Source organism: Prosthecobacter sp., assembly GCF_044227185.1.
GTDB lineage: Bacteria > Verrucomicrobiota > Verrucomicrobiia > Verrucomicrobiales > Verrucomicrobiaceae > Prosthecobacter.
Genome location: NZ_JBGAFO010000007.1, coordinates 229,746 through 287,416, shown reverse-complemented (window position 1 = coordinate 287,416; position 57,671 = coordinate 229,746). Strand labels below are relative to the sequence as shown.

General features: G+C 61.4%; 35 protein-coding genes, 1 tRNA gene and 1 pseudogene (2 of these 37 cut by a window edge). 23 read left to right on the top strand and 14 right to left on the bottom strand.

The window, feature by feature from the left end; genetic code table 11:
- Positions 1-757 carry the final stretch of a hypothetical protein gene (locus ACILSQ_RS17985; protein ID WP_395745034.1) on the top strand. The gene continues 1,559 nt to the left of window position 1, outside the view, so the window shows 757 of its 2,316 coding nt (coding positions 1,560-2,316); the start codon falls outside the window, past its left edge; it ends in the stop codon at positions 755-757.
- A 39-nt stretch (positions 758-796) separates the two neighbouring features.
- Here ACILSQ_RS17985 and ACILSQ_RS17980 read toward each other — a convergent pair whose 3' ends face one another.
- The 3 genes from ACILSQ_RS17980 to ACILSQ_RS17970 are packed head-to-tail and all read right to left on the bottom strand — an operon-like array spanning position 797 to position 3,421.
- Complete coding sequence (locus ACILSQ_RS17980; protein ID WP_395745033.1) at positions 797-1,228, bottom strand: universal stress protein; 432 nt, start codon at positions 1,226-1,228, stop codon at positions 797-799.
- Positions 1,229-1,232: 4 nt separating this feature from the next.
- Positions 1,233-2,588, bottom strand: a complete 1,356-nt coding sequence (locus ACILSQ_RS17975; protein ID WP_395745032.1) for an Nramp family divalent metal transporter — start codon at positions 2,586-2,588, stop codon at positions 1,233-1,235.
- A gap of 17 nt (positions 2,589-2,605) precedes the next feature.
- On the bottom strand, positions 2,606-3,421 hold the full coding sequence (locus ACILSQ_RS17970; RefSeq protein ID WP_395745031.1) for a transporter: 816 nt from the start codon (positions 3,419-3,421) through the stop codon (positions 2,606-2,608).
- 95 nt (positions 3,422-3,516) lie between these two features.
- On the opposite strand from ACILSQ_RS17970, the gene mntR reads away from it, so the two are divergent.
- The 9 genes from mntR to ACILSQ_RS17925 all read left to right on the top strand — a co-directional run bounded on the left by mntR (position 3,517) and on the right by ACILSQ_RS17925 (position 16,318).
- Positions 3,517-3,966 (top strand): transcriptional regulator MntR, encoded by a 450-nt coding sequence (gene mntR / locus ACILSQ_RS17965; RefSeq protein ID WP_395745030.1) that lies wholly within the window; start codon positions 3,517-3,519, stop codon positions 3,964-3,966.
- A 113-nt stretch (positions 3,967-4,079) separates the two neighbouring features.
- Positions 4,080-4,397 (top strand): hypothetical protein, encoded by a 318-nt coding sequence (locus tag ACILSQ_RS17960; RefSeq protein WP_395745029.1) that lies wholly within the window; start codon positions 4,080-4,082, stop codon positions 4,395-4,397.
- A gap of 147 nt (positions 4,398-4,544) precedes the next feature.
- Positions 4,545-5,042, top strand: coding sequence for a hypothetical protein (locus tag ACILSQ_RS17955; protein WP_395745028.1), 498 nt, complete (start codon positions 4,545-4,547; stop codon positions 5,040-5,042).
- 415 nt (positions 5,043-5,457) lie between these two features.
- Positions 5,458-6,810, top strand: a complete 1,353-nt coding sequence (locus ACILSQ_RS17950; RefSeq protein WP_395745027.1) for a TolC family protein — start codon at positions 5,458-5,460, stop codon at positions 6,808-6,810.
- A gap of 13 nt (positions 6,811-6,823) precedes the next feature.
- Positions 6,824-8,011 carry an efflux RND transporter periplasmic adaptor subunit gene (locus ACILSQ_RS17945; RefSeq protein WP_395745026.1) on the top strand — a complete coding sequence of 396 codons (1,188 nt, stop codon included), beginning with the start codon at positions 6,824-6,826 and terminating at the stop codon, positions 8,009-8,011.
- Positions 8,012-8,016: 5 nt separating this feature from the next.
- On the top strand, positions 8,017-11,241 hold the full coding sequence (locus tag ACILSQ_RS17940) for an efflux RND transporter permease subunit (protein ID WP_395745025.1): 3,225 nt from the start codon (positions 8,017-8,019) through the stop codon (positions 11,239-11,241).
- Positions 11,242-11,296: 55 nt separating this feature from the next.
- The gene (locus ACILSQ_RS17935) at positions 11,297-11,800 is read left to right on the top strand and encodes a hypothetical protein (protein ID WP_395745024.1); all 504 of its coding nucleotides are present in this window, start codon (positions 11,297-11,299) and stop codon (positions 11,798-11,800) included.
- Positions 11,801-11,908: 108 nt separating this feature from the next.
- Positions 11,909-13,156: a TolC family protein gene (locus ACILSQ_RS17930; protein ID WP_395745023.1), complete on the top strand. Its 1,248-nt coding sequence runs from the start codon at positions 11,909-11,911 to the stop codon at positions 13,154-13,156.
- Between the two features lie 33 nt (positions 13,157-13,189).
- The gene (locus ACILSQ_RS17925; protein ID WP_395745022.1) at positions 13,190-16,318 is read left to right on the top strand and encodes an efflux RND transporter permease subunit; all 3,129 of its coding nucleotides are present in this window, start codon (positions 13,190-13,192) and stop codon (positions 16,316-16,318) included.
- A gap of 189 nt (positions 16,319-16,507) precedes the next feature.
- Here ACILSQ_RS17925 and ACILSQ_RS17920 read toward each other — a convergent pair whose 3' ends face one another.
- The 4 genes from ACILSQ_RS17920 to ACILSQ_RS17905 form a co-directional block, all read right to left on the bottom strand.
- A complete protein-coding gene (locus ACILSQ_RS17920) occupies positions 16,508-17,803 on the bottom strand; it encodes a DUF1501 domain-containing protein (protein ID WP_395745021.1) in 1,296 nt (431 codons plus the stop codon).
- Between the two features lie 19 nt (positions 17,804-17,822).
- The gene (locus ACILSQ_RS17915) at positions 17,823-20,696 is read right to left on the bottom strand and encodes a DUF1549 domain-containing protein (protein ID WP_395745020.1); all 2,874 of its coding nucleotides are present in this window, start codon (positions 20,694-20,696) and stop codon (positions 17,823-17,825) included.
- On the bottom strand, positions 20,693-21,268 hold the full coding sequence (locus tag ACILSQ_RS17910; RefSeq protein ID WP_395745019.1) for an RNA polymerase sigma factor: 576 nt from the start codon (positions 21,266-21,268) through the stop codon (positions 20,693-20,695). The genes ACILSQ_RS17915 and ACILSQ_RS17910 overlap by 4 nt, the downstream gene beginning before the upstream one ends.
- 87 nt (positions 21,269-21,355) lie before the next feature.
- Positions 21,356-21,979 carry a septal ring lytic transglycosylase RlpA family protein gene (locus tag ACILSQ_RS17905; protein ID WP_395745018.1) on the bottom strand — a complete coding sequence of 208 codons (624 nt, stop codon included), beginning with the start codon at positions 21,977-21,979 and terminating at the stop codon, positions 21,356-21,358.
- A 59-nt stretch (positions 21,980-22,038) separates the two neighbouring features.
- Between ACILSQ_RS17905 and ACILSQ_RS17900 the strand changes: the two genes are divergently transcribed.
- Positions 22,039-23,013 (top strand): alpha/beta hydrolase family protein, encoded by a 975-nt coding sequence (locus tag ACILSQ_RS17900; RefSeq protein ID WP_395745017.1) that lies wholly within the window; start codon positions 22,039-22,041, stop codon positions 23,011-23,013.
- Between the two features lie 922 nt (positions 23,014-23,935).
- Here ACILSQ_RS17900 and ACILSQ_RS17895 read toward each other — a convergent pair.
- Positions 23,936-25,015 carry a hypothetical protein gene (locus ACILSQ_RS17895; protein ID WP_395745016.1) on the bottom strand — a complete coding sequence of 360 codons (1,080 nt, stop codon included), beginning with the start codon at positions 25,013-25,015 and terminating at the stop codon, positions 23,936-23,938.
- 3 nt (positions 25,016-25,018) lie between these two features.
- Complete coding sequence (locus tag ACILSQ_RS17890; RefSeq protein ID WP_395745015.1) at positions 25,019-25,927, bottom strand: DUF2167 domain-containing protein; 909 nt, start codon at positions 25,925-25,927, stop codon at positions 25,019-25,021.
- Positions 25,928-26,046: 119 nt separating this feature from the next.
- Between ACILSQ_RS17890 and ACILSQ_RS17885 the strand changes: the two genes are divergently transcribed.
- Entirely contained in the window at positions 26,047-26,823 is a 777-nt protein-coding gene (locus tag ACILSQ_RS17885) for a hypothetical protein (protein ID WP_395745014.1), read from the top strand.
- Positions 26,824-27,587: 764 nt separating this feature from the next.
- Here ACILSQ_RS17885 and ACILSQ_RS17880 read toward each other — a convergent pair.
- Positions 27,588-27,974, bottom strand: coding sequence for a type II secretion system protein (locus tag ACILSQ_RS17880; RefSeq protein ID WP_395745013.1), 387 nt, complete (start codon positions 27,972-27,974; stop codon positions 27,588-27,590).
- A gap of 131 nt (positions 27,975-28,105) precedes the next feature.
- Here ACILSQ_RS17880 and ACILSQ_RS17875 point away from each other — a divergent pair, with 131 nt between their 5' ends.
- The 4 genes from ACILSQ_RS17875 to ACILSQ_RS17860 all read left to right on the top strand — a co-directional run bounded on the left by ACILSQ_RS17875 (position 28,106) and on the right by ACILSQ_RS17860 (position 32,731).
- Complete coding sequence (locus ACILSQ_RS17875) at positions 28,106-28,759, top strand: hypothetical protein (RefSeq protein ID WP_395745012.1); 654 nt, start codon at positions 28,106-28,108, stop codon at positions 28,757-28,759.
- Between the two features lie 48 nt (positions 28,760-28,807).
- Positions 28,808-30,100 carry an ATP-dependent Clp protease ATP-binding subunit ClpX gene (gene clpX / locus ACILSQ_RS17870; protein WP_395745011.1) on the top strand — a complete coding sequence of 431 codons (1,293 nt, stop codon included), beginning with the start codon at positions 28,808-28,810 and terminating at the stop codon, positions 30,098-30,100.
- Between the two features lie 1,082 nt (positions 30,101-31,182).
- On the top strand, positions 31,183-32,136 hold the full coding sequence (locus ACILSQ_RS17865) for a sugar phosphate isomerase/epimerase family protein (RefSeq protein ID WP_395745010.1): 954 nt from the start codon (positions 31,183-31,185) through the stop codon (positions 32,134-32,136).
- A gap of 43 nt (positions 32,137-32,179) precedes the next feature.
- A complete protein-coding gene (locus ACILSQ_RS17860; protein ID WP_395745009.1) occupies positions 32,180-32,731 on the top strand; it encodes a PH domain-containing protein in 552 nt (183 codons plus the stop codon).
- A 626-nt stretch (positions 32,732-33,357) separates the two neighbouring features.
- On the opposite strand, the gene ACILSQ_RS17855 is transcribed toward ACILSQ_RS17860, so the two are convergent.
- Complete coding sequence (locus ACILSQ_RS17855) at positions 33,358-33,873, bottom strand: hypothetical protein (RefSeq protein WP_395745008.1); 516 nt, start codon at positions 33,871-33,873, stop codon at positions 33,358-33,360.
- 1,090 nt (positions 33,874-34,963) lie between these two features.
- Between ACILSQ_RS17855 and hflX the strand changes: the two genes are divergently transcribed.
- A complete protein-coding gene (gene hflX, locus ACILSQ_RS17850; protein ID WP_395745007.1) occupies positions 34,964-36,295 on the top strand; it encodes a GTPase HflX in 1,332 nt (443 codons plus the stop codon).
- Between the two features lie 658 nt (positions 36,296-36,953).
- A complete protein-coding gene (locus ACILSQ_RS17845; RefSeq protein ID WP_395745006.1) occupies positions 36,954-37,733 on the top strand; it encodes an SDR family NAD(P)-dependent oxidoreductase in 780 nt (259 codons plus the stop codon).
- 991 nt (positions 37,734-38,724) lie between these two features.
- On the opposite strand, the gene ACILSQ_RS17840 is transcribed toward ACILSQ_RS17845, so the two are convergent.
- Complete coding sequence (locus tag ACILSQ_RS17840) at positions 38,725-39,054, bottom strand: hypothetical protein (protein ID WP_395745005.1); 330 nt, start codon at positions 39,052-39,054, stop codon at positions 38,725-38,727.
- Positions 39,055-39,282: 228 nt separating this feature from the next.
- Between ACILSQ_RS17840 and ACILSQ_RS17835 the strand changes: the two are divergent.
- Both ACILSQ_RS17835 and ACILSQ_RS17830 read left to right on the top strand, forming a co-directional pair.
- Positions 39,283-39,426, top strand: a pseudogene (locus ACILSQ_RS17835) (SDR family oxidoreductase); the annotation flags it as partial.
- Between the two features lie 196 nt (positions 39,427-39,622).
- Complete coding sequence (locus tag ACILSQ_RS17830; RefSeq protein WP_395745004.1) at positions 39,623-44,221, top strand: hypothetical protein; 4,599 nt, start codon at positions 39,623-39,625, stop codon at positions 44,219-44,221.
- A gap of 352 nt (positions 44,222-44,573) precedes the next feature.
- Here the strand turns inward: ACILSQ_RS17830 and ACILSQ_RS17825 are convergent, their stop codons facing one another.
- The gene (locus ACILSQ_RS17825) at positions 44,574-45,203 is read right to left on the bottom strand and encodes an adenylate/guanylate cyclase domain-containing protein (protein WP_395745003.1); all 630 of its coding nucleotides are present in this window, start codon (positions 45,201-45,203) and stop codon (positions 44,574-44,576) included.
- Positions 45,204-45,384: 181 nt separating this feature from the next.
- Between ACILSQ_RS17825 and ACILSQ_RS17820 the strand changes: the two genes are divergently transcribed.
- The gene (locus ACILSQ_RS17820; RefSeq protein WP_395745002.1) at positions 45,385-45,999 is read left to right on the top strand and encodes a hypothetical protein; all 615 of its coding nucleotides are present in this window, start codon (positions 45,385-45,387) and stop codon (positions 45,997-45,999) included.
- Between the two features lie 1,439 nt (positions 46,000-47,438).
- On the opposite strand, the gene ACILSQ_RS17815 is transcribed toward ACILSQ_RS17820, so the two are convergent.
- The gene (locus tag ACILSQ_RS17815) at positions 47,439-48,884 is read right to left on the bottom strand and encodes a Gfo/Idh/MocA family protein (RefSeq protein WP_395745001.1); all 1,446 of its coding nucleotides are present in this window, start codon (positions 48,882-48,884) and stop codon (positions 47,439-47,441) included.
- A gap of 127 nt (positions 48,885-49,011) precedes the next feature.
- Here ACILSQ_RS17815 and ACILSQ_RS17810 point away from each other — a divergent pair.
- Both ACILSQ_RS17810 and ACILSQ_RS17805 read left to right on the top strand, forming a co-directional pair.
- Positions 49,012-49,083, top strand: a tRNA-Arg gene (locus tag ACILSQ_RS17810).
- Positions 49,084-49,760: 677 nt separating this feature from the next.
- Positions 49,761-57,671, top strand: partial view of an autotransporter-associated beta strand repeat-containing protein gene (locus ACILSQ_RS17805; protein ID WP_395745000.1) — the 5' end (the start) only. The gene runs 34,464 nt beyond the window's last position; 7,911 of the gene's 42,375 nt are visible here — the first part of the coding sequence; the start codon lies at positions 49,761-49,763; its stop codon lies off the right edge, out of view.

The window sequence follows — 57,671 nt, the reverse complement described above, 5'->3', positions numbered from 1 at the left end:
GCCCGCGGCTGATCAACAGTTCCAAAAACTGCTGATCGGAAGCTGGAGCCGTTACAACGAGCGCGTCGAGTACTTCGAGGATGGCAGATTTGTTCACCGGCCGAGCAGCGGAACTAGCGAGGAAGGTCAGTGGCAGCTCAAGGGTGGCGTGTTGCTTCACACAGGGAAAAATGGCGGGACGAAGTCGATGAAAATCGTCAATCTGGACGCCCGGGAGCTGGCGCTGGATCTCGGCGAAAATGGACCCAATATCTACTACAGCCGGGACGAACAGGCGGCTGGAACGGGCATGCCTTCAAACGGCTCGCCGGCCAGGGCCGAGCCGCCGGCGCCAGCGCCAGCCCCGCCGGTGCCCTCCGCGCGGATCACTGAGAATGATGTGCAGGTGTTCATCACCGCTCATCATGCGAAGAGTTCCCGCGGCGATATTGCTGGTCTGATCGCAGACTATGGCGAGATCGTTGTGTTCCTCGACAAAGGACAGGTGCCGCGCGCTTTCATCCAGGCGGAAGAGGAGAAGGATCGTGCCAAATGGCCGAAGGGTGGCGAACGCATCGTCGGACAGCCCGTTGTCGTGGAGTCGAACGGACACTGGGCAGCCACCTACATGATCGAGTTTTATCGTGAAAACGTCTCAGGGGCCTGGCTGAGTGGCAAGATCGACCTGCGGCTGACAATGCGTGTGGATGGCCAGCGGCTGTTGATCTCGGCACAGGAGGCCAAGGTGCATGACCTTAAGAAAGGCAAAGGGCGATAAAAAGAAACAGGATTCGCTCCTCTCGCTCCTGCCGCTGCCTTAGGCCCGCTTCGGCGGCACCACGAACAGCGGCACCGTGGCCTTGTGCCGCACCGCGTCGATCGTGCTGCCGTGGATGATGTCCCCGATGAGCCGGTGCCCGTGGGAGGCCAGCGCGATGAGGTCGATCCGCTCTTCGACGGCGACCTTGAGGATCTGGTCCGGCGGCTCCCCGAGGACGAGGCGGATGTTCACCGTGAGGCTGGAGTCGGCGCGCAGCCTGGCGGCCGTGGCTTCCAGGTAGCTCAGGTCCTGCTTCATCTCTTCGGATTCGGCGAGCTTGAGCTGGTCGAAATTGCGCGCGGCCCAGCCGTCCGCCACGTGTACGAGGAGCAGCTCGCTCTGCATCAGCGTGGCCAGCGCGGTGACGGCAGGCAGCAGCTCCTGATCGGAGGCGCCAGTGTCGAGGGCGACGAGAATTTTGCGGTACATGGCGTTAGATTCCGAGGGCGTTGATCCAGGACTGCGGGGCGAAGAAATCGAAGAGCAGTTTGAAATTGAGCACGATGATCACCACGGCGCTGATCCAGGCCAGAACCTTGATCCACACGGGGTTGGCAAAGCGGCCCATCTTGGCCTTTTCATCCGTGAAGCGCAGCAGCGGCACCACGGCAAAGCTCAGCTGCATGGAGAGGATGACCTGGCTCCAGATGAGAAGATTGGTCGTTTCATCCTCGCCAAAAAAGCCAATGACGCACACAGCGGGCACCACGGCGATGAGCCGCGTGATCAAACGCCGCAGCCACGGCTTGAGCCGGATGTTGAGAAAGCCCTCCATCACGATCTGCCCCGCCAGCGTTCCGGTCAGCGTGGAGTTCTGCCCGCTGGCCAGCAGCGCCACCGCAAACAGCGTGCTCGCCACCCCGACTCCGAGCACCGGACTGAGGAGCTGGTAAGCCTCCTGGATTTCCGCCACGTCATGGTGGCCCGTGGAGTGGAAAGCCGCCGCCGCCACGATGAGAATCCCGCCATTGATGAAGAGCGCAAACATCAGCGCAAAGGTGGAGTCGATGGTGGCAAACTTGATCGCCTCCGCCTTGCCTTCGTCATTGCGCTCGAAATTCCGCGTCTGCACGATCGAGCTGTGCAGGTACAGATTGTGCGGCATCACCGTCGCTCCCAGGATGCCGATGGCCACAAAAAGCATCTCCCGGTTCTTCAAAATGGATGCGGAGGGCACAAATCCCGTGGCAATGCCGCCGAGGTCCGGCCGGGCAAAGAACATCTCCGCGGCAAAGCAGCCGCCGATCGTGAGGATGAGCGTGATGACGAGCGCCTCCACATAGCGGAATCCGCGGTTCTGCAGCAGCAGCACGATCATCACATCCAGCGTGGTGATCACGCAGCCCCACACCAGCGGGATGCCAAAAAGAAGCTGCAGCCCGATCGCGGAGCCCACCACCTCGGCCAGATCGCACGCGGCGATGGCCGCCTCGCACAGAAACCACAGCACCCACACGACGGGCTTCGGATAATGATCCCGGCAGGCCTGCGCGAGATCGCGGCCGGTGGCCACGCCCAGCTTCACACACAGGTGTTGCAACAGAATGGCGATGAGGTTTGAAATCAAGATCACCGACAGCAGCGTGTAGCCGTAGCGCGCCCCGCCGGCGAGGTCCGTGGCCCAGTTGCCAGGATCCATGTAGCCCACCGAAACCAGAAAGCCGGGCCCTGCATAAGCCAGCATTTTCCGCCAGAAGGAGCCGCCCTGCGGCACCGCAATGGACCGGAAGACTTCGGGCAGGGATTCAGCTCCGCGCGAGCGCCAGCCGGTGTCAGGAGTGTTTTCCATGGGTATGGGTCAGGAGTTTAAAAGCGGAAAGAGACGCCTACAAAGGGATTCAGAGTTTGGCGACCGTTGAAAAACCAGTTGATCCCGGCGTCAAATTTCAGGTTCGGAGTCACGAGGTATGTCAGACCGCCGTCGAAGGAAGACTGCAGGTAGCGCCGCCCGTCGTCATTGAGCCAGCCCTGGTAGGTCTCCACGTAAAAGGCCAGCTTCTCCGTGAGGTCGCGCCCCACCGCCAATGTAAAGGCCGGCTCAAAGCAGTGTTTACGCTCCTCCGTCGCCGCCATCGCCAGAAAGAGGCTGGAGCCCAGCTCCCACCCGCCGCCGATGTCCAGCTCCTGGTTGATCGTCAGCCCATACTCCCAGCACGCGCACCCAAAGCCGGCGGTGGCCACCGGGGCCTTCACCCAGGGAAGTAAAGCGAGCGCATAGGGCCCGCTGTCATTGCCCACAAGATTCGTTTTCATGCGCAGGGAGAGATCGCCCCGGCCGCTGCTTTTGTCGGTCAGAAACCCATCGGAATCCTTCGCCCGGTGCAGCAGCCGCGGCGCCCAGCCGATCTGCACGTCCGTGTTGTGCGTGATCCCATACTTCAGCAGAAAGTCGCACAGTGAGGTGTCCTGCGTGTGCTCGTCTCCGCCATACGTGCGGCTGAAGGAGACCAGGTTGCTCTCCACCTGAAACCACCCTTTCGGCACGCTGCAGGCGGACTCCGTCTGGTCCGGGCGGTCCGTGCTCAGGGGGCGCACGCTTTTTTTCTCCATCACGATCACGTCATCCGCCGCTCCCAGGGAGCTGGCTGCGGCGGCGATGCACAAGAGGAGTGTGTTTGGCATTCCTAACTGAATTAGCTTGGACTAACATTCTTTGCAAGGGCGAATACGGCTTTCTTCGTTGATCCCCTCCCGCTGCGCTCCATTTTGACCAGCCCATGTCCGCCAAACGCAAGGAACACACCAGCCATCTCGGTTCTCCCGCCATCGAGGATTACCTCGAGCAGATCCACAATCTCATCACCGCCAAGGGCTACGCCCGCGTGGTGGACATCGCCAAAAACCTCGACATCTCCCAGGCCAGCGTGACCAACATGATCCAGAAGCTGGATGCCGAGGGCTTCGTCGTGTACGAGCGCTACCGCGGCGTCATTTTGACCGAGGAAGGCAGCAAGGTCGGCGCTGAAATCGCACGCCGCCACGAGGTCCTCACGCGGCTGCTCGCGGGCTTCGGCCTCGATCCCAAGACCGTCCACGAGGACGTGGAGGGCATGGAGCACCACATCAGCCGCCAGACCCTGGATGTGCTGACTCTCCTGATGGAGGAGCTGGAGGGGAATGCCGTTTTAATGCGCAAACTGAAGCGCAAGCTGGCGAACCTCGCGTGACTAGGCAGGGGCGACTAAAGGACTGACTTGTAACGTTTAAAGAAAGAATTAAAAGCTTGTGATAGTCACCATGACAAGCTTTCGTTAAGTCACGCGTCCGACCCATCCCAACCATGCGCTGGTGCCTGTACATCCCATCCATCCTCATCATGCTCGCGCTCGGCGCGGAGCTGTGCGCGATGTATGATGCTGGCATGGTGAAAGACCCCGCGCGGCTGGTCTGCATCCTGGATGACGATGACACGGAGCTGAAGGAAAGCGTGCTGAAAAAGCACTCCCTCCCGGACTCTGTCCCTTTCACTTTCGCAGACATGCAGCTCATGATCCGCTGGGTGCAGGCGGAGACCGTTTCGCCGCGCCGAGGCGCGGGCGCCTTGGAGTCCCCCCCGGGAATGCGCCGTCACCGGTGGTTGTGCAGGGAATGCTGTTGAAATGGGCATGGGGAATGCTGCTGAGCAGGCAGTGTTCGTTTCCCTCTGCCTTCATTCACAGTCGCGGTTGATCAGGTCCGGTCTCCCTGCCCTCCCGCCTTGGTTTGTTCTTTCCCGAGATCCCCATCCTCCACCCTTGCATCCATCATGAATACTTCCCTCTCCATCCTCTTCAGCCTCCTGTTTGCTAGTGTCGCCTCGGCAGGTTCCATCATGCTTCAGGTCAAAGCCGACAGCGAAAACAAAACCGCCGACAAGAAAAAAGCCGAAGTCACGCAGGCCAAATGGCTCAATGTGCGCGTCACCAATCCCGGCCCCGTCAAACTGGAAGGCGCCATCCTGAAGTGGACCCTGTTCGCCTCCAATCTCCGCCGTGGTTCGGACACCATCGTGGTGGAGAAGTCCGGCGAGATCAAGATCACCGTGGATGGCAATGGCCGGTACGTGGACGTCGCCACTCCCAAGGTCGCCTTCGTCCACACCCCCATGCACACGGAAAGCACCGGCAGCGGCAGAAGGTCGCGGGCAAAGACCGTTGAAGAGTCCGGCCACCGCTACCACGGCTACTACGTGCAGATCATCAGTGGTGACACCGTTCTGGGCGAAGCCATCAGCAACGAAGCACTGCGCAAACAGCTCAGGTAAATAGTCCGTGTGTGTGTTTGGGGGGGGGCGTCCCAGGCCCTTCCAGCCACGCCTTTCTCTTTTCCTAGTCTTTCCGCTGTCAGGACTGCCGCCAGCCATCCGCGCGGCGTTCTGGCGGCTGGCATGTGAGCATCCGGTCACACAGGCCCCCACACACCTGCGCGGTTTAAAAATCCGTCCGCCATTTTTCGGTAATGATCATTTCCAGCCCGTTCCAGTTCTCGATCCAGCAAAACAGGAAAAGCCGTTCGCGCACGCGTCATCTCGTGGCGGCCACGGGTCAATGTGAAGAGTTTGTCAGATGCCGGTATTCACTGGACGGGGGGGCTTTTGTAGCGAACCGCCGACAATCATTGCGCGGGCCGGGGGGGGCATGTATGCTTCTTACTCATTTGTCGTTGAAAACGCTACATTCATGAAAACCTGCTTTTATCTTCTGCCGCTGCTGCTTTTCCTGGCTCATCACGCGGCCGCTGCGGACGCCCCCGCCGTCGCCGTGGCGGAAACCACCGAGGGTCCCTCGGCTGAGCGGCTGGCGGAGCTCACAAAGCTTTCTTCGCGGCGGGTTCCCATCAAGCTGGAGGACTATCTCGCCAAGGTGGCCGCCTCAAACCTCGGCTACGCCGCCCAGCGCTACAATGTGTCCGTGGCAGAGGCTGCGATCATGGCTTCAAAGGTGTTTAAAAATCCCGAGCTGCAGATCGGCAACATGCGGGACATCAGCAACAGCGGCGGTCAGAGACTGCCCGGCTTCTACAACGGTTACATCAATCAGACTTTTGAGCTCGGGGGCAAGCGCCGGGAGCGCCAGCTTGTGGCGCGGAAAAATTACGCGGCCGTCTCCTCCACTCTGCAGAGCTTCCTGCAAAACCTCCGCCTCGATGCCTCCGAGGCTTACGCGGAGGCCATCGCCATGGGGCAGGGCGCCGCACAGCTTCAGCGCACCGCCACCCTCCTGAAGGATCTTCTGCAGGCCCAGCAGGAGCGCCAGAAAGCCGGCGACATCAGCGATGTGGACCTTCTGCAGACCCGCGTCGAAGTCCGGCAGTTCGAGGCCGAGCTGCTCAAGGCCCAGGGACAGGCCACCAATGCCGAGCTCGGCCTCAATGCCTATCTCGGGCCGAAGTTTTCCAGCACCCACTGGCAGCCCGTGGGCACTCTGGATGTCACCCCTCAGAGCACGGACCTTTTCAAGCTCCTCTCCAGCGCCATCCGCAACCGCCCGGATCTCGTGGCCATGCGCCATCGGCGCGATGCCGCCGCGGAAAACATCAAGCTCGAAAAGGCCAACCGCGTTCCCGACCTGACCGTCGGCGTGGGCTGGACAAACAGCACCTACTCCGGCAACACCACCTCCCCTCAGCCAAACTACAACATGGTGGGCATGCAGTTTTCTCTCCCGCTTCCCATCTGGAACCGCAACAAGGCCGGCATCGCCTCCGCTCAGGCCCAGGCCAGCCAGGCGCAGCTCGAGCTGGATGCCGCCGAAGTGCAGGCCGGCGTGGATGTCCGCCAGGCCCTCTCCCTCTATGGCATCGCCCGTCAGCGCGTGGAGCTTTATCAGGCCGGCGCCCTGAAAGACGCGGACGCCGCCCTGGAAAAGCGCGTGCTCAGCTACAAGCGTGGCGGCTCCTCGCTCCTCGAGCTCCTGGATGCCCAGCGCAAGGCCAACGAGGTCTGGGAAAGCTTTTACAGCGCCCAGAGCGACTACGCCCGTGCGGTCATCGAGCTGCATCGCGCCGCCGGCATCTGGATCATCCACTTCTGACCTCTATCATCTCATGCACATCGTCAAACATTCATGGTGCCTGGTCCTGCTGCTGCTCGCCGCTTGCAAGCCCGCTCCCGTCGTGGAGAAGGATCCCTACCCGGTCCGCGTGGAAAAGAACCACCTGATTTTTACCGCCGGCGATCCCGAGCTCAAGGCCGTCCGCGCCCAGCAGGCCCAGGAGAGGGACACCGTCGTCCTGCACCTCACCGGAAAGCTCGTCTGGAATGAGGACGTCACCACCAATGTCTTTTCCCCGCTCGCAGGGCGCGTGGCCAGCATCAAGGGCGCGCGCGGTCAGAAGGTGAAGGTGGGGGACGAGCTCGCCCGCATCACCTCCCCGGATTTCGGGCAGGCCCAGGCAGACGCCGCCAAGTCCGAGGCGGACCTCGCCCTCGCAAAGCGCGTCCTGGAACGCACACGCGACCTGCTCAAGCAGGGCGTGCTCCCGCAAAAGGAGCTCGATGCGGCAGACACCGCCTTCCGTGACGCCCAGTCCGAGCGCGACCGCGCCGTGGAGCGCCTCGCCGTCTGGGGCGGCCGCGGCGGTGGCGATGTGAACGGCGCCTTTGCGCTGAAGGCGCCCATGAGCGGCGTCATTGTGGACCGCAATGTGCAGCCCGGGCAGGAGGTGCGCTCTGACGCCATGCTCGCCGGCATGGCCGTGGTGGCCGCGCCCATGTTCATCATCTCAGACCCTGAGTCCCTCTGGGTCCATCTGGATGTGAGCGAGCAGGATCTCTCCAATCTCCAGGTCGGGCAGAAGCTGGAGATCCGCTCCCGCGCCTATGCCGGTCAGGTTTTCCCCGGCGTGCTCACGGTCATCGGGCAGTCCCTGAATCCGGACACCCGCACCGTGGTCGCCAAAGGCACCGTCTCCAATCCCGACAAGCTTCTGAAGGCGCAGATGTACGTGGATGTGAACGTCATCACCCACGTGCCCAAGATGCCGCAGGTGTCGGTCAAGGCCGTCTTCCTGCGGGAAGGGAAGGCCTGCGTGTTCGTCCGCAAATCAGACAACGACTTTGAAATGCGCCAGATCACCACCGCCGCGGAGGATGCCGGGCATGTCTTCGTCAGCAAAGGCCTCGCCGCGGGTGAGGAGGTGGTCTCGGAAGGCGCCCTGGTTTTGGAGAGCCTGCTTGACGCCAATACCAGCACCGCCAGCGCGGGCGCCGGTGCGGAGAAGGCCGAACACTAACCGCCATGGGCACGCTCACCAAATACGTTCTCAAGCATCGGCCCATCGCCTTTGCGCTGATGATTCTCTTCGTGCTCGCCGGAGCGCTCGCCTTCAACCGTCTGCCAGTGGAGGCCTATCCTGACGTCACCAATGTCTCCGTGCAGATCATCACCCTCCTCCCCGGCCGTGCCGCAGAGGAGGTGGAGCGCCTCGTCACCGTGCCCATCGAGAACTCCATGAACAGCATTCCCAAGCGGTCCTCCATCCGCTCGGTCTCGCTCTTCGGCCTCTCCCAGGTCACCATCGTCTTCGAGGATGATGCGGACCGCGCCTACTGCCGGAACATGGCCTTCCAGCTCCTCTCCAGCGTCAGCCTCCCGCCAGATGCGGAGACCCGCCTCTCCCCGGACACCACGCCCGTCGGGGAGATCTACCGCTACACCCTGGACGCGCCAAAGAGCATGCTCTCCACCGAGCTGCGCGCCGTGCAGGACTGGATCGTCGAGCGCCAGCTCCGCACCGTCTCAGGCGTGGTGGATGTCATCGGCTTTGGCGGTGCCACCAAGCAGTATCAGGTCCTCATCGATCCGATGAAGCTCCTGTCCTATGACATCTCCCTGCGCCAGGTGCTTGATGCCCTCTCCGCCGGCAACAAAAACGCCGGCGGCGCCTACATCGAGCACGGCCCGGAAATGTTCATCGTGCGTGGTCTCGGCTTTGTGCAGTCGCTGGAAGACATCGGCCTCATCGCCGTGGAGACGCGCGGCGGCACGCCCATCCGCGTCAAAGACCTCGGGCGCGTCCTCATCGGAGAGCAGCTCCGCCTTGGCCGCGTCGGCCGCAACATCCCCGCGGAGCACTTCGAGCTCGATGACGCCATCGAGGGCATCGTCATGCTGCGCAAAGGCGAAAACGCCATGGAGGTCCTCGAGCGCGTGCGGGAAAAGATCGAGATCATCAACACCAAGTTCCTGCCCGCCGGAGTGCACATCCGCATGCACTACGACCGCACCAATCTCATCAACCGCACGCTGCACACCGTGCACAAGAACATGGCGGACGGCATCGGCCTCGTGCTGCTGGTGCTCATCATGTTCCTGGGCCTGGGAAACATCCGCTCCGCCCTCGTCGTCGCCGCCGTGGTCCCGCTCTCGCTGCTGGGCGCCTTCTTCATGCTGGATCTCCGCGGCATCCCGGCCAACCTCATCTCCATGGGTGCCATCGACTTCGGCATCATCGTGGACTCCGCCGTCGTGGTCATCGAGGACCTGCTCCGCATGATGCATGAGCGGCGGGAGAAAAAGGAGTCCCTCTTCAAGCTCCTGCCCAAGGCCGTCGGCCAGATGGGCCGCCCCATTCTCTTTTCCAAGGCCATCCTCCTCACCGCCTTCCTGCCGCTCTACACCATGCAGCGCGTGGAGGGGAAGATCTTCAAGCCCATGGCGCTCACCCTCACCTTTGCGCTCATCGCCGGCACCATTCTCGCCCTCACCATCGTGCCGCTGCTGGCCAGCTACGCGCTCAAGAAAGGGCCCGGCCCCCACGAGTCCTGGCTCGTTAAAATTCTTCTGCGCTTCTACCGCCCCTCGCTCACCTGGGCTCTCAATCATGGCCGCATGATCGTCCTCTGCGGTGTCGCCATGCTCGCGGTGGCGGGCGTTGTCTCCACCCATACCGGCACGGAGTTCCTGCCAAAGCTGGATGAGGGCTCTCTCTACATCCGCTCCTTCCTGCCGCAGACCATCTCCCCCTCCGAGTCGGCGAAGATGATGCGGCGCATGCGCGCCGTGCTCGCCTCCTTCCCGGAGTCAAAGTCCATCATCACCCAGAACGGCCGGCCGGACGACGGCACGGACGTCAACGGCTTCGATGTCGCCGAAACCTCCGTGGACCTCATCCCGCGTGAGGAATGGACGACCGCCCACGACCGCGACGGCCTCGTCAAAAAAATGAAGGCCCAGCTCAATGTCGAAGTCCCCGGCGTGCAGTTCCAGTTCAGCCAGATCATCGAGGACAACGTCAATGAGGCCATCTCCGGCGTGAAGTCAGAGCTCAGCGTGAAAATCTTCGGCGATGAACCCGAAAAGCTCCAGCAGCTTGCCGATCAGATCGTGGACATCCTCAACACCGTTCCCGGTGCCGCGGACGTGGGCACGGACCGCCTGATGGGTCAGCCGCAGGTGCAGATCGCCGTGGACCGCACCGCCATCTCCCGCGCCGGCCTTTCCATGGCGGACGTGCAGTCGGTCATCGAGACTTCCATGGGCGGTTCCGTGGCCACGAAGGTGCTCGAAGGCGAGCGTACCTTTGATCTCGTGGTCAAAATGATCCCGCGTTCCGTCGCCAGCATCGATGGCATCCGGCGCATTCCGGTCTCCGGCTCCGATGGCGAGCGACTCACCCTGGGCGCGGTGGCCTCCGTGGATGTGAAGCCCGGCTTCGCCCGCATCTACCGTGAAGAAAACGCCCGCCTCACCGCCGTAAAGCTGGCCGTGCGCGGGCGCGACCTCGGCACTCTGGTCGCTGAGGCGCAGCAGAAGGTGAACGCCCAGGTGGTCCTGCCCAAGGGCTTCCGCCTGGAGTGGACCGGCGCCTTTGAAAACCAGCAGCGCGCCGTGAAGCGCCTCATCCTCGTCGTGCCCATCACCCTCGTCGCCATTTTCTTCCTCCTCTTCACCGCCTTTGATTCCGCCAAGCTCGCCACCCTGATCCTGCTCAACGTTCCCTTTGCCGCCGTCGGCGGCATTCTCGTTCTGCCGCTCGCGGGGCTGGCCATGTCCGTGTCCGCCCTCGTGGGCTTCATCGCCCTTTTCGGCGTGTCGGTGCAGAACGGCGTGCTCCTGGTGGAGCGAATACGCGAGCTGCGCAAGGAGGGCATGCGCATGGCCGAGGCCGTGCGCGAGGGCTCCATCAGCCGTGTGCGCCCGGTGGTGATGACCGCCGCCATGGCCGCGCTGGGCCTCCTGCCCGCCGCCCTGTCCCACGCCGTCGGTGCGGAAACGGCGCGGCCCTTCGCCTGCGTCATCATCGGCGGCCTCGTCACCGCCACCCTGCTCACCCTCTTCATCCTTCCCGTGCTCTATCCCTTGTTTGATGCGGGGGAGGAGAGCCTGCACAGCAAGTATGTGCTCATCGAAGGGCCCCAGCAGCAGCCCTTCCTCTCCTTGCACAAGAAGAAAAGGCCCGCGGACACGGAATCGGACCCGTCAGATGAGCCGCCCGCGGGGCCAGGCCCGGGGCCGGGGTGATTTTTTTCATGCTGGCATGTCCCTGCGGGCCGTGGTAGCCTCCCGGACTTCCGCCATGAACGCCCACCGCCATGAATCCACGCCTCTCGTCAGGCTGGTGCATTTGCTGCTGCTGGCTGGCTGGCTGCTTTCCTCCCATGGGGTCGCGCCGGCTGTCTGCCTGGCGGCTGCGGTGCTGGATGGTGACCATGCGGTCAAGGTGGGGCGCGCCCGTGACGGCTCCCTCACGGTGGTGCTTTCCCATGAGGGAAAGTCCTGCTCCGAACTCATGGCTCATCAGCACGACGCGCTTTGCCGGATGCTGGTGGCTTTTGCCAAAGCTCCCGCCTCCGGCGCTGAGGACCATGTGCTGGCCTTCAAGCCGGTGAATGACGCTTCACGCACCCACCGCCCTCTGCCATCCATGGGAACTGTTGGCAAGGCGTCAGCGCCCTTGCAGGTGCTCGCTTTCAATCCCTTTAAAACGCCCGCTGCCAGCCACGCGGGCGCGCCGGTGCGCAGAGACCCGTGGTCGCGTGAGATCGCGCTGAAGCCGCTCAGGACAGTCATGCGCTGTTGAGAAAGAAAGGTCGGGTTGTTCCCGGGTCGTCTTGGACGGCCGGCGGGCGGTCATGCCGGAGTGAGTCCGTGCTGCCCATCATTCATCATCCTTTCCTTTTCACGTGCCATGAAACCTTCAGCTTTAATTTCCTGTCTTCTTGTCTGCTTCCCGCCCGCCATCAGCCATGCGGTGCCCGTTTCCGTCAATTCTTTGGTGGTCAAAGCCCTCGCCACGCATCCGGAGCTGCTCTTCTACGAAGCCCAGATCGACGTCGCCCAGGGCGGCAAGACCAAGGCCGGCGAAGTCAAAAACCCCGACTTCATGATCGGCGTGGGCAACTGGCGCCTCCGTGATCTCGCCACCAACTACGTCACCGACGGCCCCACCTGGGCCGTGCAGCTCACGCAGACCTTTGAGTGGCCCGGCCGCCTCTCGCTGCGCAAGGCCATCGCGCAGAAGGACATCGAGCTCGCCCAGCTTGGCTTCGCCCAGTTTCGCTCGGCGCTCGCCGGGCGCGTGCGCACCATTGCCTGGAAGCTCCTGGCTGCCCAGGAGCAGACGCGCGCGGCGGACGAGGTGGCAAAACGCTTCCAGGCTCTCGCTGCCGTTCTCCTGCAGCGCGATCCCGCCGGCGCCGCCCCCCGCCTGGAGGCCCGCATCATCCAGGCCAGCGCCCTCACTCTCGGGGCGGAGGCCACCCTGGCGCGCAACGAGCTCGCCGCCGCCCGCTTTGAGCTCAACCAGCTTCTCGGTGAAAAGGCCGAGCATCCGCTGGAGCTGCGCATGGAGGATCTCGTGCTGAGCCCGCCGCCGCCGCTTGAGTTGCTGCTCGCCGAGGCTCGCCGCAACAACTTCGCGCTGCGCTCCCGCTTTGTGGACGTGGAGCAGCAGGGCTACCATGTGGCGCTTGCCAAAAACGAGCGCTGGCCTTCCATCACCGTGCAGACCTACATGCAGAAGCAGACCACGCTCACCCGCGAAACCCAGGTCGGCATCGGCGTTTCCATCCCCCTCCCGCTCTGGAACCGCAACAAGGGCGCCATCGACGCCGCAAAGGCCAAGGAGATCCAGGCCGAGGTCATGCTCACCGCGCAGATGCGCCAGCTCGAGCGCGACGTCGCCGCGCAGGCCAGCCACTACCGCCTCCATGCCGAGGAGCTGGCCAAATGGCCGCCGGATACCCTGGAAAGCTTCCGCAAGGCCGCGGAGGAGGCCGACGAGCACTACCGTCTCGGAGCCCTGCCACTGTCCACTTACACGGAGCTCCAGCGCCAGTACATCTCCGCCGTCAAGGCCGTGCTGACCTCGCAGCTCGGCGCGGTGGATGCGCGTCTGCAGCTCGAACAGCTCACCGGAAGTTCGCTCGCGAAGTAGCCCCTGCCTCATCAGAACCTGCTCCTTGCGGCTATGCTGAACTTCATTCTCGACTTCTCCGTCCGCCAGCGTGCCCTCGTGCTGCTGGGGGCTTTCTGCCTGCTCGGTGCAGGTTTGTATTCTCTCATGCACCTGCCCATCGATGCCGTGCCGGATCTCACCGGCCCGCAGGTGCAGGTAAACGTCGCCGTGCCTGCACTCGCACCCGAGGAGTCAGAGCGCGCCGTCACCCGTCCCATCGAAATGGCGCTCTCCGGCATGCCTGGCGTTCTTGAGTCCCGGTCGCTCACCAAGTTCGGCCTCAGCCAGGTCACCATTCAGTTCGAAGACGACACGGACATCTTCCGTGCCCGCCAGCTCGTCACCGAGCGCCTCACCGCTGTCATGCGTGAGCTGCCGCCGGGCAGCGCCCTCAGCCTTGCCCCCATCAGCACCGGCCTCGGCGAAATCTTCTACTACACCCTTCACTGGAAAAAGGGGGCGAAGGAAAGGCCCGCCGATGAACGCGAAGGCCTCATGCGCCTTTGGGAAACGCACGAGTACGTCGTGAAGCCCCACCTCCGCGTCGTGCAGGGCGTCGCTGAGATCAACAGCAACGGCGGCCACCAGCGCCAGGTCACCGTCGAGCCCATGCTCGACAAATTGAAGGCCGCCAACATGACCTTCGGCGAGCTCGCGGACATCATCCGTGGCAACGTCGAAAACGCCGGTGGCGGCGTCATCAGCCGCGATGGCGCGCAGCTCACCGTCCGCAGCGTGGGCCGCGTCAGCACGGCGGAGGAAATCGCAAAGCTCCCCATCAAATTCGGCGCTGCCATCGCCCCCTTGCGCGTGGAGGACGTCGCTCATGTCCAGTGGGGCTCCGGCTTTCGTGGCGGTGCCGCCACCATGGACGGCGAGGAAGTCGTCCTCGGCACCGTCATGATGCTCATGGGGCAGAATGCCCGTGTCGTCTGCCACCGCGTCGCACCACGCCTCGAAGAATTGCGCGACAAGCTCCCCCCCGGCATGGATCTCACCGTCGTCTATGAGCGTTCCGATCTCGTCGAGGCCACCGTCGGCACGGTGGAAAAAAATCTCGTCGAAGGGGCCGTTCTCGTCATCGTCGTCCTCCTCGTTCTGCTCGGCAACTGGCGCGCCGCCCTCATCGTCGCCCTCGCCATTCCGCTCTCCTTCCTCTTCGCCATCTGCGGCATGGTCCAGGGCGGCTGGTCTGGCAATCTGATGAGCCTCGGTGCCGTTGATTTCGGCCTCATCATTGATGGCGCCGTCGTCATGGTTGAAAACATTGTCCGCCGCATCGGCCTCAGGCAGCATCACCTCGGCCGCGTGCTCACCAGCGAGGAGCGCTCGCGTGAAGTCCTCGCCGGCAGCAGGCAGATGGCCAGCCCCATGTTCTTTGGCGTGCTCATCATCACCATCGTCTATCTTCCCATTCTCACCCTCACCGGCGTTGAGGGGAAGATGTTCCGCCCCATGGCTGTGACCGTCATCCTCGCGCTGGCCGGCGCCCTGCTCCTGGCGCTCACGCTCATGCCCGCCATGTGCTCTTTCTTCCTCGGCGGCAATGTCGCTGAAAAGGAAAACTGGATCATCGCCGCTCTCAATCGCGTGTTCCAGCCCATGCTCCGCGCGGCCATCCGGTTGCGCTGGCTGGTTGTCCTCGCCGCCGTCGGTTTCTTTGCCTTTTGCGGCTGGCGCTTCACCACTCTCGGTGCGGAGTTTGTGCCCAAGCTCGACGAAGGTGCCATCGCCATGATGGCCTACCGCGAGGTCGGCATGAACCTCAATGAATCCCTCAGCCAGGACCTCGCCATCGGCAAATTCCTGCGCGAAAAATTCCCCCAGATCACCCGCTTCTACTCCCGCATCGGCACCAGCGAAGTCGCCACCGATCCCATGCCGCCCAATGAGACCGACATGTACGTCTTCTACAAGCCCGTCGCCGAATGGCCCCAGGGCCCGGGCCTGCCCCGCACCAAGGAGGAGCTCATCAAAGCCATCGATGTCGAGGTCAACAAGGTCTATCCAGATCAGAACTTCAAGTTCGGCCAGCCCATCGAAACCCGCTTCAACGAGATGATGGAAGGCTCCAAGGCGGAGCTCACCCTGCGCATTTACGGCATCGACTTCGATGTGCTCGACCGCCTCGCCACGCAGATCAAGGGCATCCTCGAAACCACGTCCGGCGGCGAGGCCGAACTCGAAACCGACGGCCGCCCCAGCACCGTCATTCTCCAGGTGAAACGTGAGATCCTCACCAAATACGACATCCCTCTCGCCGAAGTGAACCGCGCCGTATCCGCCGGTCTCGGCGGCGAAGTCGTCGGCCAGGTGGTCGAGGGCATTCGCAAGCGCGACATCGTCGTGCGTCTGCCAGAGGCGCAACGCTCCAAAGAGGACATGATCAAAGGCCTGCCGCTGCGTGTCGGCGACTTCGGCATGCTCACCCTGGGCGAAGCGGTGGACATCCGCACCGAGAAAACCGTCGAGCCCATCCGCCACAATCGCACCCAGCGTCGCGCCGCCTTGCTCGTCGGCGTCTCAGGTCGCGACATGGAAGGCTTCGTCAACGAGGCCAGCAAACGCATCAAACAGGAAGTGCAGTTGCCCGAAGGCTACAGCTTCGAATTCGGCGGCACCTTTAAAAATCTCCAGGAGGCACGCGCCCGCCTCCTCATCGTCGTGCCCACCGCCCTCGCGCTGATCTTGATGCTCATCTTCTTCGCCTTCGGCAGCATCCGCCAGACCTTCCTCGTCGCCACCGGCATCCCGCTCGCGCTCACCGGCGGCATCATCGCCCTGTGGCTGCGCGGCATGCCCTTCAGCATCACCGCCGCCGTCGGCTTCATCGCCCTCAGCGGCGTCGCCGTCCTCAATGGCCTCGTGCTCGTGAACTACTTCAACGAATTGCGCGAGGAAGGCATGAGCGTCCGCGATGCCGTCCTCAACGGCGTCGCCACCCGTCTGCGTCCCGTCATGATGACCGCCCTCGTCGCCGCCCTCGGCTTCGTCCCCATGGCCCTCGCCCACGGTGCTGGTGCGGAGGTGCAGCGTCCGCTCGCCACCGTCGTCATCGGCGGCATCATCAGCTCCACCCTCCTCACCCTCCTTCTCCTCCCCATGCTCTACGACTGGATCGAGCGCCGCCCCAAATCCTAGGGGTGTTTGAAACCGGGTGCAAGGCGGCGAACCAAAGCGCCTTTGGAGCGCGGGCCTCCGAGCCCGCAGCACTCCGCTGCATGCAGCAGTTCCGCTTCTCCCTTTCAGTTTCTCACACGCACTCGATTGGCGCTGCTCTGCGTATTCCGTGTGTTCCGTAGGCACTCAAATCCGCGATCTCATGCGGTGTTAAATCAGCGCCGCAATCGGCACACCACGCCGCCCTCCCGTCCCGCCATAGATGTTAAAACTCCCGCCATTCCCGGCGGAGATGACTTCCTGCGGCGACACCCCCAGCAGCGCCCCGATCGTCGCGTGAAAATCAAGCACCGTGACCGGGTTCTCGATCACATGCGTCCCGGTCTCATCCGTCTTCCCATACGCCTGCCCTCCCTTCACCCCACCTCCCGCGATGAACGAGGAAAACGCGATGGGATGATGCCCCCGCCCGGTCTTTTCAATCTTTGGCCCGCGCCCAAATTCCGTCGTCAGCACCACCAGCGTGCTCTCCAGCAGGCCGCGCTCCTCCAGATCCTCCAGCAGCGTTGCCACCGCGTTGTCCACCACGCTGGAGAGATACTCCACCTTCGGAAAATTGTCGTCATGCGTGTCCCACCCGCCCAGCTCCACCTCGACAAATTTCGTCCCCCGCTCGATCAGCCTGCGCGCCAGCAGCAGGCCCTGCCCGAAATAATCACCGCCATAGTCCTCGATCTGCCCGCTCTTTTCCTGCGTGATATCAAACGCCTCCAGATCCTTGCTCGTCATCAGCTTGATCGCGTCCGCATACGCATCCCCGTGGGCTTTGACATCCGCCATCGGGTAGCGGCTCAGGAAGTCGCCATTGAGCTTCTCCGCCAGGCTGTTGCGTTTGCGCAGGTTCGTCATCGAGTCCCCGCTCTGCAGCTTCGTGTGCTCCAGCCCCTTGCTCGCATCCAGCACCGGCACCGGCGCATACCGCGCATCCATGAATCCACTGCCAGGATGTCCCGCCAGCCCCGCCAGACGAATGTACGGCGGCAGCGTCGAGCTCCCCTGCGTCACCTGTCGCGCCACCCACGAGCCCAGCGCGGGATGCCGCACAGATGCCGACACCTCATGCCCCGTCAGCACCTTGTACACTCCCGGCTCATGCGCCCCCTGCGTGTGGTGCAGCGACCTCACCACCGCCAGCTTTTTGGCGTTGTCCGCCAGCCGCGGAAAATACCCGGACAGCATCAGATCGTCCGCCTTGGTCTTGATAGTGCGCACCGGCCCTTGATGCCCCTCCGGCGCATCCGGCTTCGTGTCAAACGTGTCGATGTGGCTCATGCCGCCGCGCATGTACAAATAGATCACGTGGCTCGCGAACTTCGGCGCGCTGCTCTCCAGCGCACGCGCCAGACCCGCCGGTGGGATCAGGCTCACGCCCAGGCAGGTGCGCGCCATGCGTGAAACAAATTCACGGCGGCCAATGTCATCGAGACGGTTCAGGGAGTGCTTCATGGCAGGGAAGGGGAGAGAGTTATTTTTGAAACATGAATTCAGCCGTGGAGAGCAGCGTGCGCGCGAGCGCCTTCGCATTGCGTGTCTCTCCCAGCGTCTGCTGGCAGGCGTCCAGCTCCGCCTGCGTCGGCTCACGGGTCAGCACCGCCAGGAAGCACCCGCGCGCGGATTCCCGGATGTTGTTCAGCCCGCGCAGGCTGTCTGAGAGCGGACTTCCGGAACGCGCCACGTGGTCGAAGAAATCGCTGTTCAGCATCAGCAGCGCCTGCGGCACCGTGGTCGCGCTCCACGCATCGCCGATGTATTCGCGGCTGCCCTGGCCAAACATGCGCAGGAAGTGGCCGTCCGGCGTGGGCTGCGGCAGTTCGGAGGCGCGCTCCAGGCCGCCGCCGGCAAACTCCTGCGCCAGCTCCTTCCTCAGTCGCGCGCGCCGTTCCTCCGCCAGCATCTCGCGCTCCTCCAGATGCGCAATCTTCCGCGCCACCGCCGTGACGTCGGAGGCCTTTTTGGCCGCCACCGCGGCTTCAAACGCGGCCACGCCCGGCGCTTCAAAGTTCAGCTTCGCATCAATGTCCTTCACCGCCAGCGCCATCATGGAGTCCCACACCTGCTCGGCGCTGAGACGCCGCACCACCGGCCCGGGGAAGCGATACACCACCGTGGAGTCCTCCGGCGGCAGCCCGGCTTCGCGCTGGTACGCCTTCGTCAGGCAGAGGATGCGCAGGATCTGCCGCACATCGTACTTCGACTCACGCACCACATTCACCAAATACTGCGCCAGGTCCGGATTCGCGCAGTCCGCAATCTCACGCACCTGATCCACGCGTCCCGCAAACGGCACTCCGAACAATTTCGCCCACAGCCGGTTCGCCAGCGTGAGGCTGAAGCGCGTGTTGCCCGGCGCGGTCACCCACGCGGCCAGAGCATCCGCCGGGCGCGGCCCCGCGGGCGGAGTGTCGCCATACAGCATCGCGGCGGGAATCATGTCGCCGGGTTTGGCGTCCGGGTATTGATAATCGTCCGGCAGCCGCGCCAGCCCCCCCTCGCCATTCACCACGCCGGAGCCACCCGCCGCGCGCTGCAGCGAGAGCAGCGCATCCCGGATGCGTTCGTACTTTTGCTTCCGCTCATAGTCAAAGTTCATCTTGGGGTCCGCCAGCCGCGTGTAGTGCGCCACCGCTTCGCTGATGGCCTTTTCATCCACCGCGCCCACGCCATCATTTTCGGTGGCGGTTTTGATGCCCGAGGTCCACGCGAGGAACTGATGGTACTCCTTCCGCGTCCAGCGGCTGTAGGGGTGGTCATGGCACTGCGCGCAGGAAATCTGCGTGCCGAGAAACAGCGTCGCTGTGCTCTCGATGTTCGCGGCGCGGTTCTCCCCGTCGCGCAGGTAGTACCCCGCCGCCGGCGCGCGCCAGCCATAGCCCTCCGGACTCAGCAGCTCACGCGTCCACTGGTCAAAGGGCTTGTTGTCGCGCACGCTCTGCTTGATCCAGGCCAAATAAAAATCTCCCTGCACGCCCTCCGCCAGCTTGTCTCTCGCGCGCAGCAAATCGCACCAGTAGTTGAACATGTGGCTCACATGCCCGTTCGAGGCCAGCAGTTCGTTGATCAAACGTCCGCGCTTCCCGCTTTCCTTGGAAGCGGTGAAACGCCTCGCTTCCACGCTCGTGGGAATCCTGCCGATGAGATCCAGATACACACGCCGCAGCCACACAAGTTCGCTGGCAAGGGGGCGCGGCTCCTCCTGGTTCTTCGCCAGGTCCTGCTCGATGAGCTGATCAATCCGCGTCGCCACCGCCTGCAGTTGCGTCATGTCGATGGCCTCGTCCTTGGTCGTGATGGAAACCTCCTTCGCGTGCATGGAGGTCCACTCGCCAAAATTCGCCCCCTCCTCCACCCAGCGGCGGATCAGCTCCACCTCTTCGCGGCTCAGCGGCTTGCCATCATTCGGCGGCGGCATCAGGTCATCGTCCCCAGGTTTGCGGGAGATGGATTTCACCAGCGTGCTTTTCGCCGCCTTGTGCGGCAGCACCAGGTTCTCCGTCTGGCTCTTCTCGCGGATGGCCTCCAGATCATCCAGACGAATGCCCCCTTTCGGCTTCGCCAGCTTGCTGCTGTGGCACTCAAAGCACGAGCGCTCCAGGATCGGCAGAATCTGCCGCTCAAAGTCGATCTTGCCCTTCGCATCCGGAACCTCCACCGGCATCTCGGCGTTGGGCTTGGATGCCAGATTCATCGCGGGCACCATGCCGTTCTCCCTCTTCTCTGGAACCAAAGGCTCAGGAGTGGCGGCCACGGCGGGCTGAGGCATCACCGGCGGTGGCGCAGGTGCCGGAGCCACCGCCTTTTCTACCACGGCCACCTCCGCCTTCACCGGCGTCGGCACCGGCACCACCACGGGCGCCGGAGCAGGCAAGGGGAGAGCAGGCTCCATGACCACCACTTCAGGAGCCGTCCGCGGACTCGCAATGATCCGTCCCTCCCAAATCACGCGCTTGCCCGTGCGCTCCGCCACCACCGGCGCCAGCCCCAGCCCGAGAAACACCTGCGGCCACACCAGCGTACCGCCGATGAATCCGATCAGCACCGCCGCGGCTGCCGTCGTCCAGTGCGGCAGGCGGGTGAACCACCGGCGCCTCCTGCGCCTGATCGTCGCCTCCTCGATCCCGCGCATGAGATCATCGAGCAAGGCCCCGCTGAGGCTCGCCTCCACCGCATCCTGCAGCGCGGCCGGCGTGTCGCTCTTGTCCAGCAGCACGCGCAGCAGGGCGTCCATGCCCAGCTGCTGCTCCAGCTCCTTGAGCGTCTCCGGCTCGCTCATCAGCGGCCGCCACTCTTCATTGGAAAGCACGCCCTCCAGCGCCTTGTCGATGGCTTCGTCGTGGTTCATGCGGGTCGTTGCTCCAGGTGGGATTCAATGCACTTGCGCAGTTGCTGGCGCACCCGCATCAGCAGCGTCCGCACCGCCAGCGTGCTGCGCCCCGTTCGCTGGGCTATCTCCTCGCTGCTCAGTTGCGCCTCATAGCGCAGGTCCAGGATCGTGCGCTGGTGGTGCCGCAGCTTTTCCAGACACGCCGCCAGGTGGTCTGACTCGGCGCTCACCGGTTTGTCTGAAGCCTCCAGGGCCATCTCCCAGCGCACCTGTTCGGAGTAGCGCTCATGTTTGGCGCACTCCCGCGCGTAGGCCTTCAGCCGGTCGCGCAGCAGGTTGTGCGCGATGCTGCGCAGCCACGGCTGCATGGAGCCCTCGAAAAAATCCTCCATGTTTTGATACGCAAACACAAAGGCGTCATGCGCCACTTCATCGATGAGATCAGGCACCGGCGCCCGCAGCGCCAGAAAGCCCCGCAGCGCCTGCAGGTGCCGCTGCATCAGCAGCCGGAACGCGGCGTCGTCTCCCTGCACCACCTGTCGGGCCAGGGCGGTGTCTTGCGGAGCGGAGGAAGGCGTTGGGGAGTCCATGCAGCGTGGTTATGGACGCGCACCACCAAAGTGTGGCAGAAAAAATCAGAGAATGGTGCGAGCGGTCAAATCGCCCCCCCAGCTCGGTCAGCGATACCCAGGCGGAGGCGGCGGAATGCCCGCAGGCATGGAGGAGGTGCCATAGCCCGCAGGCGGCACCGAAGAAGGAGCCCGGTACGTCTTCGGAGCCGCTGGTGCCTTGTAAGTCGGAGCCTTGTAAGTCTTGGCGGGTGCCGTGCTGTAGGAAGGCGGCGGCGTGTTGTTGTAATAAGCCGGAGGCGCTGCGCTGTAGTTCGCGGGAGCCGGCGCGCCATAGCTTCCCTGAGGCGCGGTGCTGCCAGCCACGGTCTTGGCCGTCACCGTCACGTCCCCGAGCTGGTGATACGGTATCTGAATGTACTCGGCGGCGGCACGCGAGAGATTGATCACGCGGTTCGGATAGTACGGAAAGCGGTCGTTCACCGTCACGTTCACCGTGCGGCCGTTGCTGTTGTTCTTCACCTTCACCACCGTGCCAAAAGGCAGCGTGTTATGCGCCGCCGTCCAGCCCTGCGGCTGATAAATGGCCCCCGAGGTGGTGTATTGCCCCGCATACTGGTCGGCAATGTAGGACGCATATCCCCGCGCCTGGTAGGCGGGCTTGGCGCAACTGGCCAGCAGCGCGGTCAGCGCGATGGCAGGGAATCGAAGAAGCACGGAATATTTCATCATCTGCGGCCCCGGAGCATAACAGGATTGGCACGCGGCACAATCCTGCTCATCATCCGCGGGTGAAAAGAAAACGCCTCATGCTCGGCGCGGTCCTTCTGCTGGTGCCACCGCTGGCCGGATGGCTGGCGGCAGATCAGCTCGCGCATCCGTCGCGCAGGCCCCTCCAGGACTATCACCGGGAGTTTCTCGCCGATCCCGCGGCGCATGGCGTGCTGCTGAAATCCTTTACCTGCACAGATGGAACTCCTTGCCTCATGTGCGAGCCGCATCCCCAGGGCGTGCTGGGAAAGCGCGGCCAGGTGATCCGTGACCAGATGACGAAGAAGAGCCTCTCCCTGCCATCCCCTGGAAAAATCGCGGGCACCCTCGTGCTCGTGCATGGCCGCCACGGCCGGAAGGAGGACTACCTCCTCATCGCCGAGCGCTTCTGTGCCGTCGGCTTTCGCTGCATCCTGCTGGATCTCCCCGCTCATGGCGACCACCGCGGAGACACCGCTTGCTTTGGCGGAAAGGAGGGCCATCTCCCCGCGCTCGCGCTGAAGGAGGCCGCGGCAAAGTTCGGCTTTGATCCAAAACCTGCCGGCATCATGGGCATGTCCATGGGCGGCGCGGTCAGCGTGCGTGCGCTCGCGGAAAAAGACGCGCCATGGCGCGCCGCCGTGCTGCTTTCCACGTTCGACACGCTGGAGCATGTGGTCCGCCACCAGGCCGCAGGCTGGGTGGGCACATCACTCGGCTCCCTCTGGACCCGCATCACCGGCTGGTTTTATCAACGTCAGACGCAGATGGAACTCAGCGCGGCCAGTTCCCTTGCCTATGTGCCCGCGATCCAGTGCCCCGTCCTCGTTGCCCACGGCACCTCAGACCGCGTCATCCCCATCCAGTGCGGCCGTCTTCTCTACGCAGCCCTGCCTCCCGCCATCGAAAAGCGCTGGGTCGAAATCCCCGGCGCAGATCACGACAACGCTCTCATCACCGATTTCCCCATCTACGCCGAAATGGCCGAGTGGATGCTCCGCCACGTTCACCCATGACAGCCATGATACCATGATCTGTTCAAGACAGGTCTGTATTCGAATCATGCCGGCTTGTATCCCGAATAACGTGACGATCCGGCCGTAGGTCGGATGTGTTTGGCGTCGAGGGCACTCCAATGCCCGTAGGCACTCCGCCAAACCGTCCGCCCCCCCCCGCGCATCCACGACACCATTGCGCCCACCGCTCCCTCTCACGCGCCAGCGTCCCCGGACTGCGGCGCTTCAGCGCCCCTTTCGAACCACCCCTCGTCTTCCCGCTGCCCACTGCCCACTGCCCACTGCCCACTGCCCACTGCCCACTGCCCACTGCCCACTGCCCACTGCCCACTGCCCACTGCCCACTGCCCACTGCCCACTGCCCACTGCCCACTGCCCACTGCCCACTGCCCGCTGCCCGCTGCCCGCTGCCCGCTGCCCGCTGCCCGCTGCCCGCTGCCCGCTGCCCGCTGCCCGCTGCCCGCTGCCCGCTGCCCGCTGCCCACTGCTCCACTGCCCACTGCTCCACTGCCCACTGCCCACTGCCCACAGCCCACTGCCCACTGCCCACAGCCCACTGCCCACTGCCCACTGCACGAGTGGGCTGTCGCCTCCCATCCTGCGGTCCCGCACACATCGCTTCGTTTAAAGTCTCCGCTCAAGGACAGGTCTGTTCCCTTAGCCCCAAAGGGGCGTCGGACTCAGCCCAGGGCGCCGCGAGGAACGAGCAAGCCCTGGGTTCACCGGCGCAAAAAAGTCCGGGGAAGCAAACCCATCGCTCCGTCACATCACGCCGGGCTCCAGCAGCGTTCGCAACGCGTCCCGCCACGCCTCTGCGCCGCAGGCATCCATCGCTTCCATCTCATGATTCGCTGCCTTAAAACCTCGGCTGACCTCAATAGGCTGCCAGCCACTCAGACTCATTTTCAACTGCGCCTGATGATCACGCCGCAGGCTGCCGCAGCTCCACCCCGCCGCAGTCCGCGCACGCTGTGACACCGCTCTGGTATTCCGCCCCGCACCGCGGGCAGGTCGGCAGCTTCGTCGTTGCGGGAGGCGGGTCATACTCCGCCTCCGCCACGTCCTCGTGCCGGAAAAATCTCTCCAATGCCTCCGCTTCCACCGGCAGCGCCTCGGTTTGCGCCCAGCCCGGCACATAGCGCGTCTCCCGCCAGAATTTCCGCGCCGCCTCCAGCCAGCGCTTTTCATCCATCAGACCGCGCCACGCCAGCGGATGCGGCGGCTCCGCCTCGGTGCTGAGATTCACCCCGTCAAACGCGCGCATCGCCAGTTGCGGCAGAAACGCGATGCCCACCGCGCGCCAGCGTCGGTGGGGAATGGCGGCGGCACTCTTCCGCGTCGCACGCAGAAACAGCCACGACTGGATGAACTGCAGCAGCAGCAGAACCCCCAGGGCGGCGAATACCACGACGCTGTCGCCAAAGCGATGGTACAAAACGCTGATCACTCCAAAGCACCACAGGCAATGCACCGTGGCGAGCGCGCGCAGCGCGCGGGTGCTGCGCGCCGTCTCCAGCGCCATCTTCGTGGCGGCCTTCGTGTCCAGCGTCGCGCGCGCATGCTTCAAAAAGGCGCTGCGACGCTGCTCCGCTGTCAGGCCGCTCCATTCACCGAGCCGCTGCCGCCACAGCTCCGCCAGCGCTTTCGAAGGCAGCCGCACGCGCGTGACCTCATCCAGATGCAGCGTGCTCTCCTCAACACGCAGCGCCAGCGCGTCCCAGGCGATGAAAACCGTCATTTCGTCCGTGAGGCGTACACGCAAAGCTGCTGCCTCAGGCACAAACACCCACGGCAGCGCCAGCGCATGCGCCTGCATCGGCGGCAGCGCGGAGAGCAGCAGCGGCGAGCCGCCCGCGATCTGCAGCCGCGTCCACGGCCGCTGGGCGCTCCAGCCAGTCCGGCTCGTCCCCGCCGCCATCCACGCCGTCGGCGGCACCAGGCGCAGGCATTCATGCAGATAAAGCAGCACGAAGACTGCGAAAAGCATCTGGCCGTCCGTCATGCGCTATTCACCCGGGGGCTGGCGCGAGCCAAAGAGTTTGCCGAAGAGTTTCTTCAAACCGGCGAGCGCTCCGGCGATCACCAGGATGATGCCTTTGCCCAGCTTGGCGACAAACACACCCAGCTTGCTGAACAACCCCATTTTGGCCGCCGCCACAGCGCCCGTGCCGGCCACCAGCGCCGTCAGGCCATATTCGGCCACTTTGTCCCCGGGGCGGAACTCAGCGTAACGCTGACCTTCCACATACGAGTATCCGCTCAGGATCTTCTGAAACTCGGCCAGCAGCGGCTGCAGCTCCTCGGGGGAGCAGACCAGCTGCACCTCCATGACGCCGGTTCGGCCGAGCAGCCGCGTTTCATAGTTGATGGAAATGCCACCGGTCTTCACGTTCTGCACCTGCAGGGCCCACTCCAGCGTGTGGGTGTTCTCATTGTAGCGGGGCGGAATGGCCCAGCCTGCCAGCGCCAGCTCATTGAGCCCGCGTTTTTTGCGCTCTTCATTCGCTGCCTGCACCTCCTCACGTTTGAATTGCAGTAGTTCGTCGGCGTCGATCTTGTCCTTTTCATCGTCCTTCACATGTCCGGACTCGTCATAGCTGAAGATGATCCACGGGCCGAAGCCTTCCGTGGTGAGCATGCCCGAGGCGGACGACATCGGCAGATTGCCAAACAGTTCCAGCACACGGCTCGTACCGCTGCCGTGGGTGAAGCGGTACCCCTTCGGAATCGCCACTGTCGCGACTTTGCCGAGATCACCCGCGCCTTCGCGCACCCAGCCGACTTTCTCGATGTCATCGAGCAGCTTTTTTTCTCTCGCATTCTCTTCCGCATCCGCAGGCTGCTGCGCCTGAGTGATGGAGATCACTGCCAGAAACACCAGCAGTACAGCATGCGGAATGAATGAAAGCTTCATGCGCCGCAGTCTCGGCGGGGTGGCGGCAGATCGTCAAGGCGAGCTTTTTACGAGATTCGTCATTGGCAGGGAAAGTCGGAGGCGGCATGTTGGATTGTAGGAGGAACTTTTTTCATCCCATGTCTGATCCAGATCCTGCTCCACCACCCCCTCCGCGCCGCGGGCCGGGATGCTTCACCACCCTCGGCCTGATCTTTTTGGCCCTGCTTCTCATCGGCGGCGCGGTGATGTGGAAGTTGGTGGACTCGGGCTTTGGCCTCAAGTGGCTCGCAGCGAATTTCCAAAAGCAGACCATCACCGAGAGCTTCCGCGAAAACGTGCGCCGCATCGCCTCCACCCACGGAGACGTCCTGGAGCTTGCCACGCTGGACACCGAGGAGACCGTCACGAAGTTTGACACGAAAACCCTCTTCAATGACGCCCTCTACCTCGGCACCACGACCGCGGAAATCCGCGCCATGGTCGTCTATCGCTACCATTTGAAGCTCTCCGACGAATGGAAGCTCACCCTCGAAAACGGCCGCTGCGTGGTCGTCGCCCCCGCCATCCGCCCCTCGCTGCCGCCGGCCATCCGCACGGAGACCATGGAAAAAAAAGCCGAGGCAGGCTGGCTGCGCTTCAATGCGGCGGAAAACATGGCCGAACTGGAGAAGGGCCTCACCTCCATCCTGGAGCGCCGCGCCGCTGTGCCGGGAAAAATCAAGCACGTGCGCGAAGCCAGCCGCCTCTCCGTGGCGAAATTTGTGCAGAACTGGGTGCTCAAGGAGCAGCGCCAGCATGAGCAGGGCGCCATCCGCGAAATCGTCGTGATCTTCCCTGATGAGCCCGCCGCGACCAATCCCGCCGAGGCCGCAAAACTCCCCGCCACCCTGAATCTGGAAACCGTGGCGGATTGATACCACAAACAGTTAAAAATGGGTTTGATCTGGAATCTCTGTGTTCATCGTGGCTTCTGAATAACTCCATGCGGAAGTTTCGCTGATTCTTCACTTCGAACGCAGACACGCGGGGATGTAGCGCGGAGCCGGAACGAAGTGGAGACAGCCGAAGGCAATTCCGATATCGCGACCGCGCCGCCTCGAATCGTAACTCCGTGCTACAACACCGCGACCAACACGCCTTCACTCTTCCGGAAACGATTGACCGAAAGTTACTCTCCTTTCCACAATCAAGCCGCCTTGAGTTCCGGTGCTCTGTGGTGAATGCATGGTGGAAGTAAAAGACCTGTTTTCAAAGGCTCGTGGTGTGAGCCTCGGCTTGGGGAAACACTGAATAGATACACACCACAGAAAAAGCGAAATCTCAAAGCCTTGGTTCCAAAGCCATTCGCTTCCAGTCTTGAATGGCGCTCAGTGAAGACCATGCATCGCGAGGTTGCATCTTCTTTTGCATTGCGTTTGGAGCCTCGGATTCAGCCCTGAAGGGGCTGCGGATCATAGCCCAGGGTCAGCCGAGCCTAGGCGAGGCGACCCTGGGTTAACGCAAGCCATTCGGGAAGCAAAGCCAGCGCTTCGCCGCAGTCTGCCAGTTGCCAGCAGCGTTGCCCCCCGCCCCGCCGCACGCTTGCGTCCAGCGGCACCGACAACCGCGATTGAGCGTCTGTACCGAGTGCCATTCCCATCGGTCTCCTAATCTCTTGCCGTGTTGAATCCATGTCTCCTCAGAGCTGCTGCCCCGCGGGATCATACAGCAGCAGCCCCCCATCGAACTTCACAAAGGCGAGCGCACCGGGCAGATCCGCTGCCTGCAGATTCGTCAGGCGGAAAATCTTGTCCTTCCACATGCCCTGCTGGCCCGTCACCCCCACGATCAGATTGATGGCCGTTGCCTGCTTGTCCCCCGGCACCACAAAATCCGCCCCGCCCATCGTGGCGCACACCCCCATGGAGACGATCTCCTGCGCATTGCGCTGGGCGATCACCCGCTCAATGGCGGCACGGTTGTTCCCCCCGTACCACCCGAGGGCCACCGTACTGAGGATGACGATCAGGCAAATGACCGTGAGCAGTTCCACCATGGAAAAGCCGGCCACCGTTCTCTTTTTCAAAAGGGCTCGCGGATTGAGGAAAGATGGGCGGGCAGGCAGTGGCACAGCTTTATAATTACCATAAACATCTTTTTCCTGCAATCCCTCGTTTGAAGGGGGGCCAACTGCATTTAGGGCATGCGCATCTCCTCATGAAACCAGACCTCCTGGCACTACTCCCCCGGCCCCAGCGCGAAGCTGTGGAGTCCGCCGGGTATCGCCTCATGCGCTGGGCGGCGGCACGGGCGGTCTTGCAGGCCCGCGTGGGAAAGGGCCGGGTGGCAGGTCCGGCGGGCGAATTTTTAACCTACTGGATGGCGCAGAGCCCTCCCCCGCCTGAGGCTCAGGGAGAGCTCTGGCTCTCCTTCAGTCATGCCAGGGACCAGGCGCAGCTCGCCCTGGCTGGCGGCAGCGTGCCGCTGGCCCACTCCCCGCTGGAGCGCGCCCTGCTGCACCTGCCGCTCCTGCGCTCCTTCTGGCGCCAGGAGCTCCGCCTCCAGCATTTCGCTGCCTTGCGCGAGCTCGTGCCCCAGGCCTGGCTGCTCGACCCCGCTCCCGTTCCGCCCGGAGCGGTCATTCACGGGCTGGGCAGCCCCTCCTGGGAAGATGTGCAGCCCGCAGCCGGACAGAAATGGCAGATTCACAACGCGCAAGGAAGCCCCCGCGCGAGCCTGCCAGCCGCGCTGACAGGAAGAGACGCCATTTTGATCCCGCAACCGGTTTCAAACGTAATCCTCCTTGCACGGTATGAGCGGGAAAGCACAGGCAGGATCGTTTTGCGTATGATTGAAGCAGCGTCACCTTGACGTGCCTCCCGCTTCCGTGCGAGAATTGTCACATCCCCCAAAAAAATCATGGCACGCGGTTCCAACGTTACTCTCTGCTCCTTCTGCGGCAAAAGCCATGCAGAGGTGAAAAAGCTCATTGCAGGCCCCGGGGTGTACATTTGCGACAACTGCATCCACGTCTGTAAAAACATCCTCGACAAGGAGACCTCCATCGACTCGGAGGGCGGCCCCTCCCTCCTGGTGCCCCGTCCGGCAGACATCGCCGCCCTGCTGGACCAGCATGTCATCGGCCAGCCCCAGGCGAAGAAGGTGCTCAGCGTCGCCGTGCACAATCACTACAAGCGCATCCTCCACACCCAGCAGCAGGCCGCGCGTGCCGGCAGCGGCGGCCCGCGCAAGGTGACCACGGCCCTCCCCGATCCGAATGACGTCGAGATCGAAAAGAGCAACGTCCTGCTCATGGGCCCCACCGGCTGCGGCAAGACCCTCCTCGCCAAGACCCTCGCCCGCATTCTGAACGTCCCCTTCAGCATCGCCGATGCCACCACGCTCACCGAAGCCGGCTACGTCGGCGAAGACGTGGAAAACATCGTCCTCCGCCTCCTTCAGGCCGCCGACTACGACGTCGCCCGCGCCGAGATGGGCATCGTGTACATTGATGAGATCGACAAGATCGGCCGCAAAACCGAAAACGTCAGCATCACCCGCGACGTCTCCGGCGAAGGCGTGCAGCAGGCCCTCCTGAAAATCATCGAAGGCACCGTCTGCAACGTGCCCCCCCAGGGCGGCCGCAAGCACCCGCAGCAGGAGTACATCCAGGTGAACACCGAAAACATCCTCTTCATCTGCGGCGGCGCCTTCGTCGGTCTCGACAAGATGATGGAGCGCCGCCGTGGCGGCAAGACCATGGGCTTCGGCAACGCCCACCTCATGGCGCAGGACGTCGTCAAAACCAAGCTGGATGTCGAGCCCGAGGACCTCCTCTCCTTCGGCCTCATCCCCGAATTCATCGGCCGCCTCCCCGTCATGTGCTCCCTCGAGCCCCTCACCGAGCAGGAGCTCATGCGCGTCCTCACCGAGCCCAAAAACGCTCTCATCAAACAGTACGCCAAGCTCATGAACATGGACGGCGTCGAGCTCTCCATCACCCGCGACGCCATGCTCGCCATGTCCAAGGAAGCCGTCACCCGCGGCACCGGCGCCCGCGGCCTCCGCAGCATCTTTGAGCGCATCATGCTCGACGTCATGTACGACGTCCCCAGCCGCATGGACGTCCGCGGCGTCACCATCAACGAAGGCGTCGTCAAAGGCGAACGCGCCGCCATGCTCCGCAAACGCGTCGAACGCAAAGCCGCGTAGCCGCCCGTACAGTACTCATCTCGCTCCGCCGAGATGAGCCCAGCGCCCTCACTGCCCCCCTGATCCCCGGCCCTCGCAAAAACAGCCGCAGGCCGCGCGCAGCGTTACAAACCCGCCCCAAAAATTCCGCTCGAGATCTCGCTCCGCCGAGATGAGCCCAGCGCATTCGCAACAATTCGCGCACCCTCGTTCCCACTCGCATTGGAAACCTGCGCTTGTCGTAACCCCCGAATAACTACGGTGTATAGCGTTTTCCCAAACGGATTTCCGGTCAGCGGCGCTTGGAGACGTTCGGCGGAGGCTGGAGGACTAGCCTTCCCTGCCTCGCTGCAGGCACGCGAGTGCCCAGCGCAGGTAGGGCTGGCTGTCCTCAGCCAGCCGCCGTCGAAGCCCATGATTCGCGATCAAGAAACAGCCCGCTAAACGGAAATGAGTTTTGCGAACCGCTATAAATGAACGGCCACACCTTCAGCCCTCCGGGAAAAATCTTCGTTGCCCACAATCTTTTTGCCCTGACTCCGGACCGCCCAAAAAACAGCGCCCCCTTTCCCCACAGGCATCCCCTCCGGTCCTCCTTCCGTTCATTCCGCGTATTCCGTAGGCCCTCAAATCTCCCGCCTCTCTCGGCCCTCCAATTCTCTGCCACCTCTGCCTCTCCAATAACTTCCACGTCTCAGCAGCTCGTCTGCGTACGTAGTTTGGGGTTCGCTTCGCGGCTGCGCAGCCAGCCCGTTCCGCCTCCCCGTTCGTAGTTCGGGCTTCAGCCCGTTCTGGAAGCCCCGCATCACCCCAAATCCCAAACCAGCCAGCGCAAGTATGGCAGTACCGGCTTTCTCGTCCTCCGTAGCTCGAAGAGCGAAGGAGGAAGCCGGAATCTGGAAACTTTCTTCCTGCAAACTGCGCCCAAATAGACTCCCCCCAAATCTCTGCCCCTCCGCCCCTCTGCGGCAAAACCGAAAGTCCCCACCACTTTCCAATCCCCCAGCGCCGATCGTCCCAAGCCCCCTTCCGTTACAAACCCGGCCCAAAAATTCCGCTGGAGCTCAGGCACCACCCCACATCATAGTGCGCTCATCGCACCCATGACCTCCCGCCGCCACTTTCTCCAGCTCGTCTCCACCGCCCTCGCCGCCGCCGGCTCCCGCCCCCTCATCGCCGCAGACAAGAAGGAGCCCTTCAAAATCTCCCTCGCCGAATGGTCCCTCAACAAAGGCATCTTCGGCAAAGGCAGCGCCGAGCGCCACCAGCACCTCGACTTCTGCAAAATCGCCCGCAGCCTCGGCATCGACGGCGTCGAGTACGTGAACCAGATGTTCTTCGACAAAGCCACCGATGCCGCCTACCTCGCCGAAATGAAAAAGCGCCAGGACGGCGAAGGCGTCCAGGGCCTCCTCATCATGTGCGACCGCGAAGGAAACCTCGGCGACCCCGATGAAGCCAAGCGCGCCAAGACCATCGAAAACCACCTCAAGTGGCTCGATGCCGCCAAAACCCTCGGCTGCCACAGCATCCGCGTCAATGCCGCCAGCGATCCCAAGCTCTCCTGGGACGAGCAGATGAAACTCGCCGCCGATGGCCTCCACCGCCTCTGCGTCGAAGGCGCCAAACGCGAACTCTTCGTCGTCGTCGAAAATCACGGCGGCCTCTCCAGCAACGGCCTCTGGCTCACCGGCGTCATGAAAGCCGCAGACCACCCCCGCGTCGGCATCCTCCCCGACTTCGGAAACTTCTACACCGACCGCGTCAAAGGCGAGCTCTACAATCCCTACAAAGGCCTCCGCGAGTTCATGCCCTGGGTCAAAAAAGGCATGAGCGCCAAAGCCTACGACTGGGACACCGGCGCCGGCAAATTCTACACCGAAGACCGCCGCGAAGGCCGCGAGATCACCCTCGACTTCGAGCGCCTCATCAGCATCGTCGTCAAAGCCGGCTACAACGGCTACATCGGCATCGAATACGAAGGCGACAAGCACACCGAGATCGAAGGCATCAAGCGCACCAAGCAGGCGCTCGATGAGCTCAAGGCCATGCTCTGATTTCCCAACCGCATCCTCATTCAACTCCTACCTCCCGCACATCATGCCCCCTGACGACGTCACCATCCCTTCCGCCGCCACTGCGGAAACCACCCTCTGGTCCGGCCACACCTCGCAGTGGGTGCACTTCTGGTACTACTTTCTCTGCATCCTGCTGGCAGTCGGCATCGCCTTTGCCGCCACCATTCCCGCCATCTTCACCGGTGGCCTCGCCTACCTGGCCCTCATCATCCCGCTCTTCATGTGGCTCATCCGCTGGTGGGTCACCAAATGCACCACCTATGAGCTCACCACCCAGCGCCTCCGCATCCGCACCGGCATCCTGAACAGAAAGGTCGATGAACTCGAGCTCTTCCGCGTCCGCGACTACACCATGGAGCAGCCCCTGCTGCTGCGCATGGTCGGTCTTGGCAATCTCACCATGATCACCACTGACGCCACCACCCCCACCGTCGCCATGCGTGCCATTCCTGACGTCGAGGCCGTGCGCGAGAAACTGCGCAACGCCGTGCAAAATGAGCGCGATCGCAAACGCGTCCGTCAGATGGATGTGGACAGCGTGGACGACGCCGGCGCCGGCGCCCTGCACACATGATTCCTCCGCGCTCTTCAAATCTCGCGCGAAGCAAATCAGCCCCCCCCTCAGAATAATACCACGCCCTCTTAAATACGGGGCCATTCTTCTCGCGCACCAGCCCCAACGGGGCGACGGACTCAGCCCAGGGCGCAGCGAGGCACGAGCAAGCCCTGGGTCACCCACCCAAAAGCCGGGGCGGCAAACCCTCAATTCAAATCGCCCCGTCCTCTCACTGCCTGGGTCACCCACCCAAAAGCCGGGGCGGCAAACCCAGTTGACCCTTCGAAGCTTCAGCGTAGAACGGGCGCCCCGTCACATCACGCCGGGTTCCAGCAGCGATTGCAACGCGCCCCGCCACGCTCCTGCGCCGCGAGCATCCATCGCACTCGTCTCAGTTTTCGCTGCCCCCAAACAACCTCCGCCGCCCTGCACAGAGTGCCAGTCGCTCAGACCGGTTTTCAACTGTCGGTGGTATAATTCCTCCGCGGTCTAAAAATCTCCGCAGCACAAACCTCCGGCCATTCCCTTGCAAAGAATGGAGTCAAATCTCTGCCCCCTCTGCCTCACTGCCCCTCTGCGGCAAACCGAATTGCCTCAGCCTCGCCTTGTCGGAAATGAGTTTTACGAATCAAGATGCCCCCCCCTCACTTCCCCTCCACCTTCTCCGCCTTCACCACGCTCGTCTTCCCATCCTTCACCTCCACCCGCATCTTCCACCGCGCAAACTCCTTCTTGTAGCCCCATCCCACTTCCGCGTCCCACGTCGTCGCGCTCGTCGGCTGCAGCTTGCGCAGTTGCAGAATGAAAGCCGCCAGCCGCGTCTCCGGATCCGCGATCGTATGGTCCGGCTCAATGTCCTTCAGATTCTGCGCATTGATAAACTTCAGCTTCAGGTCCTCAAACCGCTTCGTAAACGCATCACTCGCCGGCGTCATCCCATCCCGGTTGATCTCCCCCAGCACGATCGAATAACTCTTCGGCACCCCCGGATTCAAATCCGGCAGCTTCCCGATCAGCTCCCGCACCGCCGCCTCCCCCGCATCACACTCATACAGATTCAGCGGCAGCGGCGCCGTCTCCGAGGAATCGCAGCCCACCAGCCCCAGGCACAGGCTCAGCAAAGGAAACAGAAAAAGAAAAAAGAAGCGGCGGCGTGTCATGTCAGGCTCTTCATGCCACGGAATACACAGCTTGGCAATGAGGCGTGGTTTGCAGTTGTTTGCGGTGGCTGGCAGTTGTTGGCAATGGTTTGCTGTTGTTGACGCAGCCCAGGAGACTGTAGGATGTTTTGAGGAGAGATAAGCTTGATACCAGAAGCCCTCTAAAACAGGTTTGTCTCAGCCACATCAGATCTCTGCTTGGAGTTATCAACACGGAAGCCCATGCCCATAGTTTGATCTCCATGTTTTGGAAGGCCAAAGGCCTTCCGCATCACAGCGAAGGGTTGCCGAGCCTCAGCGAGGCCACCCTGGTACCGGCGTTCCCCTCAGGAAAGCAAACCCAGCGCTTTCCCCACACACCGCGTCCTCCAGCAGCGTCTCCCCGTCCCGCCGCCACATTCGCACCGCTCTGCCGCACACCCGCGCCGCGAGTGCCGTGCAGACGTCCCTTGGTAAAACACTGAATAAACCAACGCCGCACATCATGGCAAATCGTAGGCCCTTGTTCAAAAAGGCATTCTCTGCGGTCTTCCAATCTCTGCGTTCTCAATATCAGCGTCTCCCCGCTCCCCACCACCCCCTCTCCCGCGCCAGCGTCCCCGGACTGCGGCGCTTCAGCGCCGCTTTCGAACCACCCCACGCCCCCCAGCACCCAAAACCCCGCACCATCCCTCGCCCTCTTCCCACCGCCGCACCGACGCACCGACGCACCGACGCACCGCCGCACTGACCCACCGCCCCACCGCCCCACCGCCGCACCGCCGCACCGCCGCACCGCCCCACCAGTCCCTCAAACCCCCACCAGCCCCAACGGGGCGTCGGACTCAGCCCAGGGCGCCGCGAGGCACGAGCAAGCCCTGGGTTCACCCACGCAAAAATCTGGAAAGCAAACCCATCGCTTTCTTCGCACATCGTGTTTTCCAGCAGCGTCTCCCCGCCGCACCGCCGCACCGCCCCACCGCCCCACCGCCCCACCGCCCCACCGCCCCACCGCCCCACCGCCCCACCGCCCCACCGCCCCCCCGCCCCCCCCCCCCCGCAGAATCCCCAGCTTGGCAATCCCCCACCCCTCTCCATACTCCCCACCCCCATGTTCGACATCCGCGAAAAACCCAATGCCGTCGAGAACGCCTTCCTCATCGCCGCCTACTTCGACCGCCGCGAGAAGCAGCACGCCACCGATCTCCTCGAAGAACTCGCCGAACTCGTCGGCACCCTCGGCATCCACATCATCGGCAAAGAGCTCGTCTTCGCCCGCGAGCACACCGCCCGCTACCTCATCGGCAGCGGCAAATCCGCCGAGCTCATGAAGCAGGCCAAAGACCTCGGCGCCGACTGCATCGTCTGGGACAACGAGCTCAGCCCCGGCCAGCAGCGCGCCTGGGAAAGCGAAGGCGACATCGCCGTCATCGACCGCCACGAAGTCATCCTCGACATCTTCAACATGCGCGCCAAGACCCGCGAAGCACGCCTCCAGGTTGAGCTCGCCCGCCTCGAATACTCCATCCCCCGCCTCACCCGCATGTGGGCCCACCTCGACCGCCAGGGCGGCGGCGCCGGCGGCGGCGTCGGCGGCGCAGGCGCAGCACGTGGCGAAGGCGAAACCCAGCTCGAAGTGGACCGCCGCCTCGCCAGCAAGCGCCTCGACAAACTCCGCGCCGACCTCGAAGAAGTCAAAAAGCAGCGCGACACCATGCGCAAAGAGCGCAGCCGCGTCCCCGTCCCCCACGCCGCCATCGTCGGCTACACAAACGCCGGCAAATCCTCCCTCCTCAACAAGCTCACCGCCGCAGACTCCTACGTCGAAGACAAGCTCTTCGCCACCCTCGACACCACCACCCGCCGCATGGAGCTCCCAGACGGCCAGCCCCTCCTCGTCACAGACACCGTCGGCTTCATCCGCAATCTCCCCCACGACCTCGTCCAGTCCTTCCGCGCCACGTTAGAAGAAGCCATCCAGGCCGACTTCCTCATCCACGTCATCGACTCCAGCTCCCCCCAGGCCCTCGAGTTCTACCACACCACCACCCAGGTCCTCAGCGAGCTCGGCGCCGGCGACAAAAAAGTCCTCCTCGTCCTCAACAAAGCCGACCTCATCGACGACACCCGCCTCCTCGAACTCAAGCGCGAATTCCCCGAAGCCGTCCTCATCTCCGTAAAAACCGGCCACGGCCTCGACGACCTCCTCCACCGCCTGCACGACTTCATGATCGACCGCGTCGTGCGCCTCACCCTCAGCCTCCCCCTCGACCGCATGGACCTCGTCGCCCTCGTCCATCAGGAAGGCAAGATGCTCAGCGAAGACTACGAAACCGGCCGCGCCGAAATCCAATGCGTCATCCCCAAACGCTTCGAATCCCGCTTCACCCCCTTCCTCCCCGCCACCCCCGAATCCGCTAGCCGCAAAAAAGGCAAAAAGTAGAAAAAGCTTATCTCACCCCAGCGCCATTCCCGACAATTCGCAGCTCATTGTGCCCATTCGCGTTGCGACTTTTGATGGCCACACCTTCCCCCTCCGGAAAAATCTTTTTACCCCCAATCTTTTTACCCTTTATCCTGATCGCCTAAAGCCGACGCTCTTCATCACCCCGGCCACAAACTTTCGGCATCCCCGATCATTCGCGTTGGAAGTTTTGACGACCACACCTTCACCCCTCCGGGAAAATTTTTCTGCCCCCAATCTTTCTGCCCTTTCTCCCGACCGCCCAAAACCCAGCGCCCCCTCATCCCCCAGCCACAAATCCGCTCCGGCTTCCGTGTATTCCGTGCCTTCCGTAGGCACTCAAATCCGGCCATCTCTGCGTTCTCCAAATCTCTGCGTGCAAAACTCTGACCATTCCACGTAAAAACACCCCACCAACCAAAGTTCTCTTTCTCTCCACGGCCCACCGCCCCCTCTCCCGCGCCAGCGTCCCCGGACTGCGGCGCTTCAGCGCCGCTTTCGAACCACCCCTCGCCCTCCCAATACCCCCAATCCCCGTCCGCCTTCTCTCCCACCACCCCAGCATCCAGCATCTAGCATCTAGCATCTAGCATCTAGCATCTAGCATCCAGCATCCAGCATCCAGCATCCAGCATCCATGTTCTCCCTCACCAACAAAACCGTCATCATCACCGGAGCCGGCTCCGGCATCGGCCAGGCCATCGCCATCCTCTTCGCCAGGCAGGGCGCCCACGTCGAAGTCCTCGACCTCAAACAAGAAGCCGCCCAATCCACCGTCGATGCCATCACCGCCTCTGGCGCCACCGGCACCGCCCGCGCCTCCGCCTGCGACGTCGGCAACTACACCGAGGTTAAGACCCTCTTCGACCAAGTCGCCACCACCCACGGCAAGATCGACATCCTCGTCAACAACGCCGGCATCGCCCACATCGGCACCGCCCTCACCACCACCGAGGAAGACATGGACCGCCTCCACCGCGTCAATATCAAAGGCGTCCACGCCTGCGCCCAGGCCGCCCTCGCCCACATGACCGAAAAGAAAAACGGCGTCATCCTCAACATGTGCTCCATCGCCGCCCAGATGGGCCTCGCCGACCGCTTCGCCTACTCCATGACCAAAGGCGCCGTCCTCATGATGACCTACTCCATCGCCAAAGACTTCATCAAGCAGGGCATCCGCTGCAACTGCATCGCCCCCGCCCGCGTCCACACCCCCTTTGTCGATGGCTACCTCGCCAAAACCTATCCAGGTCAGGAAGCCGAAATGTTCCAAAAACTCAGCGAAGCCCAGCCCATCGGCCGCATGGCCAAGCCCGAAGAAATCGCCGCCCTCGCCCTCTACCTCTGCAGCGACGAAGCCTCCTTCGTCACCGGCAGCAGCTACCCCATCGACGGCGGCGCCGTCAATCTCCGCTAACCGCGTTCGCAGCTCCATCTTCAGCCCCAAAGGGGCGGCATAATATAGCCCAGGGCAAACGCGCGTCCTCCGTAGCTCATAGAGCGAAGGAGGAAGCCTCGGCGAGTGCCGCCCTGGGTAACCGCAAACAAATCGGGAAGCAAACCCAGCGCCTCCATCACCTCCCGGAGCCCACCAGCAGCGTCTGCAAAAAACTCCGCCGCATGTGGGTGCCTTTCATCCCCGCCCTTTCCCTCCACCTCCGCAGCCACGAAGCCTCCTTCGTCACCGGCTCCTCCTACCCCATCGACGGCGGCGCCGTCAATCTCCGCTAAAGCAAAGCAAAGCAAAGCAGATCATTCTTCGCCAAGCCCACCACAAGCGCATGTGGCCCGCCTGGATGTAGCTCGATATTCCGATATCGAGTTCGCACCGCCGCAGAATCGGCACCCCGCACTACATCCCCGTACTCGCCCTCCACCTCCGCAAAGCCCCCCCCTGGGAACGCGGCACTCCGGTCGTAGGTCGGTCGTGTTTGGCGTCGAAGTCATTGCCATGCTCCACGACATCCTCCGCCAAACCGCCCGACTGCGAGGACATCCATACGCCACAAACCCACCCTCACGCCGACAGCCCCCCGGAGCGCGGGCCTCCGAGCCCGCAGCACTCCGCAAAACACAAACCGCACCGCTGTCACAACAACGTCCCGCTCTCTCCTCAGCCCCAAAGGGGCGCCATAATAGAGCCCAGGGCAAACGCGCGTCCTCCGTAGCTCATAGAGCGAAGGAGGAAGCCTCGGCGAGTGCCGCCCTGGGTAACCGCACCAAACATCCGGGAAGCAAACCCAGCACACCTCAGCACCACGCCGCGTTCCAGCAGCGTCTGCAACGCGTCCCGGCGCAATCCCTGGCCTCCATGAGGGCCAGCATACGATTGGCTGCCTCAGAAAACCATCGCCGCCTCTCTTGCCTCCCTCAGCAGACCATTCATTCAGACCCATTTCCCACTCCCCTCACGGAAGCACCTGCCGCCCCTGATAGCTCAGCCTCCCCAGCCGCCCATCCGCAAACTCCGGCAGCGTCCGCAGCCGTGACCAAATGGATCGAACCCGCTCATCCGCATAAGCCTCATGATACCGAATCTGCGCCCCCTCCGCAGTCACCAGCCCCGCCAGAGCATTGCCCTTGTAATCATCTTCGTAACTCAGCCCATGAGCCTTGCAGTCCCGATGCTGCACCGCCAGCGGAAAGAACACCACCGTCGTATCGCTCAGCAAAAACTTCACACTGGCCCCCTTGCTGGCCAGCGTCTGCCGCAGCAGTTCCGGATGGATGATTTTCATGAGACAGTTGGAAGTCGCTTGAAGCCTACCAAAATCAGCCGAAAACCGGTAGCTAAAATGAGAGCATTTAGCACGGTTGGGATGTAGCTCGATATTCCGATATCGAGTCCGCACCGTCGCGGAATCCAAACACCGCCTCACCTCACCACCTGCCAATCCAGGGACCCTGAAAAGCCGCGGCTAAAGCCCGGAAAGACATAAACGACGCTGAGCGCGCACGTGTTCCAAAAACCCACCGAAGCCCAGCCCATCGGCCACATGGCCAAGCCCGAAGAAATCGCCGCCCTCGCCCTCTACCTCTGCATCGCCGCAGCCTCCTTCGTCACCGGCAGCTCCTACCCCATCGACGGCGGCGCGGTGAATCTGCGGTAGGGGTGGGTGGAAGGGCGAAGTTTGAACCAGTGAATGGCGCAGGGCATGGAGGAAGGGAGGGGTGGTGAGGAATTACCCCTGCAAACGCGTGCCCGCATCTTATGCTGCGTCTATGGGTTGAGGATTTGCATTTGGCTTTTATCTTTTATTTGGCAAGACTATGCTCTTGGGCAATCTCACCTACCAAAAGCATTCAATGGCACTGAGCACTCATACCGGCGGAGCAGCGGACAAAGCAGGCATGATTCATGAGTCACTCTGGGGTGTCCACTGCTTGCTTGAAGTCTTAAAAGGCGAAGCCGAATCCATCTGCATCGAAGAGCCAGGAGAGGACGGAGAGGAGTTTTATCTGGTGAGGAAAGGAAAAAAAGAACACTGGCAGGCGAAACGGCAAGTTACCGGACAGGCAACTTGGACGATCAACAAGCTGGGTGACGTGTTGAAGTACTTTTTCGCGAAATTTCGTCTCGGTGAGACCTCTGTCTTTGCTTCAGTCACAGACGCGCCCGAATTACGCATGCTGACCGAAAACGCTCGAGCCGCACAGGTGTCTGGCGGAGGCCTAGACCAGTTTAAAAAGCACTTTGTGGAAAAAAAACGTGCTGAACAATTTGCCGAAATCAAAAAACTTGTGGGAGCTAGCTCAGAAGAGGAGGCATTTGGCTTTCTATGCTCGGTGACGCTGCATGGCGGACGGGAGATTACCATGGAAGTATTGATTAGTAATATTCTTACCGCTTTATTCCAACCTCCATGGCAGGCTACGATAGCAGTGTTAAACAACCTGTATGTGAGCAAAGTGCACGAAACACTGACGGCTACTGACATTGATCAGCATCTCCAAACATGTCAGATCAGCCGCCGCAGGTCCGCTGTTCCTGATGCCAAAAACCGAGTTCAAGGACTGACCCGCGATTATGTGACGGGACAAAGAGCCAAGCTTATTCGTGGAACGGCTATTCGACGTGCTGCCGCAGCAGAAATGGTTACTCAGATCCAGAGTAGCAGCACCTCACTCGACATCCTTATCACTGCCGCTGCAGGAGGTGGCAAAAGTGCCTGCCTGTGCCAGGTGGTCGAAGGTTTGCTTGAGATCGGATTGCCGGTACTGGCCTTTAGACTGGATCGCCTAGAACCTGTACCCACCGTGACCCAGTTAGGGGAGAGGCTTGGCCTCCAAGAGTCGCCAGCGTTTGTTTTGTCCGAGACTTTTCCTAATCAGCCGGTCGTTCTCGTCGTTGACCAGCTAGATTGTGTGAGCACAACGTCAGGGCGACATCCTGATTTTTTTGATACGGTGGCTTCATTGCATGCTGAAGTGATTGGTCTTCGAGGACAACGTATTTTTCATCTCGTGCTGGCATGCAGAAAATTCGACTTCGAACATGATTACCGGCTTAAAAGGCTCGTTAATGAAAAGAAAAAAACAGTCGAAATCAGTTTACTGTCTTCAGATGAGGTCAGGAATGTATTGCAGAGGGAGGGCGGCGATTTTTCAAGACTGACTTTGCAGCAGCAGGCGATGCTTTGCCTCCCTCAAAATCTATCCTTGTATGTGGAGGCCGGACTTATGCAGTCAGAAAATCATTTTTCGACGGCAAAAGATTTGTGTGATGCATACTGGAACGTCAAGCGCCGAGCCGTGAGCCACGAACGTCCGCAATTTGATCAGCACTGGAATCCTGCTTTGCAGCATCTCACGCAAAGAATGAGTGCAAGACAGGAGCTTTCCGTGCCCGCCGCTGAAATGGATGCCTATCCGCCTGAGTTTTTGGAACGAATGGGGTCAGAAGGAGTGCTTAGCTGGGATGGTAAACGCTATGGCTTTGGCCACGAGACTTTTTTTGATTACTGTTTTGCACGAACGCAGCCGAATGGCGGGCGTGATTTCGTAGTGTATTTGGAGAGTGACAAACAGGATCTATTTCGTCGGGCGCAACTCCGCCAGGTAATAACATTTCTTCGAGATGGAGATTTTTCGGCCTATCTTGCAAGCATGGACCGGCTGCTGAAAAGCACTAAGGTGAGGCCGCATCTGAAGCTGCTGGCCGTTGAGCTCATGGCGGCTCATCCACAGCCACAGGTCCAAGAACTGGAGCTACTGATGCCGACAATAAGGTCTGAAATAAAACGAAAAGAAAATGACAAAAAGGTTTCATCCAGTTTCATCGAAAATGCATCAAAATGGTTTTCCTCCAAGTGTGGCTGGTGGCTCAGAAGACGGGAACGGATAGCAAACGCGCTCATGCTAGCCTCCCGCATTTGGGACTGTTTTTTTACATCGCATACATTGTTCGTGGTCGCAGACCAGAAAGGAATTATCGGTCAGTGGTTGAACTCGCAAAGACCAAGTCTTCAGGATATGGCTGCAAACTATCTTCGATGGCAGACGGAGAAGCATGCAGAACGGGTCGCAGAATTACTTGAACCATTCATTGGAGACGAAACATGGCGTCAGCGTTTTCGTTTTGTGATGGAAGGGAGAAATTTAGATAAGAGCCGACGTTTCTTCGAACTGTTTCTGCAATTGCTGACTGTTGGTGCTGTGGATGAGGCGAAAGACCGGTTTGTATCAAATGGGACTTTCTGGTCCATGCTTCATGGATTGGCAGAACAGCGCCCGGAATGGTGTGCCGAGCTTGCAGCATGCTGGATGGATAGACAAGTGAGGCGAGCAAGCAGCACGAGTTCAGTCTCTGAAAACCTAAGTTCTTACTTCAACGACGGCTTTGGCGTTAATGATCTGTGCCTTAGCGCCCGTGCAGCTCCGCAGACATTTCTGCAACACGTCGTGCCAGCAATACTTAGGTCTGCCGAGATTTTCAAGAACGAGACTAAAACTGGCAGGCTTACGTCTGACAAGCTATGGCCCGGACGATTTCTTAGCCATCACCTTGGTATATTGGAAGCGTATCCCAGCTCCTGCGAAACTGCACTTAGAGAACTTGGGCGGGACAACCCAGACTTATTGCGGCCTTTCATTTGTCAGCTGCGTACGCATCAACTTTACACGGCAAATCATCTTTTGATGAATGCCTATCTAAGCAATCCGAAGTTCTTTGCGGAGGAGGCGCTCAAGTTATTAACGACAGAACCCATGCGGCTGCGTTGCGGATTTGTTGACAGCAGTTACTGGGTCTCATGCCAAGTCATCCAGAATTGTTCCCCTCATTGCACGGAGGACACTTTTCAAGAGCTTGAAATCATGTTGCTGGCCTTTGTGCCCTCTTGGGAGCGTAGCAAGGAGGGATTTCGCCATCGTGGACATGCTGCCTACAACTTTGTTTCCTCTCTTGCTCCAGACCGGCTTAGCAGAAATGCAAAATCTCAATTAGCCGAGTGGGACATCAAGTTCAAGAAGCCTGACAGTGCGCCTTCGAGTATACGTGTGTACACCATCGAATCCCCCATTGGACAAGATGCTGCGCGGCACATGACAGACGAGCAATGGCTTCAAGCAATGAATAAATATGATTCGGAGGAGCGCACTTACAATCACCTTCATCCTGAACATGGAGGTGCTTTTGAACTTGCACGTATGCTTCAAAAATTCACTGAAGAGGAGCCTGAACGTTTCAGCAGCTTGGCGCTCAGGTTTCCAGCGAATGTCCATCCCTATTACTTTTCTCTTGTGCTAAGCGGCATTTTCAAAGCAACGATATCCCCGGAACAGAAGTTGGCGGTTGCAAGACGCGTGTTTGAGATCGATCATCATGACTGTTTCCGCTCTGCGCTAAATATTCTAGGTGCAATGGGAGGCATTGATTTGCCGGAAGACGCTGTTCAATACATTAAACGGGCGGCCTGCCACCGGAGTCCAGAGAGTGGAGCGGACGACTGCTTTGAGGGCGATCTTCTAAACTGTGGAATTAATACAGTGCGGGGCTTCGCGGCGGGAGCGATTCGAGACCTTGTCTGGGACAATCGTCACTATCTTTCAATTTTCCGGTCGACCATCGAACAACTTGTCAAGGACTCAAGTCTTTCAGTGCGGGCGTGCGTCGCATCTACGCTCATGGCGGTGTGGCAGCATGATACCACGCTCGCCTTGCAATGGTTTGAGCAATTGCTAACTGGAGATGATCATCTCCTGGAAACTCACTATGTCGATCAGTTTATTAGTCAAAGACTGAGTGAACACCTTGATGATTTTATTCCGGTCATTAAGCGCATGCTTCAATCGTCACGTGATAAAGTCAGGGAAACTGGAGCATCTTTGGCTTGCCTCGCACGCTTTTATCATGAAAAAAGCGATACTCTTTCCTCTGCTGCATTGAACGGAGATGCGCGCTGTCGTATGGGTGCCTGTGCTGTGGCGAATGATAATCTGTTGAATGTGAGATGCCGCAAATGGTGTGAAACAGCTCTAGCACGCCTTTTTAATGACGAAAACGATGAAGTGCGACGGAAGGCCGCTCACTGTTTCTGGCATCTCTGGCAATCCCCCGATACACCGCTGTCACCTTTCGATGCATTGATTCGGAGCTTTGTCTCAAGTCCTGCTTTTGCTGATGAGCCAACCTTCCTACTCTATGCACTGAAGGAGAATCATCATCTCGTGCCTGAAGTCGTGCTAGACATCTGTGAGTCCTTCATCACACGTTGCGGTGAGAGTGCTAGAGATGTTCGAACTGCTAACGCGGCAAACGAGATCACTATGGGGGAACTTGTCTTCACCGCATATGCGCAATTTGATTCGCCTGCTTTAAGGCAACGCGCCCTTAATGTTATTGATTGTATGATTCTTGAGGGGCTATACAGCGCGAAGACTCATCTTGCTGATTTTGAGAGGTAATTTGGAATTGCTGAACAGTTGGCATGATTTTTGTGGCGTTGTTGTTTTCAACAACTGATGCGTGTCGTTCGCGCAGATTGTCGTCATCACAAAGCGGAGTACCCCAACGGCTTCAGCTTGCTCACTGAAGCTCTTCCCCATCGCCACCAACGCACCTCACACACTCCCCATCCCGATCCGCCCAATCGGCCAGACTTCCGCAACCCCAGAACCCAAACTTTGGCTTTCTCTAAGACGTCTCACCCTCGTCCCTCCATCTGCCCCAACCCAACGCATGGCAGCCCCCCCATACCTAAAGGCAGTGTGGATTCGCCCGCACTCGTGAGTGGCGCTGGAGCTGCCTCTCCCTTTCTCAAAGCTCGTAGATCACCCTCGCGGCACCGCTGGCCCCGGGCGGGATGTCCGCAATGGCCTCGAACCTCAGGCCAGGGATTTCTGCGGCTTCCCCTTGCACAGACTCAGTGACGAGGATTTCCCAGGGCCCGGCGATGTCTTCGCCGAGTTTGCTGGCCGCGTTGACCTCCCGGCCAAAGACATCGTCGTCGCCGATGCGGAGGACCGGGCCGTAGCCCAGGCCGATGCATTGCAAAACATGCTCCTCCTGCGGCTTGCCGACGTTGTAGCGTTTGGCCGTGCGCTGCATGTCGATGGCGCACTGGAGGGCATTGGCCACGGTGCGGAAGATGATGAGCATGCTGTCCCCTTCCACCTTCAACAGGATGCCATCGTTTCTATCCACGCACGGGGTGAAGATCCGCTGGGCCTCATAGATGACCTGCAGAAAGTGCACGATCCCGAATTCAGCCACATGCCGCGAGAACCCGGACAGATCCGTGAACATCACCGCCCAGGTCTCGCCAAACAGATTCCAGATGCGTGCGTCAATGGCAGCACGGTCCGCACCCGGAGTCAGCCTCTCGGCCAGCAATTTTTCCAGCCGTTTCTGGGAAGCGTGGATTGCGACTTCGTGGACAGAGGACATGAGAGGTTCCATGCAGATCAAGGGGGGAGGGGGGCCCTGGACGCTAGCTTTCGAAGTGTGGAAGCCAAGGCATTCTTGGGGTGGGGTGGGGTGGATGGATGATCACCTGCCATCGTCTTCCCGGCTCCCATCCAAGACGCTCGCAAAGAGCCGACCGACACCCCTGTCCGACCTCGCCCCCGTGAGCTCCACTCTAGGATTGACGTCCTCGACGGAATTGTTTTCCATCCCGCAGCCCGGCCTGTTTAATACACCACGAAACATCATGAGTGAATCACCCAAGCCTCCACATCCCCTCGCTTCCATTGGAGGCCTTGCAGGAGCCGCCGCGGGCTGGATGTTTGCTGAATATACAGGTTCATTTGGCTGGATACCCATCGGAGCAGCGATTTTTTTGCTGATCGTTTTCGCCAAGACACCCCTGAAACCCAGGTGGTTTATGGGAGCGATCATCATGACCCTCGCTCACGTCATCTGGTTCACGGTGGGCGGCGTCATCGCAGGCGTGTGGGCCGCTGTTATCGGCGACATTGCGCTCCTGCTCGCTCTGACAGTTCTGCTCTGGCTCCGTCCCGGCTGGCTTTCAGCCAGCCTGCTTGGATTGGGGCAGCTCGGCTCCCTGGCCTACAACGTCTATTTGATCATGCAGGTCCCGTTCGGTGATCCGGTTCACAGAGCCCTCACGGCCCATATTGTTCTTCGCTCGCTCGCCATCATTGCGCTCGTGATGGGCTGCATCAAGTATCGCAGGGAGGCAGCCCAGCCGCAGGCAGAGCTCATTTCAGTGCAGACATGACTCCCGAGAATGAGCATGGCGCCGTGGGAGTGGCCAGACATGAGGGATGACAAAACGGCAGCGAGGTGAACGCTGCCGTTGATTTAGAAATCACTGCGAGGTGCCTAACCTTCACACCGTCCTCTGCCCCAACCCAACCATGGCAGACCCCACACCCCGATTCCCCCAGCCCAATCCCCCAGATCCAAAACGCCAGACATCAGCGCCCCACTCGCCCTCTCACACCACCACTCCCACAAGGGCTTTCCAGTCTCAGGTCACCCCTCGATTCCCTCCCCGAACAAAAACCGACAACAACAGCCCCCCAGCAAGAGGTCATCCTGCCGGGGAGGGGGGCTGAACAATTCGTTGAATCAGCGCTAGGCTCGTAAGATAAGAGCAGCGGCCGAACCAGTTCCGACCAAACCAGCCGGCCTTCTGGCTGTTCTTCGGCCTACTTCAGAAACTGCGATTTTGGAAGATGAGGCCAGGGTGCGAAAAATTGACAAAAAGCCCCAACACCGGCCAGAGAAATCCATCGCGTTCGCGCAGCTTGGTCGTCACTCCAAGTAAAAATCCCAACGGTTTCAGCTCACTCCCATCTCATTGCCTCCAAAACGTCCCCTCGTCTCAACCAACCCACCTCACCCGCTCCCCATCCCGCTCCGCCAAAAGCGCCAGATCCCCACACCTCCAAATCCACCATTTTTCTGCCCAAAATCTTTCTGCCCTGGCTTCAGAAGCTTTTCTCTGCGGTCTCCCAATCTCGCGCGGTGTCAAATCCGTGTCTCTCCGGAACGCAGAGGGCAGCCTACGGAGCCGAGCGGAGCGAGACAGACGAACGAAGTGAGTCCGAAGGGTGAGCGCAGCGAATCAACACACGGAACAAACGGAAAATCGGACCAAAGCCCCAGCCTCCATGACCTTACCCACTACGCGGCCGATGGGGAAAATCTCCTTTCCGAGTATTCCGTGTGTTCCGTAGGCCCTCCCTTCCGGTTCTTTACTGTTCGGCTCCATAGCCCATTCATTCTCATTCGCACTCCCAAGACTCCCCACCCTCGTCCCTCCGTCTATCCCCCGCTCAAACCTCACAGAACCCGACACCCCCTAATCCCCAGGCCCAGTCCGGTCCCCCATACTTCAGAACCCAAAATTTTTCTGCCCCTAATTTTTCTGCCCTCATCCCTCCCCATTCAAAGTCCACGCCTCGACCCCATCCAAAACATCCGAATCCCAAAACGGTCCCAAACGCCCCTCATAATCACCTCTCCCACCCCTCTTTTTGCCGAATCCGACACACAAGTGCTCCACAAACCCACCCCAAACCTCCCTCAAAAACGCCTCATTTTCGTTCCATAAACAAGCATTGATACTAGGATAAAATTAACTCATGCATGAAAAGAAACGGCAGCAGGTCACCCTGCTGCCGCTAAAACGCTTTAGGTACTTGACTCGCCTCAAGCCTTCCACCCATCCCGATAAGACGGCCGCGTGATGAACTTGTTCGGAGCCTCCACATTCGTCACCTTCATCGCCCCCTTGTCCCACTGCACCGTCTGCTGCGCCCGGATCGCCAGATTCCCCAGCAGAACGAACTCCGTCAGCGGAGCCGAGTAGTCAAAGTTTGAGCTCGGCAGCCCCCCATTCACAATGTGGTGCGCCCACTCACCCTGCGGATTATCCGGCATCACACTGCGCGTCTCCGTCTGCTTGATCTTCCCAGCCTTCATATCCAGTCGCACCTGAGTGTACTTCTCCAGAGGGTAGATCACCGGGCTCTTGCAATACGCATCTCCTTCAAACACAACGCCATCCGTGCCGATGAACATCATCCCGCTCGTCGCCTTCTTGAACGTCTCCTCCGGAATGTCCGGATGCCTCTCCGGCTTGTTCGGCACCCCATCCTTCTCCCCATCGTGCCACGAAACCGTCAGGGCAGGGTGCTTGCCCGCAGGCATGTGATACACCAGCTTGCTCCACATCGGCGCATTCAGGTCCGTAATCGGACCGCTCTCAGCCTCAATCTTCTCCGGAATCAACTGACCCAGAATGCTGAAGGACGAGTCCATGATATGGCACCCCATGTCCCCCAGCGCCCCCGACCCAAACTGCCACCACCCACGCCAGTTAAACGGAGCCGGTCCAGGCGAGCGCTGCTTCTTCTTCGCCAGCGCGGGGTCCAGGTCGAACTCGAAATAAGGCTCAGACGGCTCACAGGAAAGCCACAGGTCCCAGTCCAGATTGGCCGGGCACTCCACCAGCTTCTTCTTAATAGGCCCCTGCGGCCAGATCGGCCGGTTCGTCCACAGGCGGATTTCCTTCAAAGTACCGATCGCCCCCTGCTCAATCCACTCCTTCGCCATGCGCTGTCCTTCCATCGTACGCCCTTGATTTCCCATCTGCGTCACGATTTTCGCCTCCTTGGCAGCGCGGTGCAGGTCTCTCACTTCTGAGATGTAGTTGCACAGCGGCTTCTGCACACAGACGTGCTTCCCATGCTTGATGGCGTGCATGGCTGCCAGGTAGTGGGTGTGATCCGGCGTGGACACGATCACCCCGTCGATCTGGTTGCTCATCTCATCGAACATCTTGCGGAAGTCCTGATACAGCTTCGGCGCGGGCGGGGCAGTCTGTCCGGACTCCAGATGGTGCTTCTCGCGCTTTTTCGCAGCTTCATCCAGCCGCTTGGTGTCCACATCCACCATGGCCACGATGTTGTGGTTCAGCGTCACCATGCCAGTATCTGCCAGGCCTTTCCCGTTGGCGCCGATCTGGACGAGGTTCAGGCGCTTGGCGGCGGCGTCCTGTCCGCGGAGAAGAAGATTCGGGCCGGCAAAGGCGCCGGCGGCGAGGCCGGCGGAGGTGGAGAGGAAGTGGCGACGGGAGAAGGGGCGGGGATTCATGAGTGCAGTTGGTTCTAAACGAGGGGTGCGGGAAACGTGGGAGAGAAGAGGATATTGCACGGGATGCAACCTGCATTCCGGAGTTGAATGATGGGCGGAACCGGTGAAAAGGACGGGGCGCAGCATTGTCCCCGTAGTTCAATGGATAGAACGAGGGTTTCCTAAACTCTAGATACAGGTTCGATTCCTGTCGGGGATACGCTGGAAGGGGGGCGGAGGGCTTGGCCGGGGCGGGTTGTGGCGGCAGGGGGCATTCGAGAGGGGGCCAGCAGGTGCCTGCGCGGGCTCGGGGCGGGGCTTTAAGGGAAGACGGCGGCTTATTTACCGGCAGGGGTGAAAAAATGAGGTGCCACTAAAGAGGTGACGTGGGGGTGACTGGCCAGAGGAGGCAAAAAAGGGAGGAATCGAGCTTCAAAGCCGCTGGGGAATCATTTATTTCGGGGGTGGAACGGGGCTGAGGGCTCTAAAAAAAGATGGGTTCTCCTTTGCCGCCGGGGTGAAAAAGAAGTGCCGATTTAATGAAAGATTTAGCCGGCAGGGTCAAAACTTTAGTCAAAAAGCGCATATTAAAGGAATGGCTAATATTACGACGTATGTGGCTGTGATTCAGTGAGTTGTGTTTTTTTTGCGAAAGGATAAAAATAGTTGGAAGATAAGGGTTCATTGTGATTTTATACAGTTCTACCTTTAGATGCCACCAACCACATGCTGCACTGAAATAAAGAATGCAGCAGCCGCGACTCTCAGAGAGAGCGTGGGCTGCTGCTTCACTGTTTTGGTGCGGGCAGGTGTGGGGATGGCTTCTTTTTTTTCTTATCCATTATGAAGACATTACGCCAACACCGCCAACTTCTTGGATGGTTCATGATTTGCCTCATGGCCACGTGGCTGATCGGACCGCAGGCCCGAGGTGCGACATTGTTCTATGATGGATTTGATGGTCCATGGGACACCACGACGAGCCAGTGGAACGGTAACTCCGCGACATGGACCAATGGCAGCAACATCGCCAATTTCACGACGGCACCGGCCGGTATTGTGAGCCTGAGCGAAGCGATCACGGCAGGTGGCTTGATCTTTGGCCTGGATGGCTACCGGATCAACGGGGGTGCAGATCCTATTAATAACACGCTGACGCTCATTGCGCCGAGCGGACTGAACTCTCCTGTGATCCAGGTGGGTGCGTTTGAGCGGGCGACGCTGGATGTGCTGCTGGCGGGGACTTCGGGCTTCACGAAGACGGGGAACGGCACGCTGAAGCTGACGAACAGCAGCAACTCCATTTCCGGCGATGTGGTGATCAACGGTGGCAACCTGGTGATCACCGACCAGGCTCAACTGGGCACGGGAACGACGACGATTTCCGTGAACGGTATCGCGCAGACAGGCAATCCTGGATTCAGCGGGTCAAGCCTGGTGCTGCAGGGAAATGTGGCGGGTGCGGGCATGACGCTGAGCCGGGACGTCAGCGTCAGCGGGCGCGGGCCTGGTGCGGCGAATGCGAGCGGGGGCCTGATTAGCGTGGGGAACAACACGATTTCGGGGACGCTGGTGCTGGGCGGGCCGGCCTCCGAAGGGCGCATGGTGGCAACTTCCGGCATCACGAAAATCACCGGAGGGGTGGATCTGGGCAGCAGCGCGGGCGAAATTTTTTATGGGAACGGCAACTTTGTGATTTCAGGCCAGGTGACGGGGTTCGACAACAACGCGCAGGACCGCTTCGTCAAGACGGGAACGGTGCTCTATACAACGATGTGGCTGCAAAATGCCTCGAACAGCTTCGGGCAGACGCTGCGCATTGACACGGGATCTGTGCGAGTTTCTGACAATGCGGCGCTGGGAATGAGCAATTCGCTGCGCTCGGTGGACTTGAACACGAGTTCGTCCACGGCGGGGCTGGAAGTGCGCACAGATGCGCCGAACTTTGACACGCGCAACGTGGTGGTGCGTGGGAACGCCAACAGCATCTTCCTGAGCCGCGCGCTGGACGGCTCCGGCCTGAACAAGCAGGTTAATTTTGGGCTGCTGAGCCTGGATGCGAACGCGAACCTGACGCTGAACGGCCGTGATGGCTACAGCGCCACGTTCCAAGGCCTCAACGGTGTGATGAACATGGCGGCCGGCTCCCTGACGCTGGCGAATTCGAGCAACGGGATTCTGAAACTGAACGCGAGCATCAACCGGGTGAGTGACACAAGCGCACGTACATTTACGTGGCAGGGGAATGGAGAGTCGGTGCTGACCGGGAGCATTTTCCAGGTGGGCACGGGGCCGCTGAATCTGACGAAGGCGGGGCAGAGCCTGCTGACGATCCAGGGGAACGCCTCATCCTACCAGGGCGGCACGTTTGTGAATGCTGGTACGCTGGCGGTAGGTTCGATTGGCGGGGCTTCCGGAGGAGCGCTGGGCGGAGTGGCGGGTGGGGCGCTGAGCCTGGGTGCGACGACGGTGGCGGGCACGCTAAACTATATTGGCAGTGGTGAAACCACGGCTAAACTGGTGAATCTGGCGGGCACGACTGGCTCTGGAATCATCCTGGCCAATCAGCAGGGGGGGACGCCTTCGGCGCTGGTGTTTACGAGCAGCATTGCAGCGGGCGGCGCCGGGGCGAAGAGCCTGGTCCTCGGTGGTGAAAACACGCTGGTGAACGAAATCCAGGGGGTGATCCAGAACAGCAGCAGCGCCACCTCGCTGATGAAGATTGGCGGTGGCACCTGGCGTTATGATCCGACGGCTGCGACCTACAATACGGGCAGTTCGGCGGCAACGACGGCCTCGAGCGGGGCCAACACGATGACCCTGACGGTGGCGAACACAGCGGGGCTGACGGTGGGGCAGACGGTGACGGGGACCAACGTCCCCGCAGGTGCGGTGATCACGGCCATCACCAGCCCCACGACCTTTACAATCAGCAGCGCGATTGGGACCACTGCGGTGGCGAGCGGCGTGACGCTCACGTTTGGGGCGGTGACGAACTTTACGGGCAACGTGACGGTGGCGGGAGGAACCCTGCAGTTCCGCCCGACGGCATCGAGCGGGAACGGCTCGGATTTGATCGCGGCGGCAGGGCAGCTTGTTTTCGGAGCTGACACAGTGACCGGGAACGGATTTGCGGGGGGGATCTTTGAATATCAGGGACTCTCCGGGGTGACGCTGACGGAAAGCCTGGGGGCTCTGACGCCGAGCGCCGGCCTCGGCATTGTGAGGCTCACGGCGAACGGCGGAACGCCGACGCTGAGCTTTGCCTCCTACACGGCGCGCACGGCGGGTGCGGTGGTGAATTTCCAGCCGACAACGGTGGGCGGCATTCAGTTTGCGGCGGTTCCGACGGCGGTGTCGAGCGGCATTCTCAGCGGCACCTACATTACGAATCCCACGACGGGCGCGATTGATTTTGTGGCGACCCCCACGGCCAACACGAACATTGCCGCGCTCAATTCCGCGACGGCGCTTGTCACTGCGACGGGATCCAGCGCGGCCAACTATCTGATGAGCGCGGACACGATCACCTCAAACGGGGTGGCCGCAAACTCGATCCGGATCACTGGGGGAAATCTGACGCTGGGAGGCGCGCTGACCATCACATCGACGGCGGCGGCGACAATGGGCGCCATTTTGCACGACAATGCGGGCGCGGCGTCTTTGATCAGCGGTGCGACCATCACCACGTCAGGGTCCAACCAGGAGCTTCTGATCATCACGGGAGGAAAGGGCACGGCGCTGACACCGCTGACGACGACAAACACGCTGACGATTTCTTCGGTGCTGGCGAACGGATCCGGAGTGGTGACCAAAGCGGGAGACGGCGTTCTGGTTCTGAGCGGGCAGAACACGTTTACGGGCGGGCTGATCATTGATGAAGGTGTCCTGCGTGCCGCTGGCACCAACACGCAGATTCTGGGCAACCCGGGGGCGACCACGGTGAACGTGCTGCGGCAGAACACGATTCTGGATGTGAACGCCGCGGGTGCCAGTGCGGCGCCTTACTCGGGCGCGGGGGCGATTTCGACTTTGATCACAGCTCCTCTCAATGGTGCGGGTGCGATCACCACGACAGCGGCAGGGGCGCAGGCGATTCAGTTTGGTACGAGCAGCAGCTCCAGTTCCGGGGTGTTTTCGGGAATTATTTCTGATGGTGCCGGAACGATGACGGTCATCCGCAATGGTGCCTCCGGCACCCAGGCGCTCACGGGGCTGAACACCTACACGGGCGCGACGATTCTCAGCGGAGGTGCGGTTCTGCAGGCCACGGTTCTCGCCAACGGAGGCGTGGCGAGCTCGATTGGTGCGTCCAGCAACAGCGCGTCGAACCTGGTGTTTAATGGAGGCACGCTGCAGTACCAGGGTGCCAATGCGTCGGTGTTCAGCCTGACGGGGACGCCTTCGGTGAGCATTGACAGGCTCTTCACGCTGGCGGGCAACGGCACGATTGATTCGTCCGGCACCTTTGGCAGCAACATTCTGCAGGCGACCGCGGACAGCGCCACGCTGGTGTTTAACAACACGAGCAAGGTGCAGTTCTCGGGTGCGGGCACGCGCACGCTGACGCTGACGGGAAGCTCGACGGGTGACAACGAGATCGCCCTCTGGCTGACGAACAACTCCAATGCCGGGGAGGCGCTGTCGGTCGTGAAATCGGGCGCAGGCCTGTGGATTTTGAGCAATGCGAACAACAACTACACCGGCACGACGACGATCACGGGCGGTGCATTGCAGGCGGTGGAGGGGGCGGGGCTGCCGAGCACGAGCGCGCTACGCCTGGCGGGAGGTGTGTATCAGACCTCTGGATCGTTTACGAGGAGCATCGGCACAGCGGCGGGCCAGGTGGCATGGACGGACGCAGCCGGGACAGCGGTGAACCAGAACGGTGGTTTTGCGGCGGCATCCAGCAAGCTGACGGTCAACATCGGCGGGGCCGGAGCCACGCTGACGTGGGGAGCCGGGGGCATCGGCAACGGGACGGGCACGCTGATCCTGAGCTCCACCACGGCGCTGGCGGATGTGGAAGTGGTCAATGGCATCGACCTGAACGGAGGCACGCGCACGGTGCAGGTGGATGACAATGGCTTCACGGGGCTTGACTTTGCCACGATTTCTGGAGCGATTGTGAACGGTACGGGCACGGGTTCATTGATCAAATCCGGCGGCGGCACGCTTATTCTGGGAGACGCGAACACCTACAACGGGACGACGCGCCTGGATGGTGGCGCGCTGGTGGTGACCTCGATCGGCGCGGACGGAGTGACGCAGAGCAGCCTGGGCACGAATGTGAGCGGCGGCGCGCTGCTGCTGGGCAACGGCACGACGGGCACGGGAAGCCTGCTGTATGTGGGCGGGGGTGAAGTCACGACGCGCACGATCAACCTCAACACGACGACGGGCAGCCCGACGATCGACTCCAGCGGCGGCGGGGCGCTGGTGTTGCTGAACGTGGCGAACAACCTGGCCGGTGCAAAGACGCTGACCCTGCGCGGTACAAACACGGACAACAACATTCTCATGAATGCGGCGCCCCTGGCGGACAACGGCGGAGCGCTGACGATCACGAAGTCGGACGGCGGTGTGTGGATTCTCAATCCCACCGGCGGGGCCAACACCTTTACAGGAAACATCAATGTCAACGGCGGCATGATGGGGCTGACAGCGGACGGTGTCGGCTCGGCAGGGCTGATCTCGATCAGCAACGCCGGGATCTTTGCGTATGGCGGCGACCTGGCGATCACCAAGACTATCAACCTGGCCAACAACACCACCGCTGTGTTTGCGGGGAGCAACAACATCACCATCACGGGCAACGTGCAAAAGGCGGCGGGCAACAATGATGTGCCGGCCTTCAGCAACAATCTCGAAAACGGGGCGGTGCTGACGATCAACGGCGACTTCCTGAACCTGGACACCACGGCCAGCGTGACGCACGTGCTCAACGTCCGCGGTTATGGATCCACGGTGTGGAACGGGGTGATCAAGGACAGCGCGACGGCGACGGACCTTACGGCGCTGAGCATCGCCATCGCCAACAACGCCTCGTTCACCATGTCTGGCGCGGCCAACACGTACACAGGGAACACCACGCTGAGCCAGGGCAAGCTGATCCTGGACAAGAACACGCCCTTTGGTCCGACGGGGGTTTTCACGCTGGGCGGAGGTGAACTGAGCGCCACATCGAACCTGACAGCGGCCATTGTCAACGCGGTGACACTCAACGGCAATCCGAGTGCGGTCACCGGAAGCCAGTCCATCACCTTCAGCGGGCTGGCGACGGTGGGTGCGGGGAAGCTGCTCGTGAACAACCTCACGTCTGGCTCCACCCTCACCTTCTCCGGCGGGCTGACGGGCACGAGCGGGCTGACCATTGCCGGTGCGGGAACAACGGTGATCAGTGGCGGGGGAACGGCGGCGGTGACGCCGATTGCGTATTCGGGGACCGGCATTCTGAGTGTGACGGCGAACCTGACGACGACCGGGGCGCTGACCGTCAACCGCGGGACCCTTTCCTTCTCGGGGACCAGCGGCGCGGCCACGGGGGCCACCTACACGGCGAACGCCGGTGGTACGCTGCAGCTCGACAATGCGACGAACAACAACAACCGTCTGAATGATGCTGGTGCGTTCACGTTTAATGGCGGCACGCTGCAGCTCATTGGCAACGGCACCTCCGAGACCGCCGGGGCGCTGACGGTGAACAATCTCATGAGCGCAATCACTTTTGGCGGGTCTGGCAGCAATACGCTGACGTTTGCCTCGATCAGCCTCCCGAACACGGGCTCTTCGCTGGATCTCAGCGGCATTTCCGGCCTTGGGACCACGAACAAGGTGATCTTCACCACGAGCTCCGGGCTCAATCTGAGCAACAACATTGCGGCGCGCCTCTTCATTGGCGGCAGCGACTTTGCCACGTACAACGGGACAAACGGGGTGGTGGCCTTCAGCGCCTATAACAACAGCAACAATCTGAACACCGCGGCGGCCACGGACACGATGAACCTGACCGCCACCGCGGCAATCACCAGCAACCGCACGGTGAACGCGATCAAGCTCAACAGCGGCAGCATCACGCTGGGCGCCGCTGACTCACGCACGCTGACGCTGACGAGCGGGGCGCTGCTCAACGCAGCGGGTGACAACACCCTGGCGCAGACGAATCTGGCGCTTGGGGCGACGACCGGCGTGTTTCAGGTGAACACGGGCAGCAGCCTCAATGTGACGGGAGCGATCACGGGAACCGGGAGCTTTACGAAGGCGCTCGGCGGCACCCTGACCTTTTCGGCGGCGCAGTACTACAGCGGGACGACGAACATTTTGGGGGGTGAGCTGAAGCTTGCGGGCGGGCTGAACACGATTTTCCCGAACACTGGGGTGCTGAACATCGGCGTGGGGGGAACGCTGAACCTCAATGGCAACGTGCAGTTTGTGCAGGCGCTGCAAGGATCTGGCACGCTGCCGGGGGAGGCGGGCAATGTGACTGGGGGCACCAGTGGAAGCGGCACCCTGGTGACGAGCATGACGGGCAACCTGACGTTTGCGGGAGTGATCTCCGGCAGCAATGTGAACCTGGTGCGTGTGAACGGCAACACGCTGACTTTGGAAAGCGCGCAGACCTACGGCGGTGCCACGGTGATGATGGGCGGCACGCTGGCGCTGGAAAATGACGCTTCGCTGCTCAACACCTCCGGCATCACGCTGAACTACGCCACGCTGTTCCTCAGCAACAACAGTGGTCTGCAGGTCCAGAACAATGACCGTGTGGGCGACAGCATCGGGCTGACGCTGCGCGGAGGCACCATCACGGTGACTGGCGCCGCGAATGCCGCGGCCACGGAAACATTCGGTGCGCTCAATGTGGGCCAGGGCGCCAGCACGCTCACGCTCAACGCCTCGGTGGGCGCCATTGCCTCTTCGGACATCACCTTTGCGAGTCTGGCGCGCAGCGCGGGGGGGACGATCAACTTTACATCCAACGTGGTGCTCGGTGCACCGGGCAACAATGGGCACATCTACTTCACCAATCCGCTGACGAGTTACGCCTCGGGAGTGCTGGGAGGATGGGCGATCGCCAATTCGACGGATTACGCCGCCTACAACACCGCCAACGGCGTGGGGGTGGTGGGCACGGGCGGCTTCGCGGCCTATGACTCCACGTTTGCCAGCGGGAACGTCACGGACATTGGATCAGTGGCGAGCGCGCCGGTGACCACCACGCTGTCAGGGAACACCACGACGGGGCTGCTGAGGCTGAGCGGCAACTTCACCAACAACGTCATCTTCTCCAACAGCGCCAACACGCTGAATCTGGAGCTGGGCGGCATTCTGCGCAGCAACAACGTGTTTGACACGAGCATCGGCACCGCGGCGGTGCGCGGGGTGCTCACCGCCGGCGGCAGTGAGACCAGCGGGGTGCGGGAGCTGGTGATTTACAACAACGCCACGGGAAATCCGACCTTTACCGGCGGCGCGACCACGAGCGGCTCGAACATCATCACGATGACATCCACGCAGGGGCTGCGGGTGGGGATGACGCTTTCGAACGGCGGCCTGCCGGCGGGGACAACGGTCGTCTCGATCGACAGCGTCAACCAGGTGACGGTGAGCAACAATGCTTCGGCGACGGCGTCGAGCCAGACCTTCACGGCGGGGCAGTATGTGAATGGAACAACGACGGTGGGCTCGGCGGTGGTCACGATGAACTCCACGGTGGGCATCGCCGCGGGAATGACGCTGACAGGAACCAACCTGCCGGTGGGGACCTATGTGGTGTCCGTGGACAGCGCGACGCAGATCACGGTAAGC

What these genes read in the sequence shown, in the direction of transcription:
- ACILSQ_RS17840 (WP_395745005.1), bottom strand. Translation starts at nt 39,054, where the DNA reads ATGAAAATCATCCATCCGGAACTGCTGCGGCAGACGCTGGCCAGCAAG.
- ACILSQ_RS17910 (WP_395745019.1), bottom strand. Translation starts at nt 21,268, where the DNA reads ATGGACTCCCCAACGCCTTCCTCCGCTCCGCAAGACACCGCCCTGGCC.
- ACILSQ_RS17895 (WP_395745016.1), bottom strand. Translation starts at nt 25,015, where the DNA reads ATGACGGACGGCCAGATGCTTTTCGCAGTCTTCGTGCTGCTTTATCTG.
- ACILSQ_RS17825 (WP_395745003.1), bottom strand. Translation starts at nt 45,203, where the DNA reads ATGTCCTCTGTCCACGAAGTCGCAATCCACGCTTCCCAGAAACGGCTG.
- hflX (WP_395745007.1), top strand. Translation starts at nt 34,964, where the DNA reads ATGTTCGACATCCGCGAAAAACCCAATGCCGTCGAGAACGCCTTCCTC.
- mntR (WP_395745030.1), top strand. Translation starts at nt 3,517, where the DNA reads ATGTCCGCCAAACGCAAGGAACACACCAGCCATCTCGGTTCTCCCGCC.
- ACILSQ_RS17945 (WP_395745026.1), top strand. Translation starts at nt 6,824, where the DNA reads ATGCACATCGTCAAACATTCATGGTGCCTGGTCCTGCTGCTGCTCGCC.
- ACILSQ_RS17935 (WP_395745024.1), top strand. Translation starts at nt 11,297, where the DNA reads ATGAACGCCCACCGCCATGAATCCACGCCTCTCGTCAGGCTGGTGCAT.
- ACILSQ_RS17970 (WP_395745031.1), bottom strand. Translation starts at nt 3,421, where the DNA reads ATGCCAAACACACTCCTCTTGTGCATCGCCGCCGCAGCCAGCTCCCTG.
- ACILSQ_RS17925 (WP_395745022.1), top strand. Translation starts at nt 13,190, where the DNA reads ATGCTGAACTTCATTCTCGACTTCTCCGTCCGCCAGCGTGCCCTCGTG.
- ACILSQ_RS17930 (WP_395745023.1), top strand. Translation starts at nt 11,909, where the DNA reads ATGAAACCTTCAGCTTTAATTTCCTGTCTTCTTGTCTGCTTCCCGCCC.
- ACILSQ_RS17875 (WP_395745012.1), top strand. Translation starts at nt 28,106, where the DNA reads ATGAAACCAGACCTCCTGGCACTACTCCCCCGGCCCCAGCGCGAAGCT.
- clpX (WP_395745011.1), top strand. Translation starts at nt 28,808, where the DNA reads ATGGCACGCGGTTCCAACGTTACTCTCTGCTCCTTCTGCGGCAAAAGC.
- ACILSQ_RS17890 (WP_395745015.1), bottom strand. Translation starts at nt 25,927, where the DNA reads ATGAAGCTTTCATTCATTCCGCATGCTGTACTGCTGGTGTTTCTGGCA.
- ACILSQ_RS17860 (WP_395745009.1), top strand. Translation starts at nt 32,180, where the DNA reads ATGCCCCCTGACGACGTCACCATCCCTTCCGCCGCCACTGCGGAAACC.
- ACILSQ_RS17905 (WP_395745018.1), bottom strand. Translation starts at nt 21,979, where the DNA reads ATGATGAAATATTCCGTGCTTCTTCGATTCCCTGCCATCGCGCTGACC.
- ACILSQ_RS17915 (WP_395745020.1), bottom strand. Translation starts at nt 20,696, where the DNA reads ATGAACCACGACGAAGCCATCGACAAGGCGCTGGAGGGCGTGCTTTCC.
- ACILSQ_RS17845 (WP_395745006.1), top strand. Translation starts at nt 36,954, where the DNA reads ATGTTCTCCCTCACCAACAAAACCGTCATCATCACCGGAGCCGGCTCC.
- ACILSQ_RS17920 (WP_395745021.1), bottom strand. Translation starts at nt 17,803, where the DNA reads ATGAAGCACTCCCTGAACCGTCTCGATGACATTGGCCGCCGTGAATTT.
- ACILSQ_RS17950 (WP_395745027.1), top strand. Translation starts at nt 5,458, where the DNA reads ATGAAAACCTGCTTTTATCTTCTGCCGCTGCTGCTTTTCCTGGCTCAT.
- ACILSQ_RS17955 (WP_395745028.1), top strand. Translation starts at nt 4,545, where the DNA reads ATGAATACTTCCCTCTCCATCCTCTTCAGCCTCCTGTTTGCTAGTGTC.
- ACILSQ_RS17885 (WP_395745014.1), top strand. Translation starts at nt 26,047, where the DNA reads ATGTCTGATCCAGATCCTGCTCCACCACCCCCTCCGCGCCGCGGGCCG.
- ACILSQ_RS17975 (WP_395745032.1), bottom strand. Translation starts at nt 2,588, where the DNA reads ATGGAAAACACTCCTGACACCGGCTGGCGCTCGCGCGGAGCTGAATCC.
- ACILSQ_RS17960 (WP_395745029.1), top strand. Translation starts at nt 4,080, where the DNA reads ATGCGCTGGTGCCTGTACATCCCATCCATCCTCATCATGCTCGCGCTC.
- ACILSQ_RS17830 (WP_395745004.1), top strand. Translation starts at nt 39,623, where the DNA reads ATGGCACTGAGCACTCATACCGGCGGAGCAGCGGACAAAGCAGGCATG.
- ACILSQ_RS17940 (WP_395745025.1), top strand. Translation starts at nt 8,017, where the DNA reads ATGGGCACGCTCACCAAATACGTTCTCAAGCATCGGCCCATCGCCTTT.
- ACILSQ_RS17865 (WP_395745010.1), top strand. Translation starts at nt 31,183, where the DNA reads ATGACCTCCCGCCGCCACTTTCTCCAGCTCGTCTCCACCGCCCTCGCC.
- ACILSQ_RS17855 (WP_395745008.1), bottom strand. Translation starts at nt 33,873, where the DNA reads ATGACACGCCGCCGCTTCTTTTTTCTTTTTCTGTTTCCTTTGCTGAGC.
- ACILSQ_RS17980 (WP_395745033.1), bottom strand. Translation starts at nt 1,228, where the DNA reads ATGTACCGCAAAATTCTCGTCGCCCTCGACACTGGCGCCTCCGATCAG.
- ACILSQ_RS17815 (WP_395745001.1), bottom strand. Translation starts at nt 48,884, where the DNA reads ATGAATCCCCGCCCCTTCTCCCGTCGCCACTTCCTCTCCACCTCCGCC.